Genomic DNA, 44,688 nt, shown 5'->3' on the forward strand with positions numbered 1-44,688 from the left:
GTTCTCCGCGACGTGCGCCCAGGTCCGCTCCCACACCGCGGGCCCGTGGTGCAGCCCGGTGAAGACCGTGCCCGCCGACACCCGCAGCCCGCGCCGGGAGGTCTCCTCGGCGAGCAGCGCCGGATCGGTCGGCAGATAGCCGTACGGCCCCAGCTCGATCCACTCGTAACCGGCCCCCGCCACCTCGTCGAGGAACCGCTGCCACGGGACCTGACGGGGATCGTCGGGGAACCACACCCCCCAGGAGTCCGGGGCGGATCCGATCCGGATACGGGAGGGCGACGGCGACGGCTTCGTCATGCCAGCCACCTTGACCGCGCCCCGGAGCAGCGTCAAGACAGCCGCCCGACCTGCCAAAGGACGACCGAATGTCCGGACATGTCGTTGACACGCCTCCGGCCGGACGGTTAGACCTGGAAACGGACGCCGGAGTCGAGAGGTGGCACGGGTGGAGTCGGAGCCTTACGACCTGATCACCATGGGGCGGCTCGGCGTCGACCTGTATCCGCTGCAGAGCGGCGTCGGACTCGACCGGGTCGAGACCTTCCGCCGCTTCCTCGGCGGCTCCCCGGCCAACGTGGCCGTCGCCGCCGCCCGCCTCGGCCGCCGCACCGCCCTCCTCAGCCGCACCGGCGCCGACGCCTTCGGCAGCTACCTCCGGCGCGAGCTGAAGGAGTTCGGGGTGGACGGCCACTGGGTCACCGAGGTCCCCGAGCACCCCACCCCCGTCACCTTCTGCGCCCTCTTCCCGCCCGACGACTTCCCGCTCACCTTCTACCGCCGCCCCAAGGCCCCCGACCTGGAGATCCACCCCCACGAGCTGGACCTCGACGCGATCCGCTCCGCGCGCGTCCTGTGGACCACCGGCACCGGGCTCAGCGAGGAACCCAGCCGCTCCGCCACCCTCACCGCCCTGCGGGCCCGTTCAGGCCGCGCCCACACCGTCCTCGACCTCGACTGGCGCCCCGCCTTCTGGCCCGACCCGGCCACCGCCCGCCCGCACTACACCGAGGCCCTGCGGCACGCCACGGTCGCCGTCGGCAACGCCGAGGAGTGCGAGGTCGCCACCGGGGAGCGCGACCCGGAGGCCGCCGCCCGCGCCCTCCTCCACCTCCTCGCCCCCGGCCGGGCCGACGGCCCGGCCACCGTCCGGCTCGCCGTCGTCAAGCGGGGCCCCGAGGGCGTCCTCGCCCTCGCCTCCGACGGGCGGCGCGCCGCCGTCCCGCCCCTGCCGGTCGAGGTCGTCAACGGCCTCGGTGCCGGCGACGCCTTCGGCGGCGCCCTCGTCGACGGCCTCCTCGCCGACCGCCCGCTGGAGGAGACCCTGCGCCGGGCCGCCGCCGCGGGCTCCGTCGTCGCCGGCCGGCTCGGCTGCGCCCCCGCGATGCCCGACGCCACCGAGATCGACCGCGCCCTCGCCGCGGGCTCGGGCACCCTCCCGCCGGAAGGCCCCCATCGGTGACCACCCCGCACGACACCCGCTCCCGTTCCCTCCGCTCCCGTTCCCTCCGCTCCCGTCTCCTCCGCACCGAGGACCCCCGCACATGACCACCCCCGACCGCCCGCGCGCCACGCCCCGCCCGCGCCGCCTCCACCTCCCCGCGGGGGCCGCCGCCCGGGGGCCGTACACGCTCGACATCGACCCGGGGACCGCCGGATGGAGCCGTTCCGCGCTCCGGATCCTCGACCTGCCGCCCGGGGTGGAACACACCTTCGACAGCGCGGATGCCGAATGGGTGGTGCTTCCCCTCGCCGGGGCCTGTACCGTGCGCGTCGACGGGGAGATTTTCGAACTCGGGGGCCGCGAAAGCGTGTTCGCCTCCGTTTCCGACTTCGTCTATGTACCGCGCGACGCCCACGCCCAGATCTCCTCCGGCGCGGGAGGCCGCTTCGCTTTGGCAGGAGCGAACTGCGAGCGACGACTCCCCGCCCGCTACGGCCCCGCGCCGGAGGTCCCCGTCGAGGACCGGGGAACCGGCGACCGCGCCCGCCGGGTGCGGAACTTCGCCGCGGCCGACGCCTTCCCCTGCGACCGGCTGATCGCCGTCGAGGTGATCACCCCCGGCGGCCACTGGTCCTCCTACCCGCCGCACAAGCACGACGAGCACCGCCCCGGGACGGAATCCGTCCTGGAGGAGATCTACTACTACGAGATCGAGGACCCGCGCGGCTACGCCTACCAGCGGATCTCGCCCTCCCGGCCCGGCGGCGCCGACCTCCTCGCCGAGGTCCGGCACGGCGACGCCGTCCTCGTCCCCGACGGCTGGCACGGCCCCTCGATCGCCCAGCCCGGCCACGACCTCTACTACCTCAACGTCATGGCCGGGCCCGGAACCGAACGGGAGTGGCGGATCAGCTTCCACCCCGACCACACGGAGGGATACCAGTGAGGCGCCTCACCGTGGCCCAGGCCCTCGTCCGCTTCCTCGCCGCCCAGTACACCGAACGCGACGGCGAACGGCACCGGCTGATCGCCGCCACCTGGGGCATCTTCGGCCACGGCAACGTCGCCGGGATCGGCCAGGCCCTGATCGAGGAAGACGGCATGCCCTTCCACCAGGGCCGCAACGAGCAGGCCATGGTGCACGCCGCCGTCGGCTACGCCCGCCAGCGGAACCGGCTCTCCGCGCACGCCGTCACCACCTCCATCGGCCCCGGCGCCACCAACCTCGTCACCGGTGCCGCCCTCGCCACGATCAACCACCTCCCGGTCCTGCTCCTGCCCGGCGACACCTTCGCCACCCGCCCCGCCGACCCCGTCCTCCAGCAGCTCCAGGTGCCGGGCGCCGGCGACGTCTCCGTCAACGACTGCCTGCGGCCCGTCTCCCGCTCCTTCGACCGGATCGTCCGCCCCGAGGCCCTGATCCCGGCCGCCCTCGAAGCGATGCGGGTCCTCACCGACCCGGCCGCCACCGGCGCCGTCACCCTCGCCCTCCCGCAGGACGTGCAGGCGGAGGCGTACGACTGGCCCGAGGCGTTCTTCGCCGAGCGGACCTGGCGGATCCGCCGGCCCGCGCCCGACGAGGCCGAGCTGGACGCGGCCGTGGCGGCGCTCGGCCGGGCCGAACGGCCGCTGATCGTCGCCGGCGGCGGCGTCCGGCACAGCGGGGCCGAGGAGGCGCTCGCCGAACTCGCCTCGCTCACCGGCATCCCCGTCGCCTCCACCCAGGCGGGCAAGGGCGCCCTGGCCCACGACCACCCCCAGGACGTCGGGGCCCTCGGCCACACCGGCACCGCCGTCGCGAACCACCTGGCCCGCACCGCCGACGTCGTCCTCGGCGTCGGCACCCGCTGGACCGACTTCACCACCGCCTCAGGGACCCTCTTCCGCCACCCCTCCCTGCGCTTCGTCAACCTCAACATCGCCGCCTTCGACGCGCACAAGCAGGCCGCGCTGCCCCTGGTCGCCGACGCCCGGGAGGGGATCGAACAGCTCCACGCCCTCCTCGACCCCCACCACGTGCCCGCCCACTACGTCCACGAGTACGCCGAGGAGAAGCTCCGCTGGTCGGCCCGCGTCTCCGCCGCCTACGCCACCCCCGACGACACCGCCCGCCCCACCCAGACCCAGGTCCTCGGCGTCCTCGACACCCTGGTGGACGCCACCGACATCCTGATCAACGCCGCCGGCTCGCTCCCCGGCGACCTCCACAAGCTCTGGCGGACCCGCTCCCGCGACCAGTACCACGTCGAGTACGGCTACTCCTGCATGGGCTACGAGATCCCCGCCGCGATCGGCGTCCTGCTCGCCGCCCCCGGCCGGCCCGTCTGGGCGCTCGTCGGGGACGGTACGTATCTGATGAATCCCACCGAGATCGTCACCGCCGTCCAGGAACGGCTCCCGCTGAAGCTGATCCTCCTCCAGAACCACGGGTACGCCTCCATCGGCGGCCTCTCCGAGGCGGTGGGCGCCGAGCGGTACGGCACCGACTACCGCCTCCGCGCCGAGGACGGAGGCTTCACCGGCCCCCCGCTCCCCGTCGACCTCGGGGCCAACGCGGCCTCCCTCGGGATGCGGGTCCTACGCCCCCGCACCATCCGTGACCTGCGGGAAGCCCTCGCGGACGCCCGAGCCGCGACGGATCCCACATGTGTCTACATCGAGACCGAAACGGCAGACAGTGTGTCGGGCCCGCCCCCGGCCCAGGCGTGGTGGGATGTGCCCGTGGCCGAGATCTCGACCCGCCCGTCGGCGGTCAAGGCCCGTGAGGAGTACGACCGGCACGTCACCGCCCGACGCCGCCATCTCTGAAGCTCTGAAGGAGTAACACGTCATGACGAAGAGCGTCCACCACTGGATCGGTGGCAAGACCGTCGAGGGCACGTCGGGCAACTGGGGCCCGGTGACCGACCCGGCCACCGGCGCCGTCACCACCCAGGTCGCCCTCGCCTCGGTGGAGGAGGTCGACGCGGCCGTCGCCGCCGCGAAGGACGCCTTCGCCACCTGGGGCACCTCCTCGCTGGCTCAGCGCACCACCATCCTCTTCAAGTTCCGCGCGCTGCTCGACGCCAACCGCGACGCCATCGCCGAGCTGATCGTCGCCGAGCACGGCAAGGTCCACTCCGACGCCCTCGGCGAGGTCGCCCGCGGCCTGGAGATCGTCGACCTGGCCTGCGGCGTCACCACCCAGCTCAAGGGCGAGCTGTCCACCCAGGTCTCCAACCGGGTCGACGTCGCCTCGATCCGCCAGCCGGTCGGCGTCGTCGCCGGCATCACGCCCTTCAACTTCCCGGCCATGGTGCCGATGTGGATGTTCCCGATCGCCATCGCGACCGGCAACACCTTCGTCCTCAAGCCGAGCGAGAAGGACCCCTCGCCGTCCCTGAAGATCGCCGAGCTGCTGGCCGAGGCCGGTCTCCCCGACGGCGTCTTCAACGTCCTGCACGGCGACAAGGTGGCCGTCGACCGCCTCCTGGAGCACCCGGACGTCGCCGCGATCTCCTTCGTCGGCTCCACCCCGATCGCCCGGTACATCCACACCACCGCCTCCGCCAACGGCAAGCGCGTCCAGGCGCTCGGCGGCGCCAAGAACCACATGCTGGTCCTCCCGGACGCCGACCTCGACGCCGCCGCCGACGCCGCCGTCTCCGCCGCGTACGGCTCCGCCGGCGAGCGCTGCATGGCGATCTCCGCGGTCGTCGCCGTCGGCGCCGTCGGCGACGAGCTCGTCGAGAAGATCCGCGAGCGCGCCGAGAAGATCAAGATCGGCCCCGGCACCGACCCCACCTCCGAGATGGGCCCGCTCATCACGGCCGTCCACCGCGACAAGGTCGCCTCCTACGTGCACGGCGCCGAGGCCGAGGGCTGCACGGTCGTCCTCGACGGCACCGGCTACACCGTCGAGGGCCACGAGAACGGCCACTGGATCGGCCTCTCCCTCCTCGACCACGTGCCCACCACCGCCAAGGCCTACCAGGACGAGATCTTCGGCCCGGTCCTCTGCGTGCTGCGCGCCGAGACGTACGAGGAGGGCCTCGCCCTCATCAACGCCTCGCCGTTCGGCAACGGCACCGCGATCTTCACCCGCGACGGCGGCGCCGCCCGCCGCTTCCAGCTGGAGGTCGAGGCCGGCATGGTCGGCGTCAACGTGCCGATCCCGGTGCCGGTCGGCTACCACTCCTTCGGCGGCTGGAAGGACTCGCTCTTCGGCGACCACCACATCTACGGCAACGACGGCGTGCACTTCTACACCCGCGGCAAGGTCGTCACCACCCGCTGGCCCGACCCGGCCGACGCCCCCGCCGGCGTCGACCTGGGCTTCCCGCGCAACCACTGACCCCGAGCCCGCGGTCGTACGACGGCCCCCGGGGTGCGCACCACCGCACCCCGGGGGCCGTCGGCCGTCCGTTCCTCCGGCCGTCCGTTCCTCCGGCCGTCGTTCCTTCGGCCGTCGTTCCGTCGGCCGTCTAGGGCTCGTCGCCGAAGGACCAGGTGCGGATCGCGCACACCCCCTCGTCCGCCGCGCCCGCCGAGCGGTACGTGGCCAGCGCCGGACCGTTGTCCGTGTCCACCGGCACCCACGCCCCCGCGCAGCCCCGCTCACGGGCCGCCGCGAGCAGCGCCTCGGTCAGCGCCCGGCCGAGCCCCCGCCGCCGGTACGCCTCGTCGACCCCCAGCTCGTACAGGCACAGTTCCGCGCCCTTGTCCGGGTGGAGCATCTCGATCCCCGTCACGAAACCGGCGGGAACCCCGTCCTCGGCGTACCCGATCAGCATCAGATGGCCGGGGGAGGCCAGGAAGCGCTCCGCCCACTCCGGCCGCGCCGGACCGTCGTACAGATGCTCCGCCGCCAGCAGTTCGGCCACCGTCCCGGCCCGCCGGATCTCGAACCCGTCCGCCACCACGCCGTCTCGCCTCCACACGCCGGGCCGCCGGCCGAGGGCATACCGCGACCGCTGTACGCGGACCGTACTGCGTACGCCTCCAGAAGGCCGCCGATCTCCGCCCCGGGGGCGCCGCCCGCGCACAGCCGGTCCGCTTACGCTCGGGGCCATGCGACTCCGACTTCCCCGGTGGGCCGCGGTCACCGCCGTCCTCGCCGTCCTCGCGGGCGCCGGCACCTGGACCGCCGCCGCCCTGGACGAACCCCCGCCCGTGCAGCGCGAGGACCGGGCCCTCACCCTCGACGGGGTGCGGATCGACACCTCGTACTTCACCGGAGGCTCGACCGGCCGCCGCCCCGCCGTGCTGCTCGCGCACGGTTTCGGCGGCTCCAAGGACGACGTCCGGGCCCAGGCCGAACGCCTCGCCCGCGACGGGTACGCCGTCCTCACCTGGTCCGCGCGCGGCTTCGGCGCCTCCGGCGGGAAGATCGGCCTCAACGACCCCGCGCACGAGGTCGCGGACGTGCGGGGGCTCGTCGACTGGCTCGCCGCCCGCCCCGAGGTCCTGCTCGACAAGGCGGGCGACCCGCGCGTCGGCGTCACCGGAGCCTCCTACGGCGGCGCGATCTCCCTCCTCGCCGCCGGGCACGACCCCCGCGTCGACGCCATCGCCCCCCAGATCACCTACTGGAACCTCGCCGACGCCCTCTTCCCCGGCGGCGTCTACAAGAAGCTCTGGTCCGGGATCCTCTTCTCGATGGGCGCCGACGCCCGGGGCGACGCCTGCGGCCGCTTCGCCCCCGAGATCTGCGCCCTGAAGGAACGCGTCGCCGTCTCCGGCCTGCCCGACGCCGAGGCCCGCGCCCTCCTGGAGGCCCGCAGCCCCTCCGCCGTCGGCGACCGCATCAAGGTCCCCACCCTGATCGTCCAGGGCCAGACCGACTCCCTCTTCACCCTCGACCAGTCCGACGCCATGGCCCGCGCCCTCACCGCCAACGGCGCTCCCGTCGCGGTCGACTGGGCCGCCGGCGGCCACGACGGCGGTGACCGCGAGACCGGGCGCGTCGAGGACCGGATCGGCGCCTGGTTCGACCGCTGGCTCAAGCAGGACGCCTCCGCCGGCACCGGCCCCGCCTTCCGCGTGAGCCGCACCGGCGGCGTCGACTCGACCGACGGCCGCGCCACCCTCCGCGCCGCGACCGCCGACCGCTACCCGGGCCTGACCGACGGCACCCGCGCCCTCGCCCTCACCGGCCCGGCCCAGCGCTTCGCCAACCCGGCCGGCGGCGCCCCGCCGGCCGTCTCCGCCGTGCCCGGCCTCGGCGGCGGCCTCGGCGGACTCTCCTCCTCCCTCGGCGTCGGCCTCGCCCTCGACTTCCCCGGCCAGCACGCCCGCTTCGACACGGCCCCGGTGACCGGGCCGCTGCGGATCACCGGCACCCCGACCGCCCGGGTCCGGGTCGCCTCCACGGCCCCCGACGGCTCCGCCGTCCTCTTCGCCAAGGTGTACGACGTCGGGCCGGACGGGAGCCGGCAGGTGCTGCCCGCCCAGCTCGTCGCCCCGGTCCGTGTCGAGGACGCCGGAAAGGGCCGCTCCGTCACCCTCACCCTGCCCGCGATCGACCACGAGGTGGAGGCCGGCCACCGGCTCCGCCTGGTCGTCTCGGCCACCGACCTCGGCTACGCCTCCCCGGCCGCCACCGCCGGCTACACCGTCGCCGCCGAGGGCCCGCTCACCGTGCCCACCGCGCCGGCCGTCACCACCCAGGCCGCCGGCCTGCCCTGGTGGGTCTGGGGCCTGCCGCTCATCGGCCTGGCCGTCGCCGCCGTCCTCCTCCTGACTGCCCGCCGCCGCACCGCCGGCCCGGCGCCGGACCCCGCACTCGCCGCCGTACCCCTCCGGATCACCGGCCTGTCGAAGAAGTACAAGGGCGGCGACCGGTACTCCGTCCGGGACCTCTCCTTCCAGGTCGAACAGGGCCAGGTCCTCGGCCTGCTCGGCCCCAACGGCGCGGGGAAGACCACCACCCTGCGCATGCTCATGGGCCTGATCACCCCCGACGAGGGCGAGATCCGCGTCTTCGGCCAGGCCATCCGGCCCGGCGCCCCGGTCCTCTCCCGCGTCGGCTCCTTCGTCGAGGGCGCCGGCTTCCTGCCGCACCTCACCGGCCGGGAGAACCTGGAGCTGTACTGGAAGGCCACCGGCCGCCCCGCCGAGGACGCCCACCTCGACGAGGCCCTCCGCATCGCCAACCTCGGAGGCGCCCTCGAACGGGCCGTCCGCACCTACTCGCAGGGCATGCGGCAGCGCCTCGCCATCGCCCAGGCCATGCTCGGCCTGCCCGACCTCCTCATCCTCGACGAACCCACCAACGGCCTCGACCCGCCGCAGATCCGCGAGATGCGGGAGGTGATGATCCGGTACGCCGCGGGCGGGCGCACCGTCATCGTCTCCAGCCACCTCCTCGCGGAGGTCGAGCAGTCCTGCACCCACCTCGTCGTCATGGACCGCGGACAGCTCGTCCAGGCCGGCCCGGTCGCCGAGATCACCGGGGCGGGCGACACCCTCCTCGTCACCCTCGGCGAGCCGGTCGCCGACGCGCTCGTCGAGAAGGTCGCCGCCCTGCCCGGCGTCGGCACCGCGGTCCGCACCGAAGGCGGCCTCCTCGTCGGCCTGTCCACGGCCGACGGCCCCGCCGACCCGACCGCGCTCATCGGCGAACTCGTCCGCCTGGACGTCCCGCTGACCGGCGTCGGCCCGCACCGACGCCTGGAGGACGCCTTCCTGACCCTGATCGGAGGATCCGCATGACCGCGACGGCCCCCGGCCCCGAAGCCCTCGCCCCCGGCTACCGCCCCGGGCGCACCCTGCCGCTGCGCGTCGAGGCCCTGCGCCAGTGGAAGCGCCGCCGCACCCTGGTGATGGCGGGGGTGCTCGCCGCACTGCCGCTCGTCCTGATCGTGGCCTTCGCCATCGGCGGCCCCGACGCCGACGACCGGGGCGGCCGGATCACCCTCATCGACACGGCCACCGCCTCGGGCGCCAACTTCGCGGCGACCTGCCTCTTCGTCTCGGCCGGTTTCCTCCTCGTCATCCCCGTGGCGCTCTTCTGCGGCGACACCGTCGCCTCCGAAGCCGGCTGGTCCTCCCTCCGCTATCTGCTCGCCGCGCCCGTGCCGCGGTCCCGGCTGCTCGCCGCCAAGCTGGCGGTGGCGCTCGGCTACAGCACCGCCGCGCTCTTCCTGCTGCCCCTGCTCGCCCTCGCCGTCGGCACGGTCGCCTACGGCTGGGGCCCGCTCCAGCTCCCCACGGGCGGCTCGCTCCCGGCGGGGGAGTCGGTGCTGCGGCTGCTGATCGCCACCTCCTTCGTCCTCGTCTCCCAACTGGTCACCGCGGGGCTGGCCTTCTGGCTCTCCACCCGCACCGACGCCCCGCTCGGCGCGGTCGGCGGAGCCGTCGGCCTGACCATCGTCGGCAACGTCCTGGACGCGGTCACGGCGCTCGGCGACTGGCGCGACTTCCTGCCCGCGCACTGGCAGTTCGCGTGGATCGACGCCCTCCAGCCCCGCCTGGAGTGGGGCGGCATGGTCCAGGGGGCGGCGATCTCCGTCACCTACGCCCTGGTCCTCTTCGCGCTCGCCTTCCGCGGCTTCGCCCGCAAGGACATCGTGTCCTAGCGCACGCGAGGACCACGCGAGGACACCGTGTCCCGGGGCCCGCCGGGCCTACTCGCGACGGGTCTCACAACCACCCCCTCCGAGCCGCTTCCGCGCCCGCGCGGAAGCGGCTCGTCGTTCCCAGGGCGGCCATCAGCTCGCCCACCCGCCGGCTGTACGTCCGCGCCGACATGCCGAGCCGGGCCGCGGCCGCCTCGTCCGTCAGCCCCGAGACCAGTGCTTCCAGGACCGGCCGCAGCAGCTCCGGCGGCCCGCCCGCCGACCGGGGCGGCGGCAGCCGGACCAGCTCCTCCGCCGTCGTCCAGCAGGCGTGATGGGCCCGCACCAGGGCCTGCACCACCACCGGGTCCCGGATCAGCAACAGGCCGTTGTACAGCAGCTCCAGATCGAGCGGGACCGCCGCCACCGTCCGGTCCACCACGATCAGCTTGAACGGGATCGCGTCGGCGAACCGCGCCCGCCCCGGTATCCGCGGCCCGTCCTCCAGCCGGGGCAGCGCGTGCCGGGGCACGATCCGCCGCACCTCCCCGGCCCGCTCCGCCGCCGCGCGCATGCACGCTCCCGCGAGCTCCAGGAACGGCTCGGGGATCGCGCGCGACGCAGAGGCCACCGGGTCGTCGAAGGTCAGCAGCTCGTGCCGGGTCGAGGCGGCCAGCCCGGCGAGCGCCGCGCTGATGCGCCGCGCGCCCCGGACCGGGCGCCCCGCCGGCCGCTGTCCCTCGGTCGCGGCCCGGTTCATCGCCGAACGGGCGAGCATCACGGAGCCCGCGCTCTCTGCCACCGCTGACCACCCCCGCCCGATCGATGTCCACTCCATGTACTCATGCGACTGCGCACGGTGACAACCCCTGTGGACAAACCTGGCGTCTCCATGCCACTGGCCCCCGTTCCGCCTTCCGTTGCCACATCGAGATCCATCCGCAACTCCTTCGCGGGGTCCGCGCGCGCCTCCCGTTCGTCACAGTCGCAGAGGCCGGACGCGGCCCCGCCGGGCCCGGCGAACGCCGCGCGCCCGGCGCAACGTCCGTACGGAAACGGGGAGTCGACATGAAACGTCCGCACCGGAGAAGTACCGCCCGAAGCTCCGTCAGAAGCGCCGCCCGAAACTCCGTCAGAAGCTCCGTCAGGAGCGCCGCCCTCGCCGGGGCGCTCGCCGCCGCGCTCCTCGCCGGCGGCTGCGCCGGCACGGCGAACGACTCGGCGGAGGAGTCGGCCGACCACCGCAAGTCCGCGCCGCGGCTCCCCGACGGCGGCGGCACCGCCGCGCCGTCCGCCCCCGCCGACGGGCAGGCCGACGGGCGCGACGCGCCCTCGGGCGCGCCCGAGGGCGAGCAGCGCGCCCCGAGCCCCGCCCCCGACTACCTCTCCACCTTCGCCCTCGACGTCGACACCGCCTCGTACGGCTACGCCCGCCGCTCGCTCGCCGAGGGCCGGCTGCCCGACCCCGCCACCGTCCGGCCCGAGGAGTTCGTCAACAGCTTCCGCCCCGACTATCCGCGCCCCGCCGACGACGGCTTCAGCGTCACCGTCGACGGCGCCGCCACCGGCGAGGCGGGCTGGTCCCTCGTCCGGGTCGGCCTCGCCACCCGGGGCGCCGACCGGGCCGGCGAACGCCCGCCCGCCGCCCTCACCTTCGTCGTCGACGTCTCCGGCTCGATGAACGAGCCGGGCCGGCTCGACCTCGCCCAGCACGCCCTGCGGCTCGCCGCCGACGAGCTCCGCGACGACGACTCCGTCGCCCTGGTCGCCTTCAGCGACGAGGCCGAGACCCTGCTGCCGATGACCCGCCTCGGCGACGCCCGCGGCCGTGTCCGCGAGGCCGTCGACTCCCTCGCCGTCCGCTCCTCCACCAACCTGGAGGCCGGGCTTCGCACCGGCTACGACGTGGCCGCCGAGGGGCACCGGAAGGGCGCCACCAACCGCGTGGTGCTGCTCTCCGACGCCCTCGCCAACACCGGGGAGACGGCGGCCGACGCCCTCCTCGGGCGCATCGACGAGCAGCGCCGGGAGAAGGGCATCACCCTCTTCGGGGTGGGTGTCGGCAGCGACTACGGCGACGAGCTGATGGAACGGCTCGCCGACAAGGGCGACGGCCAGACCACGTACGTCTCCACCCGCGAGCAGGCCCGCAAGGTCTTCGTCGACCAGCTGCCCGCCCAGGTCGAGTTGCGCGCCCGGGACGCCAAGGCGCAGGTCGCCTTCGACCGGGAGACCGTGGAGCGCTTCCGGTTGATCGGCTACGAGAACCGCGAGGTCGCCGACGAGGACTTCCGGAACGACCGGGTCGACGGCGGCGAGGTCGGCGCCGGGCACACCGTCACCGCGCTGTACGCGGTGAAGACCCGGCCCGGCGCGAGCGGCCGGATCGCCACCGCCACCGTCCGCTGGCTCGACCCCGACTCCCGTTCCCCGCAGGAGCGTTCGGGCACCGTCGAGGCGGGCGCGCTGCGCGCCGCGCTCTGGGGAGGGGGGCACGACAGTCTGCAACTCTCGGCGATCGCCGCCTATTTCGCGGAGGGGCTGCGCGGCGGCGGCGGGCTGCCGGGCGCCCCGCGCCTCGGGGAGCTGGCCGGGTACGCCGACGCCATCAAGGGACGCTCCGGTTCCGCGGTGGTCGGGGAGCTGGCCGAGGCGGTGCGCCAGGCCGACCGGCTGATCGGAGAACGCCCCGCACAGGAAGGCGAGTTCCGCTCCGGCGACCCGTCCGGCGACCCGTACGCCTGATCCGTCCTGCGGGTCTCCGTGATCCGTCCGGTGATCCGCCCGGCGACCCGTACGCCCGAGCCGCCGGGTCCGTCCGGCCGGTCTCCTCGATCCGTCCGGCGATCCGTCCGGCGACCCGTACGCCCGAGCCCTCAGGCCCTTGCCCACGCGCGCGTGGGCAAGGGCCTGAGGCGCATCCGCGGCGGGGCCGAAGTCCGGTGTGCGGCGGGGCCGGAGGCGTCTGCGCGACGGGGCCGGAGGGGAACGGGCGGCTCCGCCGTGGGCGCGGCATCATGACCCCATGGCCACCCTGCTGATCGCCCTCGCCGTCGGAAGCACCGGCCTCTACGCCGGTTTCCTCCTCGTCTTCCTCACCGGGATCATGCCGGCCCTGGGCCGCCTCACGGACGCCGCGTTCGTCACCGCGATGCGCCGCGTGAACGAGGCGGTGCCCAGGGCCGTCTTCCTGGCCGTCTTCGTCGCCGCGGCGCTCCTCCCGCTCGCCGCCTACCTGGTGCCGGTGGAGGGGCGGACCGAGACGCAGCGCTGGCTGGTCCTGGCGGGTTTCGTCTGCGCGGTCCTCAACCACCTGGTCACCGTCGTCGGCAACGTCCCGCTCAACAACGCGCTCGCCGCGGCCGAGGGGCCGGACGAGGACCCGTCGGCGACCCGTGCCGCCTTCGAGGCGCGCTGGAACGGCTACCACCGGATCCGCACGGCCCTGATCCTCGTCTCGTTCGGTCTCCTGACCGCCGCGGCGGTCGGCTGAAACAGACCGTCGGGTCGGGATGCCCTCCCGAATGGCGCGATCTCATCCAAGATCGCGCTCGTGGCATCCGCAGGGTCCCTGCGAAACCAAACCCCCCAGTCCGAAACATGCTGCTGGCACGCATCGACTTTCGGCCCCTGGCGTGAACACGACGTCCTTATTTCCTGCCAAATCGGGCGAAGACGTCCCATTTCAGGGACCTGGATTTCATACCTTCCGGTTTCTTATTGACATGACCAGGGGGGTCTTTTTTTAATCAACCCGAGGATCCGCTTGCGCAGACACGAGGGGGCATGGTGGACATCCACATCCTGGGGGGACTGTCGGTCCGCGAGGGCGGGGTACCGATCACTCCGACGGCGGCCGCGCCACGCCAGGTCCTTGCCCTGCTGACAGCCTTCGCCGGCCAGGTCGTGCCCGTCACGGTCCTCACCGAGGAGCTGTGGCCGTCCGGCGCCCCGCGCGGCGCCCGCACCGAGATCGCCGCCCACATCGCGGAGCTCCGCGCGCTCATCGCCCGCGCCCTCCACGAGTCCGATGAGGACACCGGCGCGGGCGGCTGGACCGAACGCCGCACCGCCGACGCCGTCCTCGTCTCGCTCCCCGGCGGCTACCGCCTCGACACCGGCGTCGGCGTCCACGACATCGGCCAGTTCGAGCGCGCGGCCGGCGCCGGCTACCGCGCCATGGACGCCGGCGACCTGCCCCGTGCCTCGCTGCGGCTCGGCGAGGCCCTCGCCCTCTGGCGCGGCGAGCCCTACGCGGGCGTGGCCGCCGGCCCCTGCCTCCGCCGCGAGATAGAACGCCTGGAGTCCGCCCGCCTCAGCGTCCTCGACCAGTGGGTCGAGGCCCAGCTCGGCCTCGGCCGGCACGAGGCGATCCTCTCCGAACTCCCCGGGATCGCCGCCCGCTACGCCACCAACGAACCCCTCCAGGCCCACCTCATGGTCGCCCTGCTCCGCTGCGGCCGCCACGAGGAGGCCCTCGCCGTCTACGAGCGGCTGCGGACGATCCTCCACCGGGAGACCGGCATGGAGCCCTCCGCCCGCCTCCGCCGGCTGCAGCACTCCGTCCTCGCCGTCCGCCACACGGGCGCGAGCACCGCGACCGGCGGCCGCGCCGCGCTCGGCGGCACCTCCGAGGGCCTCTTCGGGTACGCCGTCCTGCCCGCGCCCGCGCGCACCGCCACCGCCGAGGAGACGCCCGCCGTCACCTGGTACGGGCCCGCCGCCCCGCGCGTCCCCGGCCAGCCCAAGCCCGTTTCCGGCCAGCCCAAGCCCGTCCGCTCCGGCACCGTCACGACGGGCGTCGCCATGGCCGTCTGACGCGACGTCGGCTCCGCGCGCCGGGGGACGGCGGAGCCCGGGGAATGAAGTGCCGCACGTCACCGTTGACCCGCTTCCGGGACCGAATTAGTTTCGGCCGCGAGGACGGGTTTTCTCCGAGGTGCCCGATTTAGGTTCGACGACGGGGGTGGGGGAGATGGACAGGCGGGGCGTGGACAAGACCGCGGGCGCGGACGACACCGCGGGCGCCGACGCGCTGCTCGCCGTCCTGGAACTGCTCGCCGGGCAGGGCGGGCCGGACCGGTTCGAGGCCCTCGTCGACGACGCCCGCCTCGCCGGACTCGACGGCGCCGGACTCGGCCGCCTGGAGCGCGCCGTCGCCCTCGCCCGCTCCCTCCACGACGAGCGGGCCACCGACCGGGCCCGCGCCGCCCGCAGCGGCGCCTCCCTCGCCGTCCTCACCGACACCGCCCGCGATCTGACGCTCAGCTACGACCTGGACGGCCTGCTGCGGATCGTCACCCGCCGCGCCCGCCGGCTCCTCGGCCTCGACATGGCGTACGTGACCCTGCGCGGCCCCCAGGGCGCCTGCTACATCCGCGTCACCGAAGGCTCCCGCACCGGCGGGGACACCGGCGAGACCACCGGCCCCGGCCTCAGCGTCGGACTGCGCATCGGCGCGGGGAACTGCCTCGGCGGCGTCGTCCAGCGCACCGGCGAACCCATCTGGACCCCCGACTACCCCGCCGACGAGCGGTTCACCAGCGGCGAGGCCCCGGACCCGGCCGCCGCCCTCGACGACGCCGAGGTCGTCGACCCCGGCGACGAGGCCGTCCGCGCCGAAGGCCTCCGCGCCATCCTCGCCGTGCCGCTGCGCAGCGGGGACTCCGTCATCGGCGCCCTCTTCGGCGCCGACCGCCGGGTCCGCGAGCACACCCCGCAGGAGATCGCCCTGCTCGGCGCCCTCGCCGACCTCGCCGCCCTCGCCGTCGAGAAGGCCGGCCTCCTCGACCGCACCCGCGCCGAACTCCTCGAACTGGAACGGGACAGCACCCGCGTGCGCTCCAGCCTCGCCCGGATGCGGCACGTCTCCGAGGCCCACGGCCGGATCATGAACCTGGTCCTCGCCGGCGGCGAGCTCCCGCACGTCGCCAAGGCCGCGGGCGACGCCCTCGACGCCACCGTGATGGTCCGCGACCCCGGCGGACGGCGCCTCGCCGCCTGCGGCGACTTCCCCGGACTCGACGAGGAGGCCGTCGCCAAGGCCTCCCTCGACGCCCACGCCCTGCGCCGTCCCGTCCTCGCCGCCGACTCCGTCTGGGTCGCCCCCGTCATCGCCGGCTCCGAGGACCTCGGCGGACTGGTCGTCCGCGTCGAGGGCGGCCTCACCGACGAGGACGAACGACTCCTCGAACTCGTCGCCCAGTCCGTCGCCCTGCTCCTCCTGATGCAGCGCTCCACCGCCGTCGCCGAGGGCCCCGTCCGCGACGAACTCCTCGACGACCTCATCGCCGACCCGCCGCACGCCCCGCAGCAGAGCGCCCGGCGGGCCCGGCGACTCGGCGTGGACCTGCGCAAACCGCACGTCCTCGTGGTCGCCCGCCCCGAGGGCGGCGAGCAGGGCCGGGCCGTGGTCTGGGCGTCCTCGTACGCGTACCGGCTCTCCGGACTCAAGACCGTGCAGGGCGGCTGCGTCGTCCTGCTGCTCCCCGGAGTGGACGCCTCCGCCGCCGCCTCGGCCGTCTCCGAGGAGCTCACCCCGCTCCTCGGCCACCCCGTCTCCGTCGCCGCCGCGGGACCCGGCGGCAGCCCCGACGCGGTCGGCCCGCTGTACGCGGAGGCGCTGCGCTGCCTGGACGCGATGAGCGCCCTCGGCGGTACGGGCTCCGCCGCGGCCGCCGCCGACCTCGGTTTCCTCGGGATGCTGCTCTCCGACGACCACGACGTCGACGGCTTCGTGGAGAACGCGATCGGGCCCGTCCTCGACTACGACGCCGAGCGGCTCACCGACCTCACCCGCACCCTGGAGGCGTACTTCGCCTCCGGCGGCAGCCCCACCAACGCGGCCGAGGCCCTGCACGTCCACCCCAACACCGTCTCCCGCCGCCTGGAGCGCATCGGCGAACTCCTCGGCCCCGCGTGGCAGAAGCCCGGCCAGGTCCTGGAGGTCCAGCTCGCCCTGCGCCTGCAGCGCACCCGCGAGGTGCTGGGCCGCCGCAGAGCCGCCACGGCGCCGGCCCGCCCTCCGGCGGGCCCCGTCGACTGACCGAGGACCCCGCACCGCACCCTCCACGCGCGCGCGGGCGCCCGTCCGCGCCGTGCGGACGGGCACCCTTCGGCCCCGGTGGCCCGTTGGGGCGGGCTCGGGCGGACGGCCGGACGGGATCGTCGGGCCGCAGGACTTCCGGGGGCGGGTCAGCCGGCGCGGCGCGGGGCGTCGCACGCCGTGTCCCACGTCGAGCCGAGGACCGTCGCCGTGTGCGCGGCCGAGGCCAGCGTGATGTGCCGGTGCCAGCCGCGGTACGAGCGGCCCACGAAGTCCCGCAGCCCCGCCGCCTCGCCGACCGCGGCGAAGTCCCGCTCCACCCGCTGCGCCAGCTTCGTCAGCCGCAGCAGGGAACCGACCGTCGCCTGCGTCAGGTCGCTGATCCACACCCGGGCCGGGCCCCGGCGCGGGTCGTCCCACTCGCCGAGCAGCATCAGCGGCCGCATCCGCTCCCCGCCGGGGGAGGGCAGCGCGACCCGGACGGCCGTCGCGAGCGAGGTCCGCGAGGTCCGCGCCCCGCCCACGGTGTCCACCCAGCTCACCGGCCGTCGCAGTCCCTTCAGGGACTCCAGTATCTGGGCCGCCGGCAGCGGGCCCGCGCCGAAACCGGGCAGCGAGCGGTCCGCGATCGCGAGCCGCGAACCGGCCCCGATCCGCGCCACCACGGGCACGCCGGCCGCGGCGAGCCGCGTCAGCGCCGCCCGCCCCGCGCCGCCCCGGATGTCGAGGAGCACCGGCTTGCGGGTGATGTCGGTCCAGCGCGCCGTCTCCAGGGCGGCGGAGACCGCGCACTCCTCCAGCGTCTCCTCGCCGGCCTCCTCGGGGACCTCCGCGCGGTCGCGCCGCGTCCGGTCCTTCACCCACGGATCCGGCAGGAACAGCCGCCAGTTGACCGGAGCGCTCAGCTCCTCCCCGGCGAACCACACGCCGAAGGCCTGCTGCCCCTGGAAGACCTGCCCGCGCTCCGGGTCGAAGCGCCGGTCCACGCCCACCGAGTGCTCGCCGGCCTTCGGGATGGGCATCGGCCGCACCACCCACGCCTGCGGATGGCCGCCGCGCTCCAGGAACCGCCCGAGCGAGGCGCGCATCGGCTGCCAGTCCCAGGTGGAGCTGGAGATGAAGTGGTGCAGGCTCTGCTCGGCGGCAGGCCCGCCGATCTGCGCGGCGATGTTCCGGATCGACTTGCGGCCCTGTGCGGTGAGCAGCCCGTGCAGGTACTGCTCGGCCTTCAGCCGCTGGTCGCGGCGGGCGAAGCCGGAGAACAGCGCGGAGGTCAGCTCGGTGTAGACGTCCTCGCCGGGGCGCGGTGCGGCGGCCCGGGGAACGGCGCGGACCCGGGGACGCGGAACGGTCGGCGTGACGGCCACGGCGGCCGTCCCGCGCTTGATTGCGACGGATGTACTCACGACACTCCTGCCCGTCCTGCCCGAGGGTTGCGCAGCTGCCTCCCGCTGCCCCTCCACCGTCTCTCCTCCACCCCCGCCCCGACGAGGTGGACCCGGCACCCGAATCGGCCTCCTGATGGTGGTCGGACCACCTCCCCACCCCTGACCTGCGCTTCGACCGCTTCCACACGGGCCGCGAACCGCCCTCGAAGCACCCCCGGAACGCCCCTTGAGTGCCCCCGCACCCACCTCGGACACCGGGGGTGGTGGCCGGACCACACCCCCGGCGCCGGACCGCTTCCGCCCCGCCGCGCCGGTCCGCTTCCGCCCCGCCGCGCCGGTCCGCGGGCCTCCCCGGAGGAGCTGACAGACTCGCCGGACCGGCTTTGACCCGTCGCGCTCCGTCGCCGGACCATCGCAGAGCGAGGCGGCACGGGCAGGACCCGGTTAATGCCCCAGGCCGGTACCGTGGCCCGTGCGCCTCGCACCACCCTTAACCTGGGGTGATGGCTATCCGGGAGCAGGCGCCGGTCGTCGCGGCGGTCGCCGCCGGCGGTGTGCTCGGCGCGTCCGCCCGCTATGGCGCGACCCTCGCCTGGCCGACCGCGCCCGGCGCCTTCCCCTGGACGATCTTCCTGGTCAACGCGCTCGGCTGCGCCGCGATCGGCCTCCTGATGGTCTTCGCCACCGAGGCCCCGAAGGCACCGCACCCGCTCCTGAGGCCCTTCCTCGGCACCGGGTTCTGCGGCGGCTTCACCACCTTCTCGACGTACGCGCTCGACACCCGGGGCCTGTTCGGCGCGGGCAGCCCCGCCGAGGGCGTCCTCTACCTGGGCGGGACCCTGGTCACCGCGCTCGCCGCCGTCGTCGCGGGCGTGGCCGCGGGCCGGGCCCTGTGGGTGCGGAGGGAGCCGGCGTGAACTGGCTGCTCGTCGCCCTCGGCGCCGCCGTCGGCGCGCCGCTGCGTCATCTCACCGACCGGGCCGTGCGGGCCCGCCACGACTCGGCCTTCCCCTGGGGGACCCTCGCCGTCAACGTCGTGGGCTCCTTCGCCCTCGGCCTGCTCACCGGCGTCGCCTCGGCGCGGGCCCACCTGCTGCTCGGCACCGGCCTGTGCGGCGCCCTCACCACGTACTCGACCTTCTCGTACGAGACGCTGAAGCTGTACGAGGGCGGCGCGAAGGGGTACGCGGTGCTGAACGTGGCGGGCAGCCTGACCGCCGGGCTCGGAGCCGTATGGCTCGGAACCGCGGCGGCCGGGCTGCTCTAGGGCCGGTCCGTCAGGCGGTGATCCAGTCGGAGGTGGCGATCACCGGCTGCACGCCGTCGCGGTGGACGGTGCCCTCGATGAGGCCGTACATGCGGTCCGCCGCGAAGTAGACCTCGTTGTCGTTCTTCAGGCCGAAGGGCTCCAGGTCCACCAGGAAGTGGTGCTTGTTCGGCAGGTTCAGCCGCACCTCGTTGACGGTGGGCACGTGGTCCAGGACCCGGCAGGCCATCGCGTGCAGGGTCTGCTGGAGCGAGTAGCTGTACGTCTCCGCGAACGCCTCCAGCATGTGCCGGCGGGCCTTCTGGTACGAGCGGTCCCAGTCGTGCTCCGGATCCGCCGCGGCCGTGGCCGAGTTCGCCCAGCGGGCGGTGACCTTCGTGGCCAGGATCCGGTCGTACGCCTCCTGGAGCGTCGTGTACTCGTCCTTGATGAAGCCGTGGAACTCGGAGTTGGTCGAGTTCATCACGGTCAGGTCCTTCAGACCGGACAGCACCTGCAGGCCGGTGGTCTCGCTGTACGTGACCTGCGCGGTGCGCACCTCCTGGCCCTGGCGGACGAAGGAGTGCTGCTCCTTGCGGGTCGGGACCGGGATCCGCTCCCAGGCGAACTCCTCGACGCGGATCTGCGCCTCCCGGATCACCGGCTGGGAGGTCACGAAGTGCTTGGCGAGGAGGATCGCGAACGCCTCGGGGGAGGCGATGCCGTGCTCCTTGGCGAAGGCGTAGACCGTGTTCTTGGTGGTGTCGGTCGGCAGGCAGTTGCCGTTGTCGCCGGTCAGGTGGACGTCGCGGTACTCGCCGCGCAGCGCCACCGACACGTTCAGGTCGCGGATCTCGTGCCAGGCGCCGTCCTCGCCGCCCTTGCGGGCGATCCTGACGATGCGGTTCTCGGCCTTGCCGTACTGGTTCTGGGCCAGGACGTGCTTGCTCATGCGGTTCAGCTCCTGCGGGTACGCGGATACGGATATCCCGTACGCCCGGCGTCCGGCGCGCCCGCGTCCCGCGGTCGTGCGCCCCCCGCCGTCCGGCCCGTGAACGGCGGACCGCCCCGGGACTGACGAGCATCCCGGTCCGTAGGTGTGGCTCGAAGATAAGCGGCCCGAAGGTCACTGGCAATGGGGGAGCCCCGGACGGGCCGCGATCGGGGCCGGCCCGGACCCGCCCGCGTGCCCGAGGCACGGCAGCGCCCCCCAGGCGTTCCTGACCGGCGGTCAGGAGGGCAGGACGCGGGTCTCGACCGCCGGAAGCCCCTTCGCCCACCAGTGGTCGTACCGCCCGTACACCCGCGGATCGCGGTCGGCGAGCAGCGCCCCCAGGGACGCCGCCTCGGCCGCGAGCCCGTCCCAGTCGGCGGCCGAGAGCGGGTGGAAGGCCGCCGCCTCGATCCCGCCCTCGACCGGCCGCCAGGCGCCCGCCACGTACCCGTCGACCAGGAGGGTCGGCAGCACGTCGCCGTTGATCCGTATGACGTGCTTGCGGTACGCGGCGGGGACGATCCGGCTCCGGTCCGCGTACGCGAGCAGCGTGCTGTCCCACATCGCCATCAGGCGCGGCGGCGCGGGCGCGGCACCGTCCGGGCGGGCCGCCCCCGGCAGGTCGTACAGGACCGCCCCGTCCGGGCCCGCCAGGACCTCCGCCGCGCCCTCCGCGACGAGCGCGTCGAGCGCCGCGCGGGCCCGGCCGCGCTGCACCAGGCCGAACTGGCCCAGGTCCGCCGCCGACGCCGGGCCGAAGCCCGCGAGATAGCGGCGGGCCAGCGTCCTCAGCCCCTCGGCGGCGGCCTCCGGGCCGGGCGCGGGCGGTTCGGGCGTCGCGGCGACGAAACCGGGGGAGGCGGGGTACTGCCACGGCGGGCCGCTCGGCACGTGCCAGAGCGGCGCGTACTGCCGCAGCATCCGGCCCGCCGCCGGCGTGAGGCTCCCGCCTCCCCACGACTCCTCGGCGCGCAGCCGCAGTTCCTCCCCGGTGCGGGGACGGTCGGCGTACCCGAGGAGCTCCGGCAGCAGCGCGTCGGCGCCCTCCGGGGTGAGCCCGGTGTCGGTGAACCGCCGGTCGCGCAGCCGGCTGCCGCGCAGCGTCGGCTCCACCGCCGCCCGGAAGGGGCGGTAGTCGTCGGCGTGCACGAGGTGCAGGGTGATCCGCATCAGCGTCGAGCGCACCAGCCGGAAGCCCTCGATCGCCGCGTCCAGCGCGGCCGGGTCGAAGCCCGCCACCCTGTTCCACAGCGCCACGTACGGCGAGCCCGGCTGCTGCGCCTGGAGCGCCACCGCCCGCCGGACCGCCTCCTCCACGGACACCTGCTCCCGCGCCGACAGCGACTGGCGGGCGAGCGTGGCCCGATTGAGGTCACGGGCGGTGAGGGCGGGCAGCCCGGTCGCGGTCATGGCCCCGATTGTGCCCGGCGCCACCGACAACCCCGGTACGTCACTGCTCGCGCAGCCCCCACGGCGACCCGTACTCCGTGAGCAGGTCCAGGAAGGGGCGCGGGTCGAGGGCCTCGGCGCCGAGGACGCCGGAGCCGGTCCAGACGCCGGTGGCGAGCAGTTCGAGCGCGACGACCGGGTTGACGGCGGTCTGCCAGACGACGGCCTGGGAGCCGTACTCGCGCATCGACCACTCGTTGTCGACCACGTGGTACAGGTACACCTCGCGCGGCGCCCCGTCCTTCACGCCCTTCACCCAGGTGCCCGCGCACGTCTTGCCGCGCATGCGGTCGCCGAGCGTCGCCGGGTCCGGCAGGCAGGCGGCGACGACGTCCCGCGGCGAGACCCGCGTCCCGTCCGGCAGCGTCACCGGCTCCGTACGGTCGAGCCCGACCCGGTGCAGTTCCTTCAGGGTGCGGATGAACTCCTCGCCGAGGCCGTACTTGAAGGTGACCCGGCGGGCGTCCACCCAGCGGGGGATCAGCAGCACCTCCTCGTGCTCCACGTTGACGCACTCCACCGGCCCGATGCCCTCGGGGAAGTCGAAGACCTCCGGCTCGCTGAACGGCGGCGTGGTGAACCAGCCCCGGTCCGCCTCCCACACCACCGGCGGGTTCAGGCACTCCTCGATGGTCGTCCAGATGGAGAAGGAGGGCGCGAAGTCGTAGCCGTCGACGGTGAGGTTCGCGCCGTCGCGGACCCCGATCTCCTCGATCGAGTCGAAGAGCTCCTCGGCGGCGTACCGGGCGAAGACGTCCGACAGGCCCGGCTCGACGCCGATCCCGACGAGCGCGAGCCGCCCCGCCTTCTCCCACTCCGCCGCCCGCTCGAACTGGCCGTCGCCGAGCTTGACCCCGCACTCCTCGTACGGGCGCTCCGGGTGCGGCCGGGACAGCGACATCGCCATGTCGAGGTAGTGCGTCCCGGCGGCGAGCGCAGCCTCGAAGAGGGGGAGGACGAAGCGGGGGTCGGTCGCGTTGAGCAGGACGTCGCACCGCTCGCGCTCCAGGAGGGCGGCGACCGCCCCCTGGTCCGAGGCGTCGATCCGGGCGGCGGCGAACCGGCCCTCGGCCGCGTCGCCGAGCGCGGCGACGGCCGCCTCCGCGCGGGACAGGTCGTAGTCGGCCACCACCATGTGGCGGAGGAAGGGACGGCGGGCGGCGATCCGGGTGACGGCGGTTCCCACACCACCGGCACCGACCAGCAGGACACGCATCTCGAAACACCTCTCATCGTGACGAACAGGTCGGATCCCGGGAGTGCGCCCATGAAAGCCGTCCGCCGGAGGACGGGTCAACGGCGTTGGCATAACCTGGGAAGGGGACGGCGAAGGGGCTTCCATGGCTAAGAAAGTGGTACCGGAAGAGGAGCGGCGCCGTAGAAAGCCCGCCAAGGCGGGAGGAGTCGTCCTCTCGGAGCGGCTCTACATCGAGACCGCCCTGCGCATGCTCCAGGAACACGGCAGGGACGGGCTGACGGTGCGCCGGCTCGGCGCGGCCATCGGCGCCGACCCCAGCAGCCTCTACCGCTACTTCCGGGGCACCGACGACCTCCTCCTCGCCGTCGGCGACGAACTCGCCGGCCGCGCCCTGCGCGGCTGGGCGGCCACCGGGGACTGGCGGGCCGACCTGCGCGAACTCGGCCTGCGGATCCACACCGCCTACCTCGCCCACCCGCAGGCGGCGATCCTCACCGCCAGCCGGGTCAGCGGCCGTTCCCACGAGATCGCCGCCGACGAGGCGGTCCTCGGCGTCCTGCGCGGCGCGGGACTCCCCGACGCGGAGGCGGTCCGCGTCTACCACGCCTTCATCGACCAGGCCCTCGCCTTCGCCGCCCTCGACGCGGCGGCCCTCGCCCTCCCGCACTCCGCCCGCGCCGCCGACGAGGCCGTCTGGCAGGCCACCTACGCCCGCCTCCCCGCCGCCACCCACCCCCACATCGCCGCCACCGCGCCCCGCCTGGTGGCCCGCATGAACACCAGCGCCTACCCGACGGCCCTGGAGATGCTCCTGGACAGCGCGGAGGCGGCGGGGCGGCAGCGGTCCGACGGGGCGGGGCGGCAGCGGTCCGAGGGGGCGGGGCGGCGCGAAGAGCCCGCGTGAACAATGGGGTCGGTGAGCCGGTACGCGTCGTGCGCACCGGCCCATCGACCCACCGGCTCACCGACCCACCGGCTCACCGACCCACCGGCTCACCGACCCACCGGCTCACCGACCCACCGGCTCACCGACCCACCTGCCCACCGACCCACCTGCCCATCGTCCCGCCGGCTCACTGGCGCGCCGCCCCACGGGCTCGCCGGCCCACCGGCCCATCGACCCACAGGAGCGCCGCCCATGAGCACCCCACCCGCCGTCCGGATCGGTGTCCTCGCCCCGCTGAGCCGCCCCGGCTGGACGGAGGCGGGCCGGCACCTGCTCGCCGGTCTCGAACTGGCCGCGGACGAGGTCGCCGCCGCCGGAGGGATCGGCGGACGCCCCCTGGAACTCCTGGTCAGGGACACCGCGGCCGACCCGCGCCGGGCCGAGGAGGCCGTGGACGAGCTGGCGGCCCTCGGGGCGGTCGCCCTGGCGGGGGAGTACCACAGCGTGGTGGCCCGGGCCGTGGCCGCCCGCGCCGAGACCCTCGGCCTGCCGTACCTCTGCTCGTCCGCGGTGATCGACGCGCTGACCGACGCGCCGGCGGAGCGGGTGGCGCGCCTGGCCCCCGCGCAGTCCACCGGCTGGCGCCTCTACGCGGAGTTCCTCCTCGCCGCGGGCCACACCCGCCTCGCGGTCGCGACCGAGCCGAGCGCCTACTGGACGGCGGGCACCCGCATCCTGCGCGAGCACGTGGCCCCGCGCGGCGGCACCGTCACGGAGTTCGACGCGCGCGCCCTGGAGCCGGCGGCGCTCGCCGACGCGCTGGCCGCCGACGGCGCGACGGCGCTGCTCCTCCTCACCGGCTTCCCGGACCCGGCGGTCGGGCTGGTCGGGGCGGTCCGCCGGGCCGCCCGCCGCGACCCGCGCCTCGCGGACGTCCTGATCGGCGCGCCCGCCGGCCAGCCGGAGTTCGCCGAGTGGGCGGCGCTGCTCGGCGACGAGGGCGCCGGGGTCCCCTTCCTCCGCTACCTCCCCGCCCGGCCGAGCCCCCTCGGCGTCCGCGTGGAGGCGGCCCTCCGCGAGCGCCTCGGCGCCGCGCCCTCGTTCGTGGCCTTCGAGGGGTACGACACGGTCGCCGTCCTCGCCGAGGCCCTGCGTGCGAACGGCACGGACCGAGAGGCCGTGGCCGGGGCCTGGCCGCGGGTGGCCGTGGAGGGCACCCGGGGCGAGATCCGCTTCACCCGTCCGTCCGCCTCCGCCCCCGTCTGGCAGTGGTCCGGGCCCCCGGTCCAGGTGGCCGACCGTGACCCCGCGGACCCCACCCGCTTCCGCACCCTCCTTGTGGGGCAAGCGAGTTGGAGCGAGTGATGATCATGGTGTTGAGTGAGTCATGACATGCCGCGCGTGACGCCTCACGCGCGGCATGTGCCGGATGGTCACCAACACGAGGAGTGTCGAATGACACGGGGGATCCGCGGACTCGCCATGGGAGTCACCCTGATGCTGGGCCTGGCGGCCTGCTCGGACGGACCGGGAGGCTCCGACGACCCGTTCGGCGGCGGCGGCGGCGCCGCCGCCGCCGTGCCGTTCAACCCCTCCCAGGTCGCCCAGGCGCTGCCCAGCAAGCTCTCCGCCCCGCAGGGCTGGGAAGGCGGCAGCCAGAACGTCATCGACGGCGGCGAGGCCATGGAGGCCTGCCAGGACGCGGGCTCCGTCAGCTGCGTCGGCCTCACCGCGATGGGCGAGACCGAGTACGACGCCGAGGCCGTCTCGGGCCGGGAGATCGCCTTCGGCCTCATGGCCTACGACTCCGTGGACAACGCCAAGGTCGGCATGAAGACCCTTCTCGCCGAGGGCCGCGAGAAGGCCGGCGACAAGGCCAAGCCGCTCGCGCTCGACGCCGGCGCCGAGGAGAGCGAGGCCTACGCCGAGGAGGGGGAGGGAGAGGTCATGGTCGTCCTCCGTGTCGGCACCCTCGTCGGGTACCTCGCCGGCAGCGAACTCGCGGCCCCCGGCGACCTCCAGCCCTTCGCCAAGCTCCTGACGGACCGCATCAAGGTCTCGGCCACGGGCAAGAACCCGGACGCCTGACACCGGACGGGAACGCGGCCGCCCTCGGGCGGGGCCTCCTGGCGGAAGCCCGGTACCCCGTTCGAGGGCGGTACACGTTTCCGTCCCGGGCCCGGGACGGAACAGCCGAAACGATCAAGGCGACCGCCCGCCCCCCATCCTCCCCGGAGGTGGCCGCCCGTGCTCCTCGTCATCGTCGTCGCCGTACTCGCCCTGCTCGCCGGCCTCGCCGCGAACCGCTGGCTGCGGCCGCGGCTGCTCACCGAGGACGACGGCACGGGCATGGCCGTCAAGGACCTGGTCGGCCCGCTGCTGACCATGACCGTCCTGCTGCTCTCCTTCGTCCTGGTCACCGCCAACGGCTCGTACGGGAAGGCCGAGGTCGCCTCGCGCGGCGAGGCGCGCGCCCTCGACCAGATCGTGGAGACCGCCGAGTACGCCCCCGAGGCCGAACGCGACCGCGTCCAGGCCGCCGCCGTCTGCTACGCCCGCGCCGTCCGCGTCCAGGAGTGGCCGGCCATGTCCGACGGCAAGGGCTCCCCGGCTCCCAGCGTCTGGTCCACCGACTTCCGCAACACCTTCGAGGAGCTGGCCGGCCAGCCGGTCTTCGGCATGCTCGTCGCCGCCGACAACAAACGCTCCGACGAGCGCGAGGAACGCCTCACCCAGGCGACCGCCAGCATCCCCGGCGCCATCCTCTGGTTCCTCCTCGGCACCCTGATCATCACCGTGATGGCCCTGGGGGTCTGCCTGCCCCGCAGGAACAACCGGGGCCAGATCATCACCCTCGTCGTGATCACCGCGCTCCTCACCACGGCGCTGTGCATCATCCGCGACGTCGACCGCCCCTTCGGCGGCATCATCGACGTCGAACCCACCGCCATCACCGAAGCCGAACGCCAGGCCACCCGCGACTTCAGCGCCAACCACCCCGCCTCCGCCCTCCCCTGCGACGCCGACGGCAACCGCCGCCGCCCCGCCTGAACCCGCCCCCGCCCTACCTGACACAAAAAGACCCCTCCCGAAGGAGGGGTCTTCGCTCGTGCGCCCCCGGCAGGACTCGAACCTGCGGCCAAGTGCTTAGAAGGCACTGGGTGGGTGGGGGAGCGGGGTGGCTATGACCTGCGCGAACGGTCTTGGCCGCCGGATTCTCGCGAAAATTTCGGGCGCTTTCGGGACGGCAGGGCGGTCAGTGGCTGCTCCTCGCCTGTGACAGAGGTGAATATTCCTCAGATTGCCCCGATCGTGTTGTTGCGGACGTGGCGTACGAGGAGAAGAGCGGGACCGCGTCGTGGTCCAGAGCCGAGTCCCTTGGCTCCGCCAAATCGGGTGCTCTCTGTCAGACCCGCCCACCATGATTGGTGACGCAAGTGGCACTGAGGGGAGGCTGAGTTGGAGAAGCTGACTGCTACACAGCTCAAGGAGGTGTTCGGTTTGTCGGAGGAGGCGTGGTTGCGTCTCGCCGACGACGTCATCGAGCCTCTCGATGACGAAGCCTTCGCTGATGGCCCGAAGAGATGGTCTGGATACGCGTTTGCACGGTGGCTCGCCTCTGCCCATCCTGAACTGGCAGGCGCGGGGCCTCTTCTGCTTCGTCCTGCACCCTTGGCTGAGCCCCGATATTTGGGGGGCGTGTACCGCGACGCGGACGACGGAACGGACGTCCGTGCCGAGTACTTTGCCGGGCGTTGGGACACCCGAGAGGGAATCATCGCCATCGTCTTTCCGCGTGACGGCATGCCCGACGCGAGGAGCCTTCTCGAAGTACACACGGACACCGCCAGCCTCGTTGTCGTCGAGCACTTCTACGCCTTCGATGGGCCCCAACTGCAGGTGGTGGACCGAGAGAGGCCTGAGCTCGTTTACCACCCGTCGTGGAGCGACCTAGCCGCGCACGTGGGCGGCCCCGTCCCATGGTGGCCCAGCGCGTTGCGTCGCCGTGTCCACCTCACCGCATGGACCCCCGGAGACGCTCCAGTCCCTGTCGACGTGGCCACCTATCCCTCCTGGGAACCGCTCTACGAGCTGGCACGACAGGAACCCGAGGGTTCCCCGGTGCGACACGCCTGCTTCACGATCGGCCACCGCATCCGGACTAGTGCGGCGGAGCACGCGTCGTGGGAGATGGAGAACCTCCGCTCCTGGACGGCAGGGCCGGGCGATTCGATGGTGTATCCGGCCGTTCCGAGAATGTCCGACCCCGGCCCCGGAGAACTCGCGACGGACGCTGTCGTTGGTGCCGGACTTGCCGAACTCTGCGGGCGTACCGATGACCTGGCCGTGGAGTGCCTCGAGCATGTCAGTGCCTGGAGCAGCGAAGACCTTCCTTACGGTGGCACGTTCCAGGTGACCCGAACGGACGTTACCTGGATGGCGGCCGAGTGGATCAACCGGCTGCGTGAGGTCCCACCGACGGCTCTACACCGGGTGTGGGGCGAGAGTTACCAAACCGTGGGTACCTTCGTCGATCCGGTAACCGGCAGCCCGGTGGTCGCGGTGAAGGGGAAGTTCATTTTCCGCCGTGTCAGCGAGATCACCTACATAGGTCGGGCGCCCAAGCGCCTTCCCGAGGGGACGGTCCTTAAGGAGGTCATCCTCGACGATCCGATCTGGGTGCGGACCGACGACGGAGTGCTCTACCCGGCTCCCGTCATGGACGCCCCGGGGCTGTCCTGGGGATATAACGGTTCAGGTCCCCACACGCTCGCCCAGTGCGTAGGACGGTTGCTCGATGACGGAGGCGCCCACGCGGTTACCTATGGCGACGACGGTAAGGACGAGCCAGGGCTCGGGAAGTACTTCCGGATCAAGCACAAGCGCGGGACGCGTCTGACACGGAGTGACCTCGTTCGAGCCCGCAGGGGCGGGTGATCTTGCGCCGCATCACTTCCCGACTTCACGGCCAGATCGCACCCTGGACTCCACACCCCGCCTCTTCCGAAAGGCACTTCGTTCATGTCCCGACGCCGCCCACGCCCTGCTTGGCAGGTTGCCGACTTCTTCGCCCTGGAGCGGGAAGCGGAGGTGTACCTTGCGGCGGTCGATGCCTGCCTGGCCATGCCTGCCGTCGCACGGCGCCTCGGTGTGCGGCCCCAGGCCACAGCTGAGAACGCCCGTGCGGCCATGCTCACCGAGGCCAACGTCGAACGGGCTGTCGCACCTTGCCAGGCCACTCAGGAGCGCTTCCGTTCGTTGCTAAAACGAAGCGAGCGGCAGCGCCAGCGGCTCGACTACCTCCACGACCGCATGCATCCGCTGACTGCGCTCTTCTGTGGAATCACCGTACTTGCCCTACTAGTAGTGGCCTTCTCCTCCTGGCCGATAGCCCTCGCTGCCGCGTTGGCTCCGCTGCTGACTGCAGCGGCGATCTGGCGGCACCAGGTATGGCGCATGCACGTCCTGCTCAACCTGCGGGAGTGGGCCCTGCGTCCACGCGTCGCCCTGCTGGACAGAAGGACCGCGTGGGCGGCAGCCGCTTGGAGCCGGGACCTCCAGGGAAATGGCGTCCGCCCGCTGACCGATCGGGTGGTCGAGGCACTGCTCGGCGAGGACCACGACTCACTGCTCCTTGCAGACAACTTCCACGGCCTGCGCTCGCCGCGCAATCCGCAGTACGTGGTTGAGAGCCTGGCTGCCCGGAGTCTGACCCGCAAGATTGCCCAGCTTGAGAGCGGTGGGACGATCGCGGTCAGTGGCTCCCGAGGCGCGGGCAAGTCGACCCTTCTGGAGACTTGCGCCGGTGAGGCTGGGTTCGCAGTCGTCGTGCAGGCTCCGGCCACCTACTCGCCGTACGACTTCCTGTTGTCCCTCTACGTTCGAACCTGCGAGAGCTATCTCGTGCACATGGGTCACGTGCCTCCCGCGTTCCTCCGGCTCTCGCCTTTGCGTAGAGCGGCACGCCAACTGTTGCCGGCTTTGCGAAAAGGGCTCACGGCGCTGGCATTCGGGCTGGCGGCGGGCTCACTTGTCATCCTCGGGTTGGCGGCAGCAGTGCGTTCCTTCACGGCCCAGCAGTGGCCGACTGTGCGTGCTCGGGCGGTGGACCTCTGGCATGAGGCAGTAGCTGTAGTGCTCGACATCTGGAAGGGCGAACGGATCGGCGCGGCGGTCCTCGTCGTGGCTGCGGGCGTCCTGTTGTGGAGTCTGCGGCGGTGGAAGCGATGGCGTGCCATTCGTGAAGGTGCCCGGGTCGTCCTCGTCGTCGCGGGTGTAGGGCTGATTGTCGCCACCTTCTTCTCGCTGTTGGGCGATGACGACTTGCGCACCCTCGTGGGGGAGGCCATCGGAAAGACTGATGGAAAGGCTGATGGAGAGGGCTTCTTCCTGCTGTTTGTCTCGCTCGCTGGCCTTTTTAACCTCCTTATCGAACAGCCATGGGAGATCCGTGGGCGAATCCTCCTCACCCAGCGTTGGCGGCGTCGGGTTGGATGGGTCCTCTTCCTTATAGGGCTTGTGCTGCTCTTCACTTTGCCCCTGACGCAGGCTCTGGTGGCCGACCCTGAAAATCCGCTTCGCCTCACCGTCGCTCTCACAGGCCTGATGCTTGTCAAAATGGTCACGTGGAGCCCGGTGAGCCCAATCCCGCCCCTCGTCACCACCTGCCGCGACGAGCTGTACCGGCTGCAGACCGTGCAGACGGCCTCCTCTGCCGTGACGGCCGGGCCGCCGCAACTGCTCACTGCGCAGACGACCTCGCTGTCGACCCTGCCGCCGAACTTCCCAGAGCTGGTCTCCGACTTCCGTGCGCTGCTGACGGAGATCGCCGCCGAGCAGCACCGGCGCGAGCAGCGGGTCGTGATCGCGATTGATGAGGTGGACCGGCTGGGCTCCGATACCGCGGCGCTCGCCTTTCTCGGCGAGATCAAGGCCATCCTCGGCGTGCCCCATGTGCACTACCTGATCTCGGTTGCCGAGGACGTTGGCGCATCCTTCGTGCGTCGTGGGCTACCCCACCGCGGGGTCACCGACAGCTCGCTGGACGACATCGTGCACGTTCCGCCCTGCACGTTGGAGGAGTCCAAAGAGATCCTGGAGCGTCGGGCGTCCGGTCTCTCCGAGCCCTACAAGGCACTCACGCACGCCCTCTCAGGCGGCGTACCCAGGGACCTCATCCGCTACGGCCTGCGTCTGGACGAGATCGAGGCCAAGACACGGTTCGTCGAGCTCACCGACATTGCGGAGCAGCTGATTCTTGAGGAGCTCAGCGACACGCTCGCCGGCTTTCGTACACTCCTGGGCAAGCAGCGGTGGACGGAGCGGACCGGAACGATCCTCGTTGCCTTCCGGAACGCGATGGACCATCTGCGGCCGACCTGTTCCTGTGGCTCGACCGAGCTCCGGTGGGCCCTCGAGCACGTGGCCTTCCACGACCTCCGCGGGCACCTGAGCGAGGAGGCGGCTGCAGAGGTCTCGGACGAGGCCCGGGAGCTCCTCGACGAGGCGTCGGCCTATGCCTTGTTCTCTCTGACACTGCTCGACATCTTCGGCAGGGGAGACTTTGCCCGCCGTCGGGATGAGGCAGCGGCACGCGGCCCCGCCGGGGCCTTGGAGCTGCTCGGTCGCGCTCGTCAGGAGCTGGAGGTGTCGCCGTACAGCGCGCGGCACCTGATCGGATCGATCCGTACCGCGTGGCGGCTACAAGAGGGCCCGGCTGCTAACCCGCTGGCCGCTATCCCCCTGCCCCGTGGCACCGAGTGTCCGCGTCATCCGAGAGTGCCGGCCTGATGCTGATGACGCTCTTTGAAATCGGCCACCCTCTGCTCAGGGGTGATCCCACACCTGAGCGCGATTCCCCAGTCTGGAGTGACATGACCTCCGTGGTGCAGGGGCCGGTTTGTTCCTCGGCTGATGGTCAGGGCTGGTTCGCGATCTGTCGGCCGAGCTGTTCGAGGAACTCCTGCAAGCTGGACGCGGCGACCTCGAAGTCGTCAGACCAGGAGGCCGTGGTGGACTTCCAAACTTGTCCGCTGTCTCCGATCGGGAACAGATGGCCTCCGCCGTCGCTGGCGAAGACCAACGCGATCGATTCGCCGACGATCGGAGCGGGGCCGCACTCGCGGAAGTGTGCCGCCACCGTTGCTGGTGAGTGGATGAAGTACCCGTTGTCGACGTCGGGCAGGGAAGCCTCGCTGATCACCCAGTAGAGAGTGGTCAGGTCAGAGGGGATCGGCGTCAGGTCCACGAGCGCGTCCGTCACCTGGTGGCTGTCGTCGGTTGCGAGCATCACGGTGTTGTGGCCGGGCGGGAAGCCGTGCGTCGGGAGGAAGGACTGCATCAGCTTCGTCAGCGCCACGTCGGTCTGTTCCCGCCAGGACCGGACCCACTCCGCGTCAAGCCGCTCACCAGGCACGTTTCCCCTCGAATACGCGTGGGACCCGCCGGCGCGAGCCCGGAAGAACATATCGGAGGGGTCAGCACAAGGCCCGGCGACCTTCGGTCGCCGGGCCCTCACACGCGCTCTTCGCTCCCCAGATTCCCCACTCACTTCAAACCGCACCGAAGTGGAGGGAAGAGCGCCCCTGGCCGATTTCAGAGATCCTCATCAATGCTGTCCGAGGTCACGTGATGGGTGGCGGGGCGGGGTGCTTCGCCGCCGCGCACACGCGAAAGTTCCGGCCTAGAGGGGTCTGTACGGTTCACTAAACAGACCCACGGTCATCCCGTGTGACCTTGGAGAGCCGGCTTCGTAGGGTTGAGGCCCAAGCCGACCGGTTACGAGTGCAGTTGGCGCAGCATGGAAGCGCACCAGCATGGCCTGCGATGCCTGGTGCTGCGACGTCATGGGCACCCGTTCCTGCGACGGATGCCCAGTGGTATGGCCCAGACTGCCTTGTAATGCGGGGAAGCAGCGGGTGCGATGCCATGTCTGAGCGATCAGAACAGACGCATGTCGACGGGCGCCTCAGTCTCCACCGCGTTGCTGATCTCAACAGGGACGGGGACACCGAGCTGGACCGCGGTCGGGGTATAGAGGTCGGCGCTAACCTCAGGCGTGCTCAGGGAAACGAGGAGCGCGTAGGGTACTGAGCGGCCTATGCGATCGCTGCTGTTGTGGTACTTCCACCAGCCGCCAGCGGGGAAGACCGCGAGGACGCCGCAGTCGGCTAGGTCTCGGGCGGTCCCCCGCCAGATGTCCGCGTGCAGGGAGCCGCGGTCACGGTTGGTCCGGCCGATCAGCCAGTCGTTATCGGTGTCGAAGGGCTGGATCCTGGTACGGGCGTCATCCTCGGCCTGGGCGTGCTGCGCAATGCGCTGTTCGAACGCCTTCACGGTCTCGGTAGGTCCCTTGAGGGCAAACCGCAGACGGTGCGAGGCGTAGGTGTGCTGACCTAGCATGCCTCGGCGGCCAGGGTTGGGCTCGACGAAGTAGGAGAGCGTCACGCGCAGCTTGACATCTGTTGCATCGAGTTCGAGCAGTTGCTCGCGGGGCCACGGCAGCTCGTGGAGCTTGAGCTCACCGAGCTGGATCGACGTGCTGGCGCGACGGAACGGTATCAGGGAGTTCTGGACGATCAGGGTGACTGCGTTCGTGGTGCTCGCCAGGACCCGTTCTTCTGTGGGGACGCCCCAGCCGTAGCGGCGCAGCAGTGTGCGGGCTAGCTTGCCTGCACTTCCTTTGCGGCGTCCGTTGCGGTTGTAGACGCCCTCCACCATGGCCGGGGTCCACTCAGCTTCATGGGCGAGTAGGCCCCGGACGGCTTCCGGTCGTAGGTCGGGATATCGGGCGTACGCGAGGGCCGCGAGGCGGGCGGCTTGGGCAGTGGCTGGACTGGTCGCATGAACAGTGGTCAGGTGTCGACCGAGGCTGCTGCGGTCCGTGGTGGTCAGCTGCACAACGTCGTGGCCAGTGACTTGGGTGAGGCCGGCGTCGATGAGAAGGTTGCCGCCCTCCATGACGATGTCCGGCTTAATGGGGGTTGCCTCGGGGAACTGCACGGAGGTTCGGCTGTGCGGAGAGAGCTCGCCGGGGGCGGCTACCGGACGGAACCCCTCGAAACTCGGGTCTGTAGGAACGTCATTGCGTTCCGTGTAAGCGCCCACGGTCAGGATGTTCCACGCTTGTGCCGGGTCCTCAATGCGGGATGTATCGCACAGAGTGAGGTGATCGATGCTTCCGTCGGAGTTCACGAGGTCGGCTGCGCGGTGATCTCGGATGTTGCCAGCCGAGACGACGATCAATCGTGCCAGTTCGGGCTCCGGTGCTCCGATCAAGTCAAGCCGGTCGTCGGTGACGACGACGTCCGTGCCGGCTGCCAGGGCATCCAGGGACGCGGACCACAAGGTGGCGGTGCCGTCGGTACCGCCCATGCCATCCCCGGATTCCACGGTCACAGCCATGGAATAGACGCGACTGCGAGGAAGCTCGGGCTGGGCTGTTTCCGCTGTAGCCACGGCGACTGCGGTGACCTCGCCGAATGGGCGAGGCTGGCCTTTACCCCAGCGCGGCAAGATCTTTACGGACTCGAGGTGATGTTCCAGTGGAACAGGCCCGAGTGAGTTGAGTGCCCCTTCGAGAGCGTCGCCGAACAGGGCAATGCCGCCCATCTGGGTCCCGTGGCCAGCATTATCGTCAGGTCCTTCTCCCTCGATAACGCTGTGAGCTCCGGCGATACAGGCACGCAGCAGTGTGTGTTCCTGGTCGATGCCGGTGTCTAGCAAGGTCACCGCCGGCGCTCCTGGGCCTGCGGGACGCAGCCGATCGGCGAGATCGAGGACGAAGCCATGGTGAAGATCTCTCAGCTCTCGGCTGTGGAGTTCTTCGGCGAAGGTGGGCTTGCGGATCTCGGAGGGGCAGGCGTTGGTGGTCAGCACCCTGGCGAGTTCGCGCGTGGTAGTGCTGACCTGTGCCACGCGGAACTGGCCGATGCCGATGCTGCGGCGCAGCATCGGCCAGCCGTGGGCCTCGGCCAAGGCGCGGAGGGTCTCAACTTGGTCGGCGTCGGTGAGCTTGGGGTCAAACCACAGCTCCCACCATGCCCTTGTATCCAGCCCTGGAAGCGGTTCCTCTTCCTGCCACAGGCTCTGGATGGTGGCCTGCTCGATCTCTTCGATGTTGGCAACCAGCGCGTTGTTCTTGGGCTTCCCGCGGCGGGTGTCTTCGGTGAACTGGCGGATCTTCTTCAGAAAGCCCGGGGCGGCGCCGTCTGGAATCCACACCACGGCATCCTGCGAGTGAGTCTCGGTAGCAGGACGCACGCTCATCAGTGACAGGCCGGAGCTGTCCAGGGAGTCGAGCTTGAGTTCCGCGTTCGGCGCTGCCTCGATGCGAACTGCGAACCCGTCGGCGCGGAGGGCCGACGGTGTCGCGTGCTGTTCGATGTGAGCGGCTGTCTGAGCCGCAGTGAGGTCCCCTGCGAGCTTTCGAGCATGATCAGCCCGACTGCCGGAACGATCGACGATGGTCTTAGCGCCGCCCCCTGCTCTTGGAGGTTTGGGGGTGAGGGTCCGCGCGGGCCAGGGGACAAGCAGGTGGGATGCGCGTGGTGCAGGGCCCTCAGGCATGGCGCAGGGAATGCCTTTCTTCTAGAGCTTCCCTGAGGTGCCGGGCGTTGATCACGTCGCTGTCCCCCAGAATCGCCCGTTTGGCGGCCGACTCGGACGCCTTGACCAGTTCTGCATGACTCAGCCGTTCAGTGAGAGCGGCTAGGTCAGGCCACGCTACAGCGGAGGTGTCCATCGCGGCGAGCCTTCGCCTAAGAACCTCGATCGCTTGGTCAGGGGAGGGCGGGGCATACAGGATCGCAAGGTCGAAACGGCGGAACAGCGCTCCGTCGAGCAGATGGCGGTGGTTAGTGGCGGCCACGACGAGTGATTCGGCGGGGGCCTGGTCAAGGAAGAGAAGGAAGGAGTTGAGAATTCGGCGGGCTTCGCCAACGTCGTTGCCTGCTGCGCGGTCCGCTCCCAGGGCGTCGAACTCGTCGAAGAGGTAGACGGCGCGGTTCTCTGCCGCAGCGTCGAAGATCAACCGGAGTTTGGAGGCCGTCTCGCCCATGAAACGGCTGATCAAGCCATCCAGGCGGATCGTGAACAGCGGCAGCCCGAGCTCCTTTGCCAGTGCAGCCGCAGTCATACTTTTCCCGGTTCCTGGGGGGCCGGACAGTAGGAGGCGGTGCACTGGGGTGAAGCCGAATCGCTCCAGCCTGCTTCGCTGCCGCTGTTCGTGCAGGACCTTCTCCAGCAATGCCTGAGCGTCGTCCGCAAGTGTCATGTCTGACAGACGGATGTCTGGGTAGTCCGCGGTCAGCAGGTTCGCGAGTTCGCCGCGCGGCTGCACCACCGGAGTGGGCGCCGGATGGCGGATGATCTTCTGGGCGCGGGATGCGTCGATCAACTCCCGAAGCTCAGTCGCGAGCCGGGTATGCCCCTGACGTGCAGACTTCGCGACAACCTGGAGGGCGATGCTGTAAAAGCGGTCATCGTCACCTTCGGCATGGGCGCTGAGCAGCGCTTTTAGATGGTCGGCGCTGGCAGTCATCGTCCACGCCTCCCTCGGTGACTAGTCCTTCAAACCTAGCGAGGGCCTCCGACAAGCGCGCTCCCAGGGCGCCCCCACTCCCAGAGGCCCCGCTCATCGTAGTTCTTCCCCATCGGTCGAGTGTGTCCCCTGAGGCGAAGAGGTGATGGAGATCCCTGCCCCTCCTGCTCGCAGGAGGGGCAGGGATCTCCACTCCGCAGGCGCTTTCAATCCCAGGCCGGCCGCTTATATGGCGCAGCGGGGGCTTCCTCATCACTGTCAGTAGTCGACATATGCCTCGCCAAGGATGTCGGCCAGGGTGAGGGATCCGTCGGCCCACTTCGCCAGCTCGTCTCTACCTACGGTTCGAATCTCGTGCCTCTGGGCGAAGGCCAGTGCTGACTTCGTGAATCCGCCATTGGTTACTACGAGCGCAACCTTTGCCCCGTGCTCAGGGGTGGCTGTGCCGTTCACCTCGTACATGGTCGCAGCGCCCACGTTTCGTCCAGTTCGGGTGTGCTTGCACTGGACCGCGATGTAGACCCCGTCGTGGTTGGTGGCGAGAACGTCGGCTGCCATGTCGTTGGCGCGGCCACCGCGCCGAGTGATCGAGCATTCCGATCGCTCGAGAAGGCCGGACACGAACTGCTCAAACTGGCTTGGCGTGAGGCGGTCGATCTTCTCCAGGCTGATGCTCAGCGAATCGCGCGTGGGAAAGAGGAATCCGTTGTCCGGCGACATGTTTACCCGATTTATACCTGCTTGCTCCTTCAGGTGAGCCAGATCGTCTGCGTCGGGGACGAGGAAGAAATGCGCGCGGTGCAGGTACACGGGTGCGGAACTGCCGGTACGGAGTCGGTAGTACGGCGGCTGATTCGGCTTGCGGATCCGAGTGCACTCATGGACGAGCATGGGTGTGCCGCCGGGTCCCATGATGTGGTTGCCCGGCATGAGTGCGGCCAGAGTGACCGGCGTGGGAATGACTCCGGGGACGCACGTCGTGCTTTCGGTCGGAGTGTGCCAGGCCAGTGGCCAGCCATTCTCTGCGCCGACAGTGAAGAACCTCTGCCGACCAGGCACTAGCGGCTGGCCGCACAGTACGCAGTCGGTGCAGAAGCGCCCACGGTCTTCTGGAGCCAGCCGGCTCTTCCGATCAGAGCGTGGACCCCTCGACAGGAATGTGGCAGGGACGTCAAGCACGATTCCTCCCCCGTTGGTGACTGACCCAGCATGCATCACGGGGCTGACAATCGTGGCGGTCATGGCGGCTTCCCTGGCCAGGAAGCCGCCATGACCTCGCGGGCGAGGAAAGCGCTGGCGGCTGGAGCCGACAAGATCTGACAGACACCGACTGCGACCGTGGCTGGGATGTCCTCCGCCCGCCACCTCTGGGGTTCGGCTGGAGCCCCGCGGCTACGCTTTTCTGCTGCTCAGCCCGGTCGGGCAGAAGCGTGGTCGGCTTCTACGTACCAGCGCTTGACTACCCGCGTCGCTACTTGAGAGGTCAGGGGAACGTGGTGCATCGGAAGCTGTTTCGGATACCCGTCAGCGGTTCCCGGTCGCGGGTGAAGTAGAGCTTGTTGGTGAGGAGGGCTGCCCAGCGTTGCTGCTTCGGGCTGATCCACATGCCGGTGCCGGTGAAGCCGTAGTGGACCCAGACGTCCTCCCCGAGATCCGTGCCAGAGGCCGGGTGCCAGAAGAGGCCACGGGGCGGCGTGAGTTCGCCGGTGCGGATGCGGAGGGACTCGGCGATCCAGCCTGGGCCGAAGGCGAGCTGCGCCGGCGCGAGCATGTGGCGGAGGAAGGGGCCGAGGTCGGCGAGGGTGGAGAAGGTGCCGGCGATGCCGCAGGTGCCGCCGAGGAGGCGGGCGGAGAAGTCGTGGGCGGTGCCTTTGAGATGGGTGCCGGTTTCCTCGTCGAGTTCGGTGGGGGCGCAGCGGGCGACCGAATCCGGATGCAGGGGGCCGAAGCGGGTCTCGGTCATGCCGAGGGGTTCCCAGATGCGGCTGGCCGCCAGGACGTCGAGGGGCTGACCGGCGAGGTATTCGGCGAGGTAGCCGAGGATCAGGGCGGCTCGGTCGGTGTACTCGACGGCCTCGCTGGGGGCGCGATGGAGGGCCTCATGGAGGACGCCGTCGCGGATGTCTTGGGGGTCGGTGCCGTACAGGTTCTTGAGGTTGGCACGTAGAGGCAGGCCAGCCGTGTGGGTCAGGAGCTCGTGGGTGGTGACCTGGGCAAGCGGGTGGCCAGTGGCCTCGGGCCAGAAGATGCCGAGCGGGGTGTGGAGCTGGAGCTTGCCCTCTTCGACGAGGGTGCCGATGACGGCCCACACAGCGACGATCTTGGTGAGGCTGGCGATGTCGAAGACGGTGTCGAGCCGCATCGGCTCGTCGGGGCGGGTCGGGTCGAGGAGGCCGACCGCCCCGCTTGCCGTCGTACCGGAGGCGTTGCCGACGGCCCAGACGGCTCCCGGGTAGACCCGGTCGCGGACGCCGTCCTGGAGGAGCTGCTCAATGCGCGGGATGTCGAGCGTCATGGTGTTCCGATCGTAGTGAGACGGCCGGTCATGGTGGGGGTGCGCCACGGGTGATCAGGTGAGTCGCCTGCCGAGCTCGGCGAGGGCTTCGGCGGTGGCGCTCAGGGGGAAGCGGGCCGCGTTGGTGGTGCCGGCCGTGCGGAGCGCCGACAGGAGGCCGGGGTTGGTGCGGAGGCGGTCGAGTTCGCGGGCGACGGCGTGCGGGTCGGCGAAGTCGGTGGCGAGACCGGTGCCGCCCAGTGCCTCGGTGAGACCGGGAACGGGTTGGTAGAGGACGGGGAGGCCGCATGCCTGGGCCTCGAGCGCCACGAGACCCATGGCCTCCAGCGTCGTGGAGGGCATCACCAGCACGTCGTGGTCGGCGAAGGTCCTCCAGAGCTGTGGCCTGCGTAGCCATCCGAGGTAGTGGACGTGTACTCCGCGCTGGTGGAGACGGGGGCGAAGGGCGTGGAATTCGGCGCGGGGCGCGGCGATGGACAGCTCGGCGGACTGGGTGAGCGGGAGGGCTGAGAGGAGGGTGTCGAAGCCCTTCTCGGGGGTGAGGCGGCCGGCGTACAGGATCCGCAGGTGGCTGGAGGGCCGGTTCCGGCGCCTCGGGGGAGGGGCGGCGATGAGGTGGTCGGGGATGCCCCAGGGGATCTTCTCGATCTTGCGGCGCCGGGTGTCGGGGGCGAGGAGGATCAGTCGGTCCGCCATCGCTCCTGTCGGCACCACGATCGTGTCGGCGGCCCAGGCTGCCTCGCGCAGGGTGGCCAACTGTTCGGGGTGCGTTTCGGCGAAGAGAAGGTCTGTCCCGTGGACCAGGGCGATCCGTGGGAGCTTCGGGAAGGCTCTGAGCAGAGCCGGTGTGGCACCGAAGGCCAGGTGCTGCAGATGCAGGACTCCGGCGTCGCCCGGATCCACCGCCTCGGCTAGGACTCGCTGGAGGGTGGCGACGTAGCGGCGGAAGGCGTACCCCGTCAGGCACTTTCCCGGCGCCTGCACCAGCTCCAGCCCCGCCGGTATGGGCGGCCGCGGGCCCCTGCGCTCGGGCGTGAGCATGAAGGCCCGGGCGGGCAGGAGGGGAACGCGGCCGGTGTAGAGGTCCAGGAAGAGCTCGACGCTTCCGCCGGGGCTCGGGAACGGCAGGTCGAGGGCGGTGACGACGGTGGGGTTCACGCGGGGTCTCCCGGGTTCTCCTCGTAGAGGCGGGACGTTTCGATGCCTTGGCTGGCCCTGTATTTGAGGCCGTGGTTCTGGTAGCTGGCCGTGGCGCCGAGGGCCTGGAGGAAGACCAACTTGCCGAACGTCATGCGCGGGTAGACCCGGACCGGTCGGCTCGCCCGGATCTCCAGAGTCCATCGGATGGCGTGGCCCTGGTGCCCGAGGGGAGCGGACACGTGGACCCAGATGCCGAGCGCGCCGATTGTTCGGTCGCCGTTGAGGAACTGCGCGTACGCCTCGGAGCCGGTCCGCTCATACGTCGTCCCCAGGTAGAGGACCTCCGGCCGTAGCACGTACCCGGACTCGGGGATCGGCACTTCCTGGAACTCGGTCGGCCTCGCCGCGTCCAAGGAGCCGTCGTGGAAGCGGAGGGTGTCGCCGAGACGCCAGTCGTAGGCGTTGGGGGAGATCCTCCGCGGCTCGTACGGCTCGATGGCGATCTCACCGGCGGCCCTGGCGGCGGCGATGGCGGGGCCGGTGAGGATCATGAGGCCACCGCCCCGAGAGCGGCGAGGTCCCGCCAGTACGCGGAGGGCTGCGGGCCGGCGGACGACTGGTACTTGCCCGCGTAGAGCGCCACCGGGCCGACCGACACGAAGAACATGATCTGGCCGATCCGCATGCCCGGGTACACGCGCAGCGGCCGGATCGGGGAGAGCATGAGCGTCCACTGGCCGTGGAAGCCGATGTCCCCGATGGGAGCGGTGATCTCGACGAACAGGCCGAGGCGGCCGACCGAGGAGCGGCCGAAGAGCAGAGGTACGAAGGTGTCCGAGCCGACCTCCTCGGTGGTGTGGCCGAGGTAGAGCTGGCCGGGCTGGAGCTCGAAGCCGTCCGGAGCGATCTCGATCGACTCGGTGGCGTTCGGCCGGTGGGCGTCCAGGGCGTGTCCGGTGTACGTGAGCAGGGTCCCGCCGAGACGGACGTTGTAGCTGTTCGGGTTCACCTGCGTCGGCTCGAACGGGGAGATGCGGATGCGGCCGTCGGCCGCGGCCTGGGTGATCTCGGGGCCGGTGAGGATCATCGGGAGTCTCCATCAGTGAGCGTGTGCTGCACGGCCTGGCTGAGGCGGATGCCGGCCTGCCGGGTACGGCCTCCGAGGTACGCGTCGGCGAGATAGCCGGTGGTCAGTACGGTCGGCAGGCGGTCGGGCAGGGGACAGGGCGCGGACACGACCAGGCCCGTCTGTGTGGTGAGGTGGGCGAGCAGGGCCGCCGGGTCTGTGAGGAAGCGCTCCGGCACGTGGGCGTGGACGAGCTGGTTGTCGAAGGGCTCGATGGCCAGGAGGTCGCCCTGCGTGAGTACGGTCTCCAACCGGGGAGATCGAAGTGCGGTCTCGTTCAGCAGGACGGCTTCGACGCCCAGACCGCTGTGGAGGCAGCCTGCGACGTCAGTGAGCAGTGCGTGACGGTCAAGCAGGCCCCTCGCGTACGGGGTCCGGAGCGGACCGATCGGGGTGCGTAGTCCCCCGTGGAGGGCGTCGACGGCCTCCCGTACGGGGGATAGCTCGCGGGGGAGGCCAGCTGCCGGCGGGAACGATCCCACCTGGGCGGACCAGCCCGTGCCCACGGGCTCGGCCAGCGCGTACCCTGCCGCGAGTTCACCCCCCTTGAGGACGAGCGTGTCTCCCACGGGCACGGGTTCTGGCCGATCACTGTGACAGTGCCCGGCGAAGACAACGTTCAGGAACGGGCAGGCAGCAGCCAACTTGAGATCCTCGTCGAACCCGGAGTGGCTGAGCACCACCCAGGAGTCGGCCCGGTGGTGATGGGTCAGCATCAGCTCGCGCAGGGCCTGGACGGGTTCGGTGACCCGGTGTCCGGCGCGCTGTTCGGCAGGGATGGCGTTGAACGCCTGGGGCCCGATGACACCCGTGACGGCGACGCGGCGGGTGCCGACGCGTACGAGGCGAGTCGGACGGAAGAGCGGGTCGCCGGCCTTGGCGTCGACGGCGTTGGCGCACACCGTGATGTCGTGGAGGTCGGGTTCGAAGTAATGGGCCCATCCGTGGTTGCCCGGGGCGACGGCGTCGTAGAGACCGACCAGGACGTCTCGCTCGATGCGGCCCTGACCGAGACGGTAGTAGCCGGTGCCCTCGAAGAAGTCCCCGCAGTCGACGACGAAGCTGTCGTGCCTCCTGGCGTGCAGGTACGCGAGCATCGGTACGGCGTTGTCGAAGGCCGAGTGGAAGTCTGTGGTGGCGATGATCCGCTGGAGATGTCTGGCGGTGGTCATGGGGTGACCTCGCAGATGTCGGCACCGAGGGCGAGGAGCTTGCCAGGCAGGTCGGCGTGGCCGCGGCGGATCTGGTCGACCCCGCCGAGCGTCGTGACGCCACGGGCGGTGAGCCCTGCGACCATCAGCGCCGACCCCGTGCGGATGTCGGTCGCCTCCACTCCGGCCCCCGTCAGTCTCTGGGGCCCGGTGAAGCGGCATTCGGTCGAGGACAGTTCGGTGATCTCCCCGCCCATGCGGACGAGTTGGGGGATGAGGTTGCTGTGGCGCCCAGGGTTGATCGGGTCCGAGAACAGGTGAGTACCGGGGAAGCTCAGAGCGAGCCCGAGCAGCGGCGGTTCGAAGTCGGCGTCGAGGCCGTTGGGGGCGAGGGTGGCCATGGCCCGGAGGGGGCGGCCGGTCGGCTGGGTGGCCCGACCCTGGACGATCAGTGCCTCGGGCTCCTCGGACGTGGGGATGCCCATCCGGTTCAGCGCTGCGATCAGCGGTGCGACGTCGGATCCGTGGACACCTTCGATCCGCGCGGTGCCGCCGGTGGCTGCCACGGCACAGGCCAGGGTCCCGGCCTCGATCTTGTCGCCCGGTACCTTCCAGACGGGCGCGTCCTCTGAAGCAGAAGACGGAGGGGCGAGAGTGAGGACGCGTTCGCCGGCACGATACTCGTACCCGACAGCCGCCAGCGCGCTCAGCACGCAGAGGACCTCCGGGGAGAGGTTCGGCTGCCCGAGCCGCAGCGGCACACCTGCGACCACGGCCCGCAGCACCGCAGCGATCGTCGCCCCGCGCGAGCGAAACGGCAGGACCAGCGACACCGTGCCACGGACCGCCCTGCCGGCTTCGACCACGTACCCGCGATCGTCCACGCGGACGCGGTCGCCGAAGGCTTCGTACACCTTGAAGTGCTGCTCCATCCCGCGGTCGCCGATCCGGCATCCGCCCGGCCAGGGAAGCCGGGCCCGGGCGCACAGGGCGATCAGAGCGGGGACGAGGTAGTACGAGGCGCGGATGCTGGAGGCGGCCTCACGCAGGCCGTCGGGCGCAGGGGCCGCCTCGCCGGGAAGGACGAGGACAGTGTGGCTGTCACCGACCGGATGGGCGGTGTTCCAGCCCGCCCGCCGCAGCAGGTCGAGCAGCGTCCGGACGTCGGAGCTGGCGGGCACATTGTCGAGGCGGACGGGGCGAAGGAGCGCCGCCGCAGCCGCGACGAGCGGGAGCGCGGCGTTCTTCGAACCGTCGACTGCCACCGCACCGGTAAGGGGCCGGCCGGGTCGGATCGCGATCACCTGGGACGTGACGGCGGGTACTCGGGTACTCACGTACCACTCCTCTGTGTAGGAAGGGACAAGGCGGCAGCGACCTCGGCCTGAGGTGGGGCAGCCATGTCGATCTCGGCCCAGCAGCATTTGCCGGACTCCGTCAGCGCTGTGCCGAAGCGGTCAGCGAGCACGCCGATGAGGAAGAGACCGCGTCCGCCCTCGCTGTCCTCGTCCGGCAGCGCGGGTTTCGGCGGAGTGCGGCTCCCGTCGCTGACCTCCACCCGCAGAACCGCGTCGGAGAAGTGGGCCACGACGCTGATCGGCTGATGGCCTGCGTAACGGACTGCGTTGGTGACGAGCTCGCTGACGACCAGCTCGGCCGTGTGGACGGCTTCCTGCGCCGCGGGCATGGCCGGCCAGGTGGCTATGGCCTGCCGCACTTGGCGTCGTGCCGTGGGCACGGCGACCGGTGTCGGCAGGAGAGTGAAGGTGAGCTGGTGCGCTTCCACGAGCGGCCTCCGGGATTCGGATCGACCACCCCAAGGAACCGCGCAAGACTCGTCGTTCGCGATGCTTTGTGCCTGCACCGCATCGTCTATGCAGAAGCTGCATGACGCCCCCGTACCGCTCGCCTACGCTGCGTCCGGAGGGCATGCGAGCAATAGTCAATAGTTGTGGATCAGTTCGCTCCTCTTGATCTGCCTTCGGAGCTGCTGGCCTTCAGCTGGCTGCGCAGACTTCTGATCTCGGC

At 71.7% G+C, this 44,688-nt stretch carries 36 protein-coding genes (1 of these 36 only partly in view); 18 read left to right on the forward strand and 18 right to left on the reverse strand.

The window, feature by feature from the left end:
• Positions 1-300, reverse strand: the 5' end (the start) of a protein-coding gene (locus tag AB0E19_RS12000) for a sugar phosphate isomerase/epimerase (protein ID WP_362177198.1). 612 nt of this gene lie to the left of the window's left edge; the window shows 300 of its 912 coding nt (coding positions 1-300); the start codon lies at positions 298-300; its stop codon lies off the left edge, out of view.
• Positions 301-478: 178 nt separating this feature from the next.
• Between AB0E19_RS12000 and iolC the strand changes: the two genes are divergently transcribed.
• The 4 genes from iolC to mmsA all read left to right on the forward strand — a co-directional run bounded on the left by iolC (position 479) and on the right by mmsA (position 5,777).
• Positions 479-1,462, forward strand: coding sequence for a 5-dehydro-2-deoxygluconokinase (gene iolC, locus AB0E19_RS12005; RefSeq protein WP_362177314.1), 984 nt, complete (start codon positions 479-481; stop codon positions 1,460-1,462).
• 82 nt (positions 1,463-1,544) lie between these two features.
• Positions 1,545-2,390, forward strand: a complete 846-nt coding sequence (gene iolB, locus AB0E19_RS12010) for a 5-deoxy-glucuronate isomerase (protein WP_362177201.1) — start codon at positions 1,545-1,547, stop codon at positions 2,388-2,390.
• Complete coding sequence (gene iolD / locus AB0E19_RS12015) at positions 2,381-4,252, forward strand: 3D-(3,5/4)-trihydroxycyclohexane-1,2-dione acylhydrolase (decyclizing) (protein WP_362177317.1); 1,872 nt, start codon at positions 2,381-2,383, stop codon at positions 4,250-4,252. Before iolB ends, iolD begins: the two co-directional genes overlap by 10 nt.
• A gap of 22 nt (positions 4,253-4,274) precedes the next feature.
• Positions 4,275-5,777: a CoA-acylating methylmalonate-semialdehyde dehydrogenase gene (mmsA, locus tag AB0E19_RS12020; protein ID WP_362177204.1), complete on the forward strand. Its 1,503-nt coding sequence runs from the start codon at positions 4,275-4,277 to the stop codon at positions 5,775-5,777.
• A 130-nt stretch (positions 5,778-5,907) separates the two neighbouring features.
• Here the strand turns inward: mmsA and AB0E19_RS12025 are convergent, their stop codons facing one another.
• Positions 5,908-6,345, reverse strand: coding sequence for a GNAT family N-acetyltransferase (locus AB0E19_RS12025; RefSeq protein ID WP_362177207.1), 438 nt, complete (start codon positions 6,343-6,345; stop codon positions 5,908-5,910).
• 148 nt (positions 6,346-6,493) lie between these two features.
• Between AB0E19_RS12025 and AB0E19_RS12030 the strand changes: the two genes are divergently transcribed.
• Positions 6,494-9,136, forward strand: coding sequence for an alpha/beta fold hydrolase (locus AB0E19_RS12030; RefSeq protein WP_362177210.1), 2,643 nt, complete (start codon positions 6,494-6,496; stop codon positions 9,134-9,136).
• On the forward strand, positions 9,133-10,002 hold the full coding sequence (locus AB0E19_RS12035) for an ABC transporter permease (RefSeq protein ID WP_362177213.1): 870 nt from the start codon (positions 9,133-9,135) through the stop codon (positions 10,000-10,002). The genes AB0E19_RS12030 and AB0E19_RS12035 overlap by 4 nt, the downstream gene beginning before the upstream one ends.
• A gap of 64 nt (positions 10,003-10,066) precedes the next feature.
• Here AB0E19_RS12035 and AB0E19_RS12040 read toward each other — a convergent pair whose 3' ends face one another.
• Complete coding sequence (locus tag AB0E19_RS12040; RefSeq protein WP_362177216.1) at positions 10,067-10,783, reverse strand: DNA-binding response regulator; 717 nt, start codon at positions 10,781-10,783, stop codon at positions 10,067-10,069.
• Positions 10,784-11,049: 266 nt separating this feature from the next.
• Here AB0E19_RS12040 and AB0E19_RS12045 point away from each other — a divergent pair, with 266 nt between their 5' ends.
• The 4 genes from AB0E19_RS12045 to AB0E19_RS12060 all read left to right on the forward strand — a co-directional run bounded on the left by AB0E19_RS12045 (position 11,050) and on the right by AB0E19_RS12060 (position 17,026).
• The gene (locus AB0E19_RS12045) at positions 11,050-12,726 is read left to right on the forward strand and encodes a von Willebrand factor type A domain-containing protein (RefSeq protein ID WP_362177219.1); all 1,677 of its coding nucleotides are present in this window, start codon (positions 11,050-11,052) and stop codon (positions 12,724-12,726) included.
• Between the two features lie 280 nt (positions 12,727-13,006).
• Positions 13,007-13,474, forward strand: coding sequence for an anthrone oxygenase family protein (locus AB0E19_RS12050; protein ID WP_362177222.1), 468 nt, complete (start codon positions 13,007-13,009; stop codon positions 13,472-13,474).
• A gap of 293 nt (positions 13,475-13,767) precedes the next feature.
• Positions 13,768-14,799, forward strand: a complete 1,032-nt coding sequence (locus tag AB0E19_RS12055; protein WP_362177225.1) for an AfsR/SARP family transcriptional regulator — start codon at positions 13,768-13,770, stop codon at positions 14,797-14,799.
• Positions 14,800-14,971: 172 nt separating this feature from the next.
• Positions 14,972-17,026 (forward strand): helix-turn-helix domain-containing protein, encoded by a 2,055-nt coding sequence (locus tag AB0E19_RS12060; protein WP_362177228.1) that lies wholly within the window; start codon positions 14,972-14,974, stop codon positions 17,024-17,026.
• A gap of 149 nt (positions 17,027-17,175) precedes the next feature.
• On the opposite strand, the gene AB0E19_RS12065 is transcribed toward AB0E19_RS12060, so the two are convergent.
• Complete coding sequence (locus AB0E19_RS12065) at positions 17,176-18,432, reverse strand: transposase (protein ID WP_362177231.1); 1,257 nt, start codon at positions 18,430-18,432, stop codon at positions 17,176-17,178.
• 485 nt (positions 18,433-18,917) lie between these two features.
• On the opposite strand from AB0E19_RS12065, the gene crcB (AB0E19_RS12070) reads away from it, so the two are divergent.
• Together crcB (AB0E19_RS12070) and crcB (AB0E19_RS12075) are read left to right on the forward strand one after the other, a co-directional pair.
• Positions 18,918-19,331 carry a fluoride efflux transporter CrcB gene (gene crcB, locus AB0E19_RS12070; RefSeq protein WP_362177234.1) on the forward strand — a complete coding sequence of 138 codons (414 nt, stop codon included), beginning with the start codon at positions 18,918-18,920 and terminating at the stop codon, positions 19,329-19,331.
• Positions 19,328-19,681, forward strand: a complete 354-nt coding sequence (gene crcB, locus AB0E19_RS12075; protein ID WP_362177237.1) for a fluoride efflux transporter CrcB — start codon at positions 19,328-19,330, stop codon at positions 19,679-19,681. The genes crcB (AB0E19_RS12070) and crcB (AB0E19_RS12075) overlap by 4 nt, the downstream gene beginning before the upstream one ends.
• Before the next feature lie 10 nt (positions 19,682-19,691).
• Here the strand turns inward: crcB (AB0E19_RS12075) and pucL are convergent, their stop codons facing one another.
• The 3 genes from pucL to AB0E19_RS12090 all read right to left on the reverse strand — a co-directional run bounded on the left by pucL (position 19,692) and on the right by AB0E19_RS12090 (position 23,319).
• Entirely contained in the window at positions 19,692-20,612 is a 921-nt protein-coding gene (gene pucL, locus AB0E19_RS12080; protein ID WP_362177240.1) for a factor-independent urate hydroxylase, read from the reverse strand.
• Between the two features lie 279 nt (positions 20,613-20,891).
• Entirely contained in the window at positions 20,892-22,064 is a 1,173-nt protein-coding gene (locus AB0E19_RS12085) for a winged helix DNA-binding domain-containing protein (protein ID WP_362177242.1), read from the reverse strand.
• 40 nt (positions 22,065-22,104) lie between these two features.
• On the reverse strand, positions 22,105-23,319 hold the full coding sequence (locus AB0E19_RS12090; RefSeq protein ID WP_362177245.1) for a saccharopine dehydrogenase C-terminal domain-containing protein: 1,215 nt from the start codon (positions 23,317-23,319) through the stop codon (positions 22,105-22,107).
• Positions 23,320-23,443: 124 nt separating this feature from the next.
• Between AB0E19_RS12090 and AB0E19_RS12095 the strand changes: the two genes are divergently transcribed.
• The 6 genes from AB0E19_RS12095 to AB0E19_RS12120 all read left to right on the forward strand — a co-directional run bounded on the left by AB0E19_RS12095 (position 23,444) and on the right by AB0E19_RS12120 (position 31,978).
• Positions 23,444-24,205 (forward strand): TetR/AcrR family transcriptional regulator, encoded by a 762-nt coding sequence (locus tag AB0E19_RS12095; RefSeq protein WP_362177249.1) that lies wholly within the window; start codon positions 23,444-23,446, stop codon positions 24,203-24,205.
• Positions 24,206-24,439: 234 nt separating this feature from the next.
• Positions 24,440-25,552 carry an ABC transporter substrate-binding protein gene (locus AB0E19_RS12100; protein ID WP_362177252.1) on the forward strand — a complete coding sequence of 371 codons (1,113 nt, stop codon included), beginning with the start codon at positions 24,440-24,442 and terminating at the stop codon, positions 25,550-25,552.
• Positions 25,553-25,642: 90 nt separating this feature from the next.
• Positions 25,643-26,275, forward strand: coding sequence for a hypothetical protein (locus AB0E19_RS12105; protein WP_362177255.1), 633 nt, complete (start codon positions 25,643-25,645; stop codon positions 26,273-26,275).
• 159 nt (positions 26,276-26,434) lie between these two features.
• Positions 26,435-27,238, forward strand: a complete 804-nt coding sequence (locus AB0E19_RS12110; RefSeq protein ID WP_362177258.1) for a hypothetical protein — start codon at positions 26,435-26,437, stop codon at positions 27,236-27,238.
• Between the two features lie 408 nt (positions 27,239-27,646).
• Positions 27,647-29,125, forward strand: a complete 1,479-nt coding sequence (locus tag AB0E19_RS12115) for a hypothetical protein (protein WP_359713189.1) — start codon at positions 27,647-27,649, stop codon at positions 29,123-29,125.
• Between the two features lie 84 nt (positions 29,126-29,209).
• Positions 29,210-31,978, forward strand: a complete 2,769-nt coding sequence (locus AB0E19_RS12120) for a P-loop NTPase fold protein (RefSeq protein WP_362177262.1) — start codon at positions 29,210-29,212, stop codon at positions 31,976-31,978.
• Between the two features lie 127 nt (positions 31,979-32,105).
• On the opposite strand, the gene AB0E19_RS12125 is transcribed toward AB0E19_RS12120, so the two are convergent.
• The 11 genes from AB0E19_RS12125 to AB0E19_RS12175 all read right to left on the reverse strand — a co-directional run bounded on the left by AB0E19_RS12125 (position 32,106) and on the right by AB0E19_RS12175 (position 44,446).
• Positions 32,106-32,546, reverse strand: a complete 441-nt coding sequence (locus tag AB0E19_RS12125) for a hypothetical protein (RefSeq protein ID WP_362177265.1) — start codon at positions 32,544-32,546, stop codon at positions 32,106-32,108.
• A gap of 581 nt (positions 32,547-33,127) precedes the next feature.
• Positions 33,128-35,455: a S8 family peptidase gene (locus AB0E19_RS12130; RefSeq protein WP_359713183.1), complete on the reverse strand. Its 2,328-nt coding sequence runs from the start codon at positions 35,453-35,455 to the stop codon at positions 33,128-33,130.
• 292 nt (positions 35,456-35,747) lie between these two features.
• On the reverse strand, positions 35,748-36,728 hold the full coding sequence (locus tag AB0E19_RS12135) for an ATP-binding protein (protein WP_359713180.1): 981 nt from the start codon (positions 36,726-36,728) through the stop codon (positions 35,748-35,750).
• Positions 36,729-36,986: 258 nt separating this feature from the next.
• On the reverse strand, positions 36,987-37,658 hold the full coding sequence (locus AB0E19_RS12140; protein WP_359713177.1) for a restriction endonuclease: 672 nt from the start codon (positions 37,656-37,658) through the stop codon (positions 36,987-36,989).
• Positions 37,659-38,211: 553 nt separating this feature from the next.
• A complete protein-coding gene (locus tag AB0E19_RS12145) occupies positions 38,212-39,243 on the reverse strand; it encodes a serine hydrolase domain-containing protein (protein WP_362177272.1) in 1,032 nt (343 codons plus the stop codon).
• Positions 39,244-39,297: 54 nt separating this feature from the next.
• The gene (locus AB0E19_RS12150; RefSeq protein WP_359713173.1) at positions 39,298-40,401 is read right to left on the reverse strand and encodes a glycosyltransferase family 4 protein; all 1,104 of its coding nucleotides are present in this window, start codon (positions 40,399-40,401) and stop codon (positions 39,298-39,300) included.
• A complete protein-coding gene (locus AB0E19_RS12155; RefSeq protein WP_359713170.1) occupies positions 40,398-40,934 on the reverse strand; it encodes a deoxycytidine triphosphate deaminase in 537 nt (178 codons plus the stop codon). The genes AB0E19_RS12150 and AB0E19_RS12155 overlap by 4 nt, the downstream gene beginning before the upstream one ends.
• Entirely contained in the window at positions 40,931-41,470 is a 540-nt protein-coding gene (gene dcd / locus AB0E19_RS12160; protein WP_359713167.1) for a dCTP deaminase, read from the reverse strand. Before dcd ends, AB0E19_RS12155 begins: the two co-directional genes overlap by 4 nt.
• Positions 41,467-42,681: a bifunctional metallophosphatase/5'-nucleotidase gene (locus AB0E19_RS12165; protein WP_359713164.1), complete on the reverse strand. Its 1,215-nt coding sequence runs from the start codon at positions 42,679-42,681 to the stop codon at positions 41,467-41,469. The genes dcd and AB0E19_RS12165 overlap by 4 nt, the downstream gene beginning before the upstream one ends.
• A complete protein-coding gene (locus AB0E19_RS12170) occupies positions 42,678-43,997 on the reverse strand; it encodes a UDP-N-acetylglucosamine 1-carboxyvinyltransferase (RefSeq protein WP_359713161.1) in 1,320 nt (439 codons plus the stop codon). The genes AB0E19_RS12165 and AB0E19_RS12170 overlap by 4 nt, the downstream gene beginning before the upstream one ends.
• Positions 43,994-44,446 (reverse strand): ATP-binding protein, encoded by a 453-nt coding sequence (locus tag AB0E19_RS12175; RefSeq protein WP_362177279.1) that lies wholly within the window; start codon positions 44,444-44,446, stop codon positions 43,994-43,996. Before AB0E19_RS12175 ends, AB0E19_RS12170 begins: the two co-directional genes overlap by 4 nt.
• Between the last annotated feature and the right edge of the window lie 242 nt (positions 44,447-44,688).

The organism is Streptomyces sp. NPDC047974, assembly GCF_040653375.1.
In the GTDB taxonomy this organism is placed as follows: Bacteria; Actinomycetota; Actinomycetes; order Streptomycetales; family Streptomycetaceae; genus Streptomyces.

Coding starts and splice junctions, on each gene's coding strand:
- iolC (WP_362177314.1), top strand. CDS start 479: ATGGGGCGGCTCGGCGTCGACCTGTATCCGCTGCAGAGCGGCGTCGGA.
- iolB (WP_362177201.1), top strand. CDS start 1,545: ATGACCACCCCCGACCGCCCGCGCGCCACGCCCCGCCCGCGCCGCCTC.
- mmsA (WP_362177204.1), top strand. CDS start 4,275: ATGACGAAGAGCGTCCACCACTGGATCGGTGGCAAGACCGTCGAGGGC.
- AB0E19_RS12030 (WP_362177210.1), top strand. CDS start 6,494: ATGCGACTCCGACTTCCCCGGTGGGCCGCGGTCACCGCCGTCCTCGCC.
- AB0E19_RS12035 (WP_362177213.1), top strand. CDS start 9,133: ATGACCGCGACGGCCCCCGGCCCCGAAGCCCTCGCCCCCGGCTACCGC.
- AB0E19_RS12045 (WP_362177219.1), top strand. CDS start 11,050: ATGAAACGTCCGCACCGGAGAAGTACCGCCCGAAGCTCCGTCAGAAGC.
- AB0E19_RS12050 (WP_362177222.1), top strand. CDS start 13,007: ATGGCCACCCTGCTGATCGCCCTCGCCGTCGGAAGCACCGGCCTCTAC.
- AB0E19_RS12055 (WP_362177225.1), top strand. CDS start 13,768: ATGGTGGACATCCACATCCTGGGGGGACTGTCGGTCCGCGAGGGCGGG.
- crcB (WP_362177234.1), top strand. CDS start 18,918: ATGGCTATCCGGGAGCAGGCGCCGGTCGTCGCGGCGGTCGCCGCCGGC.
- pucL (WP_362177240.1), bottom strand. CDS start 20,612: ATGAGCAAGCACGTCCTGGCCCAGAACCAGTACGGCAAGGCCGAGAAC.
- AB0E19_RS12085 (WP_362177242.1), bottom strand. CDS start 22,064: ATGACCGCGACCGGGCTGCCCGCCCTCACCGCCCGTGACCTCAATCGG.
- AB0E19_RS12090 (WP_362177245.1), bottom strand. CDS start 23,319: ATGCGTGTCCTGCTGGTCGGTGCCGGTGGTGTGGGAACCGCCGTCACC.
- AB0E19_RS12095 (WP_362177249.1), top strand. CDS start 23,444: ATGGCTAAGAAAGTGGTACCGGAAGAGGAGCGGCGCCGTAGAAAGCCC.
- AB0E19_RS12100 (WP_362177252.1), top strand. CDS start 24,440: ATGAGCACCCCACCCGCCGTCCGGATCGGTGTCCTCGCCCCGCTGAGC.
- AB0E19_RS12105 (WP_362177255.1), top strand. CDS start 25,643: ATGACACGGGGGATCCGCGGACTCGCCATGGGAGTCACCCTGATGCTG.
- AB0E19_RS12120 (WP_362177262.1), top strand. CDS start 29,210: ATGTCCCGACGCCGCCCACGCCCTGCTTGGCAGGTTGCCGACTTCTTC.
- AB0E19_RS12130 (WP_359713183.1), bottom strand. CDS start 35,455: ATGAGCGTGCGTCCTGCTACCGAGACTCACTCGCAGGATGCCGTGGTG.
- AB0E19_RS12135 (WP_359713180.1), bottom strand. CDS start 36,728: ATGACTGCCAGCGCCGACCATCTAAAAGCGCTGCTCAGCGCCCATGCC.
- AB0E19_RS12140 (WP_359713177.1), bottom strand. CDS start 37,658: ATGCCGGGCAACCACATCATGGGACCCGGCGGCACACCCATGCTCGTC.
- AB0E19_RS12145 (WP_362177272.1), bottom strand. CDS start 39,243: ATGACGCTCGACATCCCGCGCATTGAGCAGCTCCTCCAGGACGGCGTC.
- AB0E19_RS12155 (WP_359713170.1), bottom strand. CDS start 40,934: ATGATCCTCACCGGCCCCGCCATCGCCGCCGCCAGGGCCGCCGGTGAG.
- dcd (WP_359713167.1), bottom strand. CDS start 41,470: ATGATCCTCACCGGCCCCGAGATCACCCAGGCCGCGGCCGACGGCCGC.
- AB0E19_RS12165 (WP_359713164.1), bottom strand. CDS start 42,681: ATGACCACCGCCAGACATCTCCAGCGGATCATCGCCACCACAGACTTC.